Here is a 57,671-nt window from a genome sequence, read left to right on the forward strand (position 1 = left end):
CAGGTGTGCACGTACAGTAATGTACTGAGCTAACTGATACTAATTGCCCGTAAGGCTTGATCCTATAACAGGTGTGTGTCGGCAGCCGTTAGCGCTTTAGCGCTTATGGATGCCCCACCCTGCGCGGTGCGCAGGGTCTTATGCAGACCACACAGGTTTGAGATCGGTGTTGTGCCTAACTGAACAACACAACCCCCCCAAACACACGAATCCTTTACGCTTCTTCCAGATTGGCTGTGGCGCTCACAATAGCGACGCAGCAACCCGTCATGCCTGATGACCATAGCGAGTCGGTCCCACCCCTTCCCATCCCGAACAGGACCGTGAAACGACTCTACGCCGATGATAGTGCGGATTGCCCGTGTGAAAGTAGGTAATCGTCAGGCTTCTTATGCTGTATGTCCAGAACCCCGGTGTCTCCGAATGAGCGCCGGGGTTCTGGCGTTTACGCGGCCGTTATTTACGCGCCTGTTATCGACGCAACGCGTGCCGAAACGTACGGTGAGGCGTGCTTTAGCGCCGTCGTGTGACGTTCTCGTGACAATCCGCTCGCCTCGATCCGACGACACAACGTCGTCAAGCTCCAGCGTTAACCTCCTTTCTACTGGCCACGCTATGCTCCGATATTCCTCTCGGAACGCCGGCGTCGAGTGACCTATGAGATCTGATCTGCTGTTGCAAACCTATGGCGCGGACTCGACCGGCATGGTCTGCGGTTTCCGCTTTTCGCCGACCGAGGCCGGGCGGCCGATCGACGCCGGCGAGGTCGTCGAATGGTTTCGCGAGCGCGACGAGCATGCGGGCACTGCCGTCAAAGAAGCCGACGAATTTCTGTGGCTGCATTTCAATCTCGCGCACAGCGCGAGCGAACGCTGGATGCGCTCGCAACTCGATCTGCCGGAAACCTTCTTCGACGCGCTGCAGGAAGGCTCCCATTCGACGCGGATCGAACACGCGGACGGCGCGCTACGCGCGGTCGTCAACGACGTGATGTTCAACCTCGAATTCATCCCGTCCGAAATTGCGACGCTGTGGATCTACGCGCACAAACGCCTGATCATCACCGCGCGCCTGAAGCCGCTGCGCTCGGTGGATCGTCTGCGCGCGTCGGTGCGCGATGGCGAAATCTTTAGGTCACCGGTCGAATTGCTGGTCCATCTGATGCGCGACCAGGCCGATCTGCTCGTGCAGATCGTGCGTCGCACGAGTGCCGACGTCGACCGGATCGAGGACCGTTTCCTGTCACAACGTCCGACCCAGAACCGGCTCGATCTCGGCGCGATGCGCCGTACGCTGACGCGCTTGCAGCGGATGCTCGCACCCGAGCCCGGCGCAATTTTCCGCCTGCTCGCAAGGCCGCCGCGCTGGCTGCATCCGGAGGACGTACAGGATCTGCGCGAATCGACGGAAGAGTTCTCGGTGGTGCTATCGGATGTGGCCGGCCTGATCGAACGGGTCAGGCTGCTGCAGGAAGAAATCACCGCGCGGCTCGAAGAACAGAACAACCGCACGCTGTTCACGCTGACGCTCGTCACGGTGCTGGCGATGCCGATCAATATCATCGCGGGCTTCTTCGGGATGAACGTCGGCGGCATTCCGCTCGCCGAGAACAGGCACGGTTTCTGGGTGCTGGTGGTGCTGGTCGCCGGCTTTACCGGGCTGACTGGATGGTGGGCGTTTCGCCGTAGAAGGGAGCGCTAGGCGCGATGCCGGGTGCGAATTCACACCCGGCATTCACGCGTGCCCACGATCTCAACGCGGGCGGATACTCAGTACCTCGAACGTCTTATTCGAGCGCCGCGGCCGGCCCGAAGAACTCGTAACGGCTCTGCGATTCCGGCACGCCGAGCGCCTTCAGACCTTTCTTGATCGCCTTCATGAACGCGACTGGTCCAAGGAAATACACGTCGACGTCGCGCGTTTCCGGCAGATACTTCTTCAGACTCGCTTCGTTCAGATAGCCGATTTCATGCGCGTCGGCATCGCCCGCACGGCGTTCCTCGTAGCAATAGAAGCGCTTCAGTTGCGGATGACGCGCGGCCAATGCATCGATCGCGCCGCGGAACGCATGCACGCCGCCATGACGGGCCGCATGAATGAAGTGCACCGGCCGATTGGTTTTCAGCGCGGCCTGCAACATCGCCATCGTCGGCGTGATACCGACGCCGCCGCTGATCAGCACCAGCGGCTTGTCGCCGGGCTGCAGTGTGAATTCGCCGGCCGGCGGGAACAGTTCGACCGTATCGTTTTCGTTGACGCGCTCATGCAGGTACTTCGACACGGTGCCGTTCGCTTCGCGCTTCACGCTGATCCGGTATTCGCGGCCATCGCCCATTGCCGACAGCGAATAGTTGCGACGCACTTCCTCGCCGTCGATCACCAGACGCACGCCAATGTACTGCCCCGGCTGAAACGCGAGCAGTTCGCCGCCGTCGTCCGGACGCAGATAGAACGACGTGATCTCGTCGCTTTCACGCTCCTTGCGCGCGACGCGGAACACTCGCGTGCCGCGCCAGCCGCCCGGCGCGGTTTCGTGATCGGCGTAAATCTTCTCTTCGAGGCCGATCAGCAGATCGGCGAGTTGCTGATACGCGGCGGCCCATGCTTCGATCACCGCATCGGTCGCGACTTCCGTGCCCAGTACTTCGCGAATTGCGCGCAGCAGGCACTTGCCGACGATCGGGTAGTGCTCGGGCTGAACATTGAGCGACACGTGCTTGTTGATGATCTGCGCGACGAGCCCACCCAGTTGCTCGAGCTGATCGATATGACGCGCGTACATCAGCACGCCGTTGGCCAGCGCACGCGGCTGCGCGCCGCTCGCCTGATTGGCCTGATTGAACATCGGGCGCACTTCCGGATGCTCGCTGAGCATCAGGTTGTAGAAGTGCGTGGTGAGCGCCTCGCCGCCGCTCTCCAGCAGCGGCACGGTTGCTTTGATAATGGCGCGGTGTTCGGCGGATAGCATAATGATTTGATCCTGATGAGAGTCCGTAAAAGTCTGTCTATCAGCGAGTATCACAGCCGGTTTCGGCAGACGGTCTTTACTATCCACGATTCGTGCCAGGTATAAAATGACGTGAAATCAACGATCTGGTGTTCTAAATGGTTAATTCGACACTGGTCGAAAAGACTCAACCCCTAGTCGGATTGACTACCCAGGCGGTGCTCGACGTGTTGACGCCGCTCATTCTGGATCTGTCGCGCGAGCTGTCCGAGCGCGAGCGTTATCGACGCCTGCTCAGCGCGCTGCGCGATATGTTTCCGGGCGACGCCGCCGCGCTGCTGCGCCTCGAGGGCGACACGCTGGTGCCGCTCGCAATCGATGGTCTGAGCAGCGATACGCTCGGGCGGCGCTTCCGCGTCGCCGAACATCCGCGCTTCCAGCAGATCCTCGCGCAACCGGGCCCGACGCGTTTCGCCGCCGACTCCGAGCTGCCCGATCCGTACGACGGCCTCGTGCAAGACGTGGCCGGCCATCTCGAAGTGCATGACTGTCTCGGCTGCCCGCTATTCATTCGCGGCGAGCCGTGGGGGCTGCTGACGCTCGACGCGTTGGACCCGGCGCGCTTCGACTCGATCGACTTTTCTTCGCTGCAGGCGTTTCTCGGTCTGGCGGCCGCGACCGTGAGCGTGGTCGAACGTATCGATGCGTTGGCGCGCAACGGCGAGGAGGCGCAGCGCCGCGCCGAAGCGTATCGCCAGGCGAGCAGCGAGAGCCGTCGCGAGATGATCGGCAGCAGCGACGCGCATCGTCGCCTGATGAAGGAAATCGAGGTGGTCGCCGCCAGCGATCTGACCGTGCTGGTGACCGGCGAGACCGGCGTCGGCAAGGAACTGGTCGCGAACGCGATTCACGCGTTGTCGCCGCGCTCGAACAAGCCGCTCGTCAGCCTGAACTGCGCGGCCTTGCCCGACACGCTGGTCGAGAGCGAACTGTTCGGTCACGTGCGCGGCGCGTTTTCGGGCGCGTCGGCGGACCGGCGCGGCAAGTTCGAACTCGCGGACGGCGGCACGATTTTCCTCGACGAGGTCGGCGAATTGCCGCTCGCCGTGCAGGCCAAGTTGTTGCGGGTGCTGCAGAACGGCCAGTTGCAGCGCATTGGTTCGGACCACGAACATCGCGTGGATGTGCGGATGATCGCCGCGACCAATCGCGATCTGGAAGAGGAAGTACGCGCGGGGCGTTTTCGCGCCGACCTGTATCACCGTCTCAGCGTCTATCCGCTGCGCGTGCCGCCGTTGCGCGAGCGTGGCCGCGACGTGTTGCTGCTCGCGGGCTTCTTTCTCGAAGACAACCGCTCGCGGCTCGGCCTATTGAGTCTGCGTCTGGCGGCCGATGCGCAGGCCGCGTTGCTGCGTTACTCGTGGCCCGGCAACGTGCGCGAACTCGAGCATCTGATCGGCCGCAGCGCGCTGAAGGCGTTGGCCGCCAATCGCGAGCGCCGGCGCATTCTCACGTTGACCGCCGCCGACTTTGCGTTATCCGATGTACAGGAGCACGAAGCAACGGCGCAGGCCGAAGCGGAGCCGTTGGGCGGCGAGGCGAAGGATTTTCGCACGGCGGTCACCGAGTTCGAACGCAACCTGGTGCTCGATGCGCTGGAGCGTAACAAGCAGAACTGGACCGCTGTGGCGCGCGAACTCGGGCTCGATCGTGCCAATCTGAATCGGCTGGCTAAACGGCTCGGCCTGAAGTAATCGGGCAAGTTCGCGGGACCGGTCAGGCCCGCGAGCCCGCTTTCAACGGCACCAATCTCAATCAGTCGAGTAAGCGGCTCGACTTCACTCGGCGCTTGAACCTACGGGAAATCGGTGCATCCGCACGCGGTCCCGCCCCAGCGAATCCAGATCGGCAAATCAACCGCCGAGCCTCAACCCTCCCCAAAAAAACCCCGAAAAACCCGGGACTACCCCTCGGTAAAACTACCAGGTTAAGCCACGCCGAATCCCCACTTCGCTGAAAACAAATTGTTGGCGCCGCGCGGCTCGAACACACTGGCAGCCAGTCAGCGATGCATCGACGCATCGCGCAGCACAGGGGAAACGGACCATGACATTGGCTGTACCGGAGCCGCACAAGATTAGCGACATTCCGCGTTACTGGGCCGCCAGCGCGCCCGCCGCAATCGCGATCCGCGAGGACGGCGCGCAATTGAGCTTTGGACAGCTGTGGCAGAACATCGAAGCCGCGATGCAGTTTCTGCGCGAGCAGGAGGTCGGCTGTGGCGATCGCGTGATGATCGTCGCCGAGAATTGCACCGCGGTGATCACGCTGCTGTTCGCACTGTCGGAACTCGGCGCGTGGCCCGCGATCGTCAATGCACGGTTGTCCGAGCGCGAGATCGAGGCGATCCGCGCGCATTGCCAGCCGCGTCTGATGCTGTTCACGCAAGCGGCCTCGCCCGACGCGGTGCGCCACGGCGTGCGCTATCGCGCGCGCGAAATCGCGCCGGCCGGCCTCGGTCCGCTGATGCTCGGCGCGCACGATTCGAATTCGCCGCGCGAGCCCGAAGCTCTGGCGCGCGAAGTCGCGGTGCTGATCTATACGTCGGGCACGACCGGCAAACCCAAAGGCGTGATGGCCACGCATCGCGGCTTGCTGCATTTCGCACGCGTGTCGGCAACCTCGCGCAACATGACGCCCGCCGATTGCGCGTACGCGGTGATGCCGGTGTCGCACATTTTCGGTCTCGCGACGCTGCTGCTCGCGACCTTCCAGGCCGGCGCAAGCCTGCTGCTCGCCGCGCGCTTTAGCGCGGAGGAAGTTCTCGGTGCGCTCGCCGCCGACGAAATCTCGATCCTGCAAGGCGTGCCGACGATGTTCACGCGCATCGTCGCGCAGGTGCGCGAGCAGGGCGGCCTGCACTTCACGTCGAAACTGCGCTACCTGTACACCGGCGGCGGTCCGCTCGATCCGACGCTGAAGAAGGACGTCGAGGCGCTGTTCGGCCAGCCGCTGCATCACGGCTACGGAATGACCGAATACGCGGGTTCGTTGTTTATTACGCGGATGGAACGCCCGCGCAGCGATTGCGCGTCGGGCGAGATCGTCGAGGGTGCGGAGCTGCGCATCGTCGATGCGAATGGCGACGATGTCGCCCGCGGCGCGCCGGGCGAGCTGTGGGTGCGCGGCCCCGGCGTAATGCGCGGCTACTACCGCGCGCCCGAACAAACCGCCGAGGCGCTGCGCCCGGGCGGCTGGCTCAATACCGGCGATATCGGCCGGCTCGGCGACGACGGCGCGCTGTTTATCGTTGGGCGTACGAAGGATCTGATCATCCGCTCGGGCTTCAACGTCTATCCGATCGAAGTCGAATCGGTGATCAATACATACGAACCGGTCAAGCAATCGGCGGTGGTCGGCCGCACGACCGCCGACGGCAACGAGGAAGTGATCGCATATGTCGAAGTAAAGGAAGACGCCGACTTCGACGCGGAAGAACTGCGCGACTATCTGGCCGACCGGCTCTCCGCGTACAAGCGCCCCACGCAGATCGTGCGTATCGACGCGATTCCGACTACTGCGAGCGGCAAGCTGCTGAAGCAGAAACTGCGCGAGCTTGCCGCCGAGTCGCAGACTCACGAATAACGCAGCAAATAAAGCAACGAATAAAGCAACGAACAACGCATCAAGCAGCGGCACTAAAAAAATGAACCAGCAGCACTTCAAGTAGCACCGGCGCGAGCCCATCGGCAGCCGCCGGCCTCACCTCGAAAACAGGCCGCTCAAGGCCACGGAGGAGACATGAAGCAATTCGCGTTGCGTGGCCGGCTGGCCGCGAGCATGGTCGCCGCTGCACTATCGTTCGCGGCCGCATCGAACGCCGCAAATGCCACCGAATGGCGAGTCGGCGTCGAGCTGCCGCTGACCGGTTCGCTTGCGCAGGCCGGCACCGAAATGTATCGCGGCATTCAGGTCGCCGCCGACGTCTATAACCGCCGCAATCCGCAGAACAGGATCACGCTGGTCGCGATCGACGACGAATCGAATCCCGCCAAAGCCGTCGCCGCGGTCGAGAAGCTCGCGTCGCAGAACGTCGTCGCGATTGCCGGCGCGGCTAATTCCAATTGCGCGGGCCCGGCGTCGGAGGCGGCCAGCAAGGCCGGCATCGTCTACATGACCTCGGGCGGCACCAGCGACGACATGGTGCGCCGCGGCCTGAAGAACTTCTTTCGCGTCAGCAATACGCCGGGTTATACGAAGGGGATGACCGGTCTGTTCGAGCAGCTCGGCGTGAAGTCGGTGTCGATCGTCTATTCGACCAAGGACGCGACCAGCGATCTCGCGCAGCAACTCGACACCGCACTGAAAGCGAAAGGCGTCACCACTACGCTGCACGCATTCGATCCGTCGATGACCGACTTCAAACCGATCGTCAACAAGGTCAAGCTGCAGGACAAGTCGGAAGCGATGGCGATGATCGGCTACGAAAACGACTACGTCGGCATTCTGCGCGCGGCCAAAGTACTGAAGCCGAACCTGAAGGCGATCGCCGCGCCGTGGGCATTCGCGAGCCCGAAAATGGCCGCGTCGTTCCCCGACCTCGTGCCGAACGTGTACGGCGCGACGGTACTGGCATCGCCGGCCGACTACCGCTCGGCCGATCAGCGCGAGTTCTCCGACACGTATAAACGCCTCTTCAAGACCGACTCGAATTACCAGTCGCAGACTTCGTTCGCGTACGCGCAATTGCTGTTCGACGCGATTGCCCGCGCGCAGAAAAGCGGCGCGCTCGAAAAGGGCGGCCTAGCCGACACGCTGCGCCAGAGCGCCGGCGACGGCACTTTCCTCGGCAAGGTCAGTTTCGACCCGCGCGGCGATAACCCCGGTTACGTCGCGCATATGGGCCAGTTCACGCCCGGCGGCAAGCTCGCGGTGGTCTGGCCCGCCGACTACGCGACCGCCAAACCGGTCTATCCCGGCGTGCCGTGGTGAGCACGCGCACCATTCATATCTTCATCACGAAAGAGGTCAAGCAACGATGATCCGCGATCAGGAAACCATGAACGTTCTGCTCGACAACGTCGCGCGCTTCGTGCGCGAACGTCTGGTGCCGAACGAAGAACGCGTCGCCGAAACGGACGAGATTCCCGCCGATATCGTCGACGACATGAAGGCGCTCGGTCTGTTCGGGCTGACGATTCCCGAGCAGTACGGCGGCCTCGACCTGACGATGGAAGAGGAAGTCCTGGTGATGTTCGAAATGGGCAAGACGTCGCCGGCATTCCGTTCGATTTTCGGCACCACGGTCGGCATCGGCTCGCAAGGCATCGTGATCGACGGCACTGAAGAGCAGAAAGCGAAATGGCTGCCGAAGCTCGCCAGCGGCGAGACGCTCGCGAGTTTCGCATTGACCGAACCCGAATGCGGTTCGGATGCGGCGGCGGTCAAAACCCGCGCGGTGCGCGACGGCGATCATTACGTGGTGAACGGCACCAAGCGCTTCATCACCAACGCGCCGCAAGCGGGCATTTTCACGCTGATGGCGCGCACCAATCCGGACGAGCCGCGCGCGGCCGGGATCAGCGCGTTCATCGTCGAGGCGAATACGCCGGGCATCAGCTTCGGCAAACGCGATCGCAAGATGGGCCAGAAAGGCGCGCATACCTGCGACGTGATTTTCGAAAACTGCCGCGTGCCGGCGGAGAACGTGATTGGCGGCAAGGAAGGTGTCGGCTTCAAGACCGCGATGAAGGTGCTCGACAAAGGCCGCATTCATATCGCCGCGATCTGCGTGGGCGTCGCGCAACGAATGCTCGACGATGCGCTGCGCTACGCGATGGAGCGCAAGCAGTTCGGCCAGCCGATCGGCGAATTCCAGCTGATCCAGGCGATGCTCGCCGACAGCCAGACCGAACTGTACGCGGCGCGCTGCATGGTGCTCGACGCGGCGCGCAAACGCGACAACGGCGAGAACGTCAGCACCGAGGCATCGTGCGCGAAGCTGTTCGCGTCGGAAATGTGCGGACGGGTCGCCGATCGCGCGGTGCAGATTCATGGCGGCGCCGGTTATATGTCCGAGTACGGAATCGAGCGCTTCTATCGCGACGTGCGGATTTTCCGCATTTACGAAGGCACCAGCCAGATCCAGCAGATCCTGATTGCCCGCAACATGATGCGCGCCGCGGCGCGCTAATGAAACGCAACGGGCCCGACGGAAGCAAACCAACAATCGCCATTCCTCACGTCGGGCCCGTCCAATCAAAAAGCAGGAGACACCTATGACCCGCCTCTCTCGCGCGCCGCTCGCCGCGTCGCTGAAACTTCTCGCTGCCGTGTCGGCGTTCGCGTTCGGCGCCTATGCGCAGGCCGCCGATCTGCCGGTCGGCGTCGAATTGCCGTTGACCGGCGGCATGGCGCGAGCCGGCACCGCGCAGCTCGAAGGCATCCGGATCGCCGCCGACATGTTCAATCAGCGCGATCCGAAGCACACGGTCAAGCTCACCGTGATCGACGACGAAGCGCAGCCGGCGAAGGCCGTGTCGGCGGTGGAAAAACTCGCGTCACAAGGAGTACTTGCGATCACCGGCGGCTACGGCTCGAACTCGGTGAGCCCGGCTTCGGAAGCCGCCGATAAAGCCGGCCTCGTGTACATCACGTCCGGCGCGGTGGATAGCGGAATGACTTCGCGCGGTCTGAAGAACTTCTTTCGCGTCGGGCCGTCGTCCGGTTACGCGAAAACGATGATCGGCGTGCTGACCGACATGAACGTGAAGTCGGTGTCGATCGTGTCGTCGACCAAGCAGGCGCCGACCGATCTGTCGAAAGACGTCAGTTCCGCGCTGACCGCGAAAGGCGTGAAGGTCACCGTGCACGAATTCGATCCGTCGATGACCGACTTCAAGCCGATCGTCAACAAGATCAAGCTGCAGGACAAGCCCGACGTGATGGTGATGATGGGCTACGAGAACGACTACATCGGCATTCTGCGCGCGGCCAAGGTGCTCAAGCCGCCGGTGAAGGCGGTGATCGGCAGCTGGGCGCTCGTCACGCCGAAGATGGCGGCCGAGTTTCCCGAGCTCGTGAACAACGTGGTCGGCAACGCGATGCTGCCGCATCCGGTGCAGTTCGCGTCGCCGGAAGGCAAGGCTTTCGTCGCCGCGTATCAGAAGGCCTATAACAAGGACCCGGATTATCTGGCCGAGTTTTCGTACGTGCAGTCGATGGTACTGTTCGACGCGCTCGCGAAAGCGTCGGATAAAGGCACGCTGAAGAGCGGCGGCGTGGCCAGCGAGTTGCGCGCGCGGCCGTTCGACACGCTGATCGGCACCGTGCATTTCGACAATCGCGGCGAAAACCCGGCCTTCCTGAACAGCATGGCGCAGATCCAGGACGGCAAGGTCGTCGTGATCTGGCCGAAAGAGAAGGCCACCGGCAAGCTCAACTATCCGGCGCAGCCGTGGTGATGCGGACCCTGCCGCTCACGCCGCGCGCACTCGCGCGCGAGCGTGACGGCCTGTCCATCGAGGAGTCGTCATGACCGATCTGATCCTGCAGTCGCTTTATTCCGGCGTGCTGGTCGGCGGCGCTTACGCGCTTGTCGCCCTGGGGCTCGCGCTGGTGTTCGGCTCGATGCGCATCATCAATCTCGCGCACGGCGAACTGGTGTTGCTCGCCGCGTATATCGCCTATTCGTTCGAAACGCGGCTCGGCCTCAATCCGGTGTTCGCGATTCCGGCCGCGATGCCGGTGGTCTGCGTGGCCGCTGCCGCCGCGTGGTATCTGGTCAGCCGGATCGCGCGCGACCGCGAACTGAACTCGCTGATCCTCACCTACGGTCTCGGCATCATCCTCACCAACGGCGTGCTGCTGATCTGGGGCGCCGACGTGCGCTCGACCAATTCCGCGTGGCTGCAGGACAGCGTGATGCTCGGCAACGTGCTGAGCATGCGTAGCGAACTGCTGTCGTTCGGCATCAGCGTCGTGCTGATGGGCGCGTTGTGGTGGTGGCTGTCGCGCTCGTGGTACGGCCGCGCGGTGCGGGCGATTTCGAGCAATCGCGACGCCGCGCGACTGATGGGCATCAATCCGAGCCGGACCGAACTGGTGTCGTTCGTCGTCGCCGGTGTGCTGGCGTCGTGCGCGGGTGTCGCGATGTATGCGAGCAGCGCGATCCAGCCGTCGATCGGCGAAGCGATGACGGTGAAGGCTTTCATCATCACGGTGCTGGCGGGCGTCGGCTCGATTCCGGGCGTGCTGCTCGGCGCGATGCTGCTCGGCATCGCCGAGGCGCTGACCGTCACGCTGTATAGCTCCGCGTTGCAGGAACTGGCCGGCATGCTGCTGTTTCTGCTGGTGTTGTACGTATTGCCGAACGGCCTGTTCGGCGTGGCGAGGAGAAGAGGATGACGATCACGCGCAAACTGCTGCTGGCGGTGCTGGTGCTCGCGCTGTATCTCGGCGTGCCGCTCGCGCTCGGCCATGACCTGTACCTGATGAGTCTCGCGGTCGCATCGCTGACGATCGCCGGCATCGCGCTCGCGTGGGCGTTGCTCGGCAATCTCGGCGGGATGGTGAGCTTCGGCCACGCCGCGTTCTTCGGCGTGGGTTCCTATATCTCCGCGCTGCTGACATTGAAGGCCGGCTGGCCGGTGTTTCCGGCGATGCTCGCGGGCGGGGTCGGCGCGGTGGTCGCGTCGCTCGCGATGCTGCCGGCGCTGCGTTTGAAGGGGCCGTATTTCGCGCTGGCGATTCTCGCGTATGCGCAGATCTTCCGCATTCTCGCGACCCAGTTCGCCGGTCTCACCGGCGGCTCCGGCGGGCTGTCGAGCATTCCCGGTTTGCCGACCGTGGCCGGCTTCGAGTTCGGTTCGAAGACCGGCAACTACCTGGTGATCCTGACGATGGTGCTGCTGTTCGCGCTGGTCTATCACTTCCTGCGCCGCAGCTACATCGGCCTCGCGTTGCGCGCGATGCACGAATCCGAGGACGCGACCCGCGTGGTGGGCGTGAACAGCGTGATGCTGAAACTGTCGATGCTGATGCTGTCCGCGCTGATGACCGGGCTCGTCGGCGCGTTCAACGCGCACTACATCAACTTTCTCGAACCCGACTACGCGTTCAATTCGTCGTGGGCGGTGGTGCCGATCATCGCGGCGATCTTCGGCGGTTACCGGACCATCGGCGGCCCGCTGGCCGGCGCGGTGGTCGTGTATCTGATCGATCAGCTGTTCCTGAAGAACGTGTTGCCGACCGGCCATCAGATCGTGCTCGGCATCCTGCTGGTCGCGATGATCATCGTCAGTCCGTCCGGACTCACGGCGATCGCATGGCGCAAAAACAAGCGAGGCGCGTATGCCGCAAGCTGACCTGCAACTGCGCAACGTGACGATCCGCTTCGGCGGGATCACCGCGGTCAATAACGTGTCGATGGAAGTCGGCACGAACGATCTGGTCGGACTCGTCGGCCCGAACGGCGCGGGCAAGACCACGCTGTTCAACGCGATCTCCGGTCTCGTGCGGCCGACGCAAGGCTCGATCAGCTTCGACGGTCAGGACATGCTGAAGACCTCGCTGCACCGGCGCGCGCGGCTCGGCATCGGCCGCACGTTCCAGGTGCCGCAACCGATGCACGAGCTGACCGTGCGCGAGAACCTGCTGGTCGCGCAGCGCTTCGGCGCGGGCCAGGTCGATCACGCGCGCATCGATGAGATCCTCGAGTTTCTCGATCTGAGCGGCAAGGCCGCACGCAATGCCGCGACCGAACTCGCGCTGACCGAACTGAAAGCGCTCGAAGTCGCGAAGGCGCTCGCGACCGCGCCGAAACTGCTGCTGCTCGACGAAGTGCTCGGCGGTCTCGAAACCGCCAGCAAGCGCCGCTTCATGAAGACCTTGCTGGAGGTGCACGAGCGCTATCAGGTCGGCATCCTGATCATCGAGCACGACATCGAGACCGTGATGAATCTGTGCCGCCGCGTCTGCGTGCTGAACTTCGGCGAGTTGATCGCCGATGGTCCCCCGGCCGAAGTGTTCCGCGATCCGGCCGTCGTGAAGAGCTATACCGGAGAGGTGATCGATGCTTGAGATGAACGCGGTGCGAGCCGGCTATGGCGCGATCAACGTGCTGTGGGATGTGTCGTTGAACGTCGCGCGCGGCGAGGTGACGACGATCGTCGGGCCAAACGGCGCCGGCAAGACCACGTTGCTGCGCGCGATCATGGGGCTGCTGCCGTTGCAGCGCGGCCAGATCGTGTACGACGGCGCATCGCTCGCCGGCGTGCCGACGTGGGACCTGCCGGAGCGCGGCATCGCGATGGTGCCGGAAGGGCGGATGATTTTCCGCGACATGTCGATCGAGGAGAACCTGATGCTCGGCGCGTTTCCGAAGGCGCGCCGCGGCGCCGCGAAAACGCAGCTCGAAGAAGTCTTTACGCTATTTCCGCTGCTGAAGGAGCGGCGCGCGTTGCCGGCCGGCACGTTGTCGGGCGGTCAGGCGCAGATGCTCGCGTTGGGCCGTGGGCTGATGTCGTCGCCGCAATTGCTGTTGATCGACGAGCCGTCGCTTGGGCTCGCGCCGGTGATCGTGCAGGAAGTGTTCGAGATTCTCGCGCGGTTGAAGGCCGAGGGACGCACTATCGTGCTGGTCGAGCAGAACACCAATATGGCGTTGCGGCTGGCCGATCAGGTGTATCTGATGCAGGGCGGCAAGGTCACGTTGTCGGCGCGCGCGGCCGAGGTGAATGTGGATACGTTGCACGATATGTATTTCGCGCGCTGACGCGGGATGCAGGCGCCGATGCACGCGTTAATGCAAGCGTTAATGCAAGCGCGAAGCTATTCGACCCGTCCCACTCCATCGGCCACCAGCAGATCGACCAGCTTGCGCGCGAACAACGGTAATGCCTGCCGGTTCGCGACGCAGATCTGCAGCTTGCGCACCGCCCATTCGTCGGTGAGCGGAATGATACGGAGTGCCATCGTTTGCGCATGACGGCGCGCGGTGCCTTCGGGCAGCACGCCGATGCCGATGTTCGCCTCGATCATCCGGCATGCGGCTTCGAAGTTGCTGACCTGAATGCGCCAGCGCATCGTGCGCTGCAATTCGGCCGACGCGCGCTTCAGAAAGCCGTAAATCGCGCTCGCTTCAGGCGGGCCGATGAAGTCGTAGTCGAGCGTCGACGCGAATTCGATCTTCTTGTGCTGCGTGAGCGGATGGCTCAATGCGGTCGCGAGCACCAGACGGTCGCGCCGGTACGGCATCACTTCGAGCCCGTCGGTGCGCACATTGCCCGCGACGATGCCGATATCGACCGTGCCTTCCTGCACCGCCTTCACGATGTCCGGGCTCAGACGCTCGTGCATATCGACATTCACGTCGGGATGATTGATCAGATAGGTGCGTAGCACCGCGGGCAGAAACTCGCTCATCGCGGTGGTGTTCGCAAACACGCGCACGTGCCCCTTCACGCCGTTCGCATATTCCTGCAGATCGCCGGTCAGCTGTTCGAGTTGCTGAAAGACCCGGCGTGCATGCAGCAACAACGTTTCGCCCGGCGCGGTGAGCGTCACACCTTGACTCGTGCGGCTCAGCAGCTTTACGCCGACCTGCTCTTCGAGATTCTTGATTCGCGTGCTCGCGGCCGGCAACGACAGATGCGCCCGCTCGGCGCCGCGCGTCAGGCTGCTTGCTTCAGCGATGTGAATGAAGAGCTTGAGATCGACAAGATCGAAATGCATGAACCGGGTCCGTTGAGGGGCAGGGTCATTATTGCGCCGCTGCACGCTTTGCGACATTAGGCGTATTACGGGTTAATGCTAGCCGAAATGGGGTTTCGGCATATCCAAATTGTCGCGTGCTGGCCGATGCGTCAAGCTGCGTCGGAAGCGGATCGCGCTTGACGTAGCCCATGCAACCGCAGCCGCCGCTGTGCTCTCCGCAGTCGCGGCAGCCGCGGCACAACACCAGACAGACACGAGATAGTGAGGAGCGACACGTATGACGACGCAACGCATGATGGATGGCAAGGTGGTGATCGTAACCGGCGCGGGCGGCGGGATTGGCCGCGATATCGCGCTGCTGATGGCGCGTCAGGGCGCGCACGTGGTGGTCAACGATATCGGCGCGTCGCTCGGCGGCGAGGGGCATAGCGCGGGTCCCGCGCAAAGCGTGGTCGATGAAATTCTCGCGTTCGACGGCCGCGCGACCGCGAATACCGACAGCGTCGCCGATGCGCAAGGCGGCGAACGGATCGTGCAGAACGCACTGGACGTATTCGGCCGCGTCGATTGCGTGGTGAACAACGCGGGCATTTTGCGCGACCGTTTTTTCCACAAGATGAGCAACGACGATTGGGACGCGGTGCTCAAGGTGCATCTGTACGGCAGCTATCACGTCTCGCGCGCGGTCGCCGCGCATTTCAAGGAACAGGGCAGCGGCGCGTTCGTGCATATGACGTCGACCTCGGGGCTGATCGGCAATCTCGCGCAGGCCAATTACAGCGCCGCGAAACTCGGCATTGCGGGGTTGTCGAAATCGATCGCGCTCGATCTGCAGAAGTTCGGCGTGCGTTCGAACTGCATCGCGCCGTTCGCGTGGAGCCGCATGATCAATTCGATCAAGATCGATACCCCGGAGCAGGAAGCACGGGTCGCGAAGATTCGCCAGATGACGCCGGCGAAGATCGCGCCGCTCGCGGTCTATCTCGCGAGCGATGCCGCGCGCGACGTGACCGGCCAGATCTTCGCGGTACGCAACAACGAGATCTTCGTGATGAGCCAGCCGCGCCCGGTGCGCTCGGTGCATCGCGGCGAGGGTTGGACGCCGGAGAGCATCGCCGAGCACGCAATGCCGGCGCTGCGCTCGGGCTTCCATTCGCTCGACGTCTCCGCCGACGTGTTCAGCTGGGACCCGGTGTGACGGGAGCCACGAACATGCTCGATCGATTGAACGCGCAACTGGCGCGTTTGCACACTCATCCGTTCTACGAAGGACGTCTGCCGTCGCGGGTGGACAGCGCCGAGGAGTTCGCCGAGCGCGTGCCGCTGATGTCGCGCGCGGACCTGGTCGCGCAAATGACGCGCCCCGGTTACGGCGCGTTTGCGCCGCAGGTGCCGCCGGTGCGTATCCATTTGACGCCGATGGGCGCGTCGCTGGTGCCGATCCTGCACAGCGCCGCCGATCTGCGCGCGATCGAGGCCGCGTGCGGTCAGCATCTCGACGCGTGCGGAATCGGCCCCGGCGACGTCTGCATGGTCACGTTCGGCTATCACCTGTTCGTCGCCGGACTGTTCTACCAGAGCCAGATGGAGGCGCGCGGCGTCGCGTGCATTCCGCACGGCCCCGGCGAAACCGAGCGCGCGGCCGAGATCGCGCGACGCTGCGGCGTCACGGTGCTGGCCGGCAACCCGTCGCATGCGCTGAAGCTGATCGAAGCCGGCTGCCCGGTGCCGCGCGTGTTCTTCGCGGGCGGCGAAGCATTCACCGGCAACGAAGCGCTGTATCAGCGCGTGCGCGATGCGATGCCCGGCACTTTGCTGATCGACAGCTTTTCGTTATCCGAATGTTTGCCGGTCGCGCGCACGTTTCCAGGCGGCACCGGCGTGCACGTGTTCGACGAGCTTCTATATGCGGAAGTCGTCGATCCGGATAGCGGCCGGCCGGTCGCGCCGGGCGAGCGCGGCGAACTGGTGCTCACGCATTTGCAGAAAGAGTTGCAGCCGCTGGTCCGTTATCGCACCGGCGATCTCACAGTACTGCGCCACACCGAGCCGCTGTTCGGCCGCACCGTGTCGCTGCCGCGCGTGGTGTTCGGGCGCGCCGATTCGATGGTGAAGATCAAGGGCGTGAAGGTCTATCCGTCGGAGTTGCGCACGGTGCTGCTCGGCGTCGACGGATTGAGCGGCGCGTACCGGCTGGTGGTGTCGCGCAGCCTGAGCGGCAGCGATCATCTGCGCCTGCAGATCGAAGGCGCGGCGGCGCCGGCCGCGATCGATGCGCTCGCCGCGCGCTTCAAACGCCAGACCCTGATTAATGCCGATGTCATCGAAGCGGTCGCGAAGCTCGAAGGCAGCGAACTGGTTATCGATCAAAGGAGCACAGCATGAGCAGTGGCATCAGCAATGACGCAAACCGCGCGCCGTGGCGTTTTATCGTCGGTCATCACAGCTATGCGGACTTTTCGATTTCGATTTCGCCGGCCGTCGAGCGCGCGGTTGCCGAGGGTAGCGCACCGCCGACGGTCTATCTGAACATCTTCAACGACGACAGCGTGACGATCGGCGTCAACGAGGACCCGCAGCAGGTGCTCGATCTCGCGTTCTGCCGTGAGAACGGCGTGCTCGCGCGGCGTCGCGTGAACGGCGGCGGGGCGATCTACGCGGGTAAGGGCTCGGCGTTTCTCGCGATGTATCTGCCGGTCAGTCTCGCCGGCGTGCCGACCAGCGCGGCGGTCGCGTTTCCGACGATCCTCGGCCATGTCGCCGACAGCCTGCGCGATGTCTTCGGTCTTCAGGCTTCCTATCGACCGCTGAACGACGTCGAGATCGACGGACGCAAGCTGGTCGCGACATCGCTGAAGATCGAAGAAGAAGTACTGACGTTCCGTATTCTGCTGAACGTGAAGGCGATCAACACCGACATCGCCGCGCGCGCAATGCCGTTGGCGCCGGAGAAAACCCGCGACAAGAAACACAAGGATCTCGGCTCGCGCTACACGTTCCTCGAAAAAGAACTCGGCCGGCCGGTCACGCACGACGAACTGCGGACCTGGGTCGACGCATGCATGCGTCGCACGTTCGGCGACGCGACGTTGCAGGAAGGCGCGCTGGTGCCGCGCGAACAGGCGCTTGCGCAGCAGTTCACCGGCGAACTCGCCAGCGATACCTGGTTCCACGAAAAGAGCGAAGCGGTGCGTTATGAACCGTTGATGCGCGCGGGCGACCGCATCGGCCGTGGCCGTGAAAAAGCGCCGGCCGGTCTGATCTGGCTGAGCGTGCTGGTGCGCGACGGCGTCGTGCTGCGCGCGATCGTCAACGGCGACTGGCATCCGCGGCCGCTGCGTTCGGTCGACTGGTTGGAAGAAGGCTTCGCGGGTCTCGCCGCGACGCGTGAAGCATGCGAGCCGCACATTCACGCGTTTCTCGCGCGCACCGATGTCGAATTCGCCGGCGTCGAAGCCGCGCATCTGCTGAAGGCGCTCGACTTCGCGCTCGCCGATCTCGATCGCGCGGAGGTCGCCGCATGAGCGACGACGCGTTGCTGTACGACTTCGATGCCGACACCGGCATCGCGACGCTGACGCTGAATCGGCCGCGCCAGAAGAACGCGCTCGATATGTCGATGCGGGTCGGCTTGCGCGAAGCGCTCTATGCGATTCGCCAGGACCGCTCGGTGCGCGCGCTGGCGTTGTGCGGCGCGGGCGAGGATTTCTGCGCGGGCGGCGACCTGCGCGGAATGAATGTCGCCAGTGCCGAGGACGGCCGCAATCGTCTCGACGATCTGCACGGCTGGGTCGGCATGCTGCTCGATCTGGACCGGCCGGTGATCGCGGCGGTCGACGGCGTTGCGTACGGCGCGGGCTTCAGTCTCGCGCTGACCGCCGATTTCGTGCTGGCCACGCCGCGCGCGCGGTTCTGCATGCCGTTCATGAAAGTCGGGCTGGTGCCCGATTGCGGCGCGTTCTATACGTTGCCGCGCGTGGTCGGGATGGCGCGCGCGAAAGACCTCGTGTTCACCGCGCGTGAAGTCGGCGCGCAAGAAGCGCAACAGATCGGCGCGGTATTCGAAATCGTCGAGCCGGACGCGTTGCGTGCGCGAGCGCAGCGGATCGCCGCGAGTCTCGCGAGCGCGTCGCCGGTCGCATTCGGGCTCGCTAAGCGGGCGCTGAATCAGTCGCTCGGCGCGGACCTGCGCGGGATGCTCGAACTCGAATCGGCCGCGCAGGGCATTGCGTTTTCGACCACGTTCCATAAAGAAGCGGTGCAGCGCTTCAAGGACAAAACGACGCCGCTGTTCCAGTGGCCTTCCGCGTGAGTGCGCCATGACCATCGACTATCACACGCTGCGCAACTGGCCGTTCAACGAAATAGAACAGACGTATACGCAGCGCGACGCGATTCTTTATAGCCTCGGTCTCGGCTATGGCAACGATCCGCTCGATCCCGACGATCTGCCGTTCGTCTACGAGAAAGCGCTGCGCGTGCCGCCGACGTTCGCGGCCGTACTCGGTTATCCGGGCTTCTGGGCCAAGCATCCCGGTACCGGGATCGACTGGGTGAAGCTGTTGCATGGCGAGCAGCGGCTGCGAATTCATCGCCCGCTGCCGGTCGCGGCAACCGTGGTCGGACGCTCGCGCGTGACGCGCGTCGTCGACAAGGGGGCGGGCAAGGGCGCGCTGGTGCTGATCGAGCGCACGGTCACCGATAAAGCGAACGGCGAACTGCTGGCGACGATCGAACAACTGAACTTCTGCCGCGGCGACGGCGGTTTCAGCGCGAACGGCCAACCGTCCGACGCGGCGCCAGAAGCACCGCCGCCGCTGCCGGAACGCGCGCCCGACGCGATCTGCGATCTGCCGACGCGCCCCGAAACCGCGCTGATCTACCGCCTGTCCGGCGACGACAACCCGCTGCACGCGGACCCCGCGGTCGCGCGCGCGGCGGGTTTCGAGCGGCCGATCCTGCATGGTCTCGCGACCTGGGGCGTAGCCGGTCACGCGGTGCTGAAGACCGCTTGCGCGGGCCGGCCCGAGAAGCTCGCGTCGCTGTATGCACGCTTCAGCGCGCCGGTCTATCCGGGCGAGACGATCCGCACCGAACTCTGGCACGACGACGGCGCGGTGCAGTTCCGCGCGCGGGTGCTGGAGCGGGATGTGGTCGTGCTGAACAACGGCCGCGCGGAATTGCAGTGAGTATCGGCACGAAGTATCGGCGGAACAGAAAGCGCTTATACCCGACGCAGTGCTAACGATTAAACCCCTCAGAGGAATCACCATCATGTCCAGAACACCCAAGCCGCTGGTCCATTCGAACATCGCTTACAGCACGCCGGACCGGATCGTCGTGCGCGGCAAGGATCTGCCGAACGAGATCCTCGGCCATATGAATCTCGGCGACTTCGCGTTCTTTCAACTGACCGGCCGCGAAGCGACCCGCGAGCAATCGGCGATGTTCAACGCGATCCTGATCACGCTGGTCGAGCATGGCGTGACGCCGAGCGCGCTGGCCGCGCGGATGACCTATGCCGGTGCGCCCGAGTCGTTGCAGGCCGCGGTCGCCGCGGGGCTGTGCGGGCTCGGCTCGGTGTTCGTCGGCAGCATGGAGACCGCGTGCAAGATGCTGTCGGAGGCGCTGCCGTACACGGCGGCCGACGTCAGCGACGCCGAACTCGAACGGATCGCGCGCGACACCGTCGCTGCCTACCGCGAGCGCCGCGCGATCGTGCCGGGTCTCGGCCATCCGCTGCACAAGCCGATCGATCCGCGCACGCCGCGTCTCTTTCAACTGGCTAACGACAACGGCATGGCCGGCCGCTACGTGAAGCTGATGAAACTGATCGGCGCGGAAGCCGAACGCGCATCGGGCAAGACGCTGCCGATCAACGCGACCGGCGCGATCGGCGCGATCTGCTGCGAGTTCGGTTTCCCGTGGCGCATCGTGCGCGGCTTCGGCGTGATGGCGCGGGCGATCGGCCTCGTCGGTCATATCATGGAAGAAGGCGAACAGCCGATGGCGATCGAAATCTGGCAACGGATCGAAGACGAGGCGTCCGCGCATCTGCGCGGCTAGGGGCGAGCCGAACGCGTCGAGCGCATCAGGTGCATAGCAACGCGCACCGCCTTAAGCAAAACCAAATGCCCGCTTCGGAAATCGAAACTTCGCCAGCCACCTTGCGTCGTTCATAGTAAGGCCCAGCAGAATCAACATCCGTTCCTGGAGACATTGCCATGTCAGCATCCTCAGAAAAACTCGACGACTGGCTCGACAAGCAGGCGGTGGCCGAAGACGACATCACCGCGTTTCCGCTGGAGGCGCTGGCCGCCACGCTCGACCGCGAGGAAAGCGGCGATACGGTGCCGCCGTTGTGGCACTGGCTGTATTTCCTGCCGGTCGCTCCGCTTGCCGAAGTGGGCCCCGACGGTCATCCGAAGCGCGGCGGTTTCCTGCCGCCGGTGCCGCTGCCGCGTCGTATGTGGGCCGGCGGCCGGCTCACGTTTCACGCGCCGCTGAAAGTCGGCGAGCAGGCCAAACGCACGTCGACGATCGCCAGTATCGAAGACAAAACCGGCCGCTCGGGCCGCCTCGTGTTCGTCACCGTGCAGCACAGCTATGAAGCGAACGGCGAACTGAAGCTCGAGGAAGAACACGACATCGTCTATCGCGATGCGCCGCAGGAAGGCGCGCGGCCGCAGCAGCCGGCGCCCGCGCCCGAAGGCGAAACCTGGAGCCGCACGATTCACGCCGACGAAGTGATGCTGTTCCGCTACTCGGCGCTGACCTTCAACGGCCACCGCATCCATTACGACCACCCGTACGTCACGCAGGTGGAAGGCTATCCGGGCCTCGTCGTGCACGGTCCGCTGATCGCGACGCTGCTCGTCGATCTGCTGCGCCGCGAACTGCCGCAAGCCACGCTGCAAAGCTTCGCGTTCCGCGCGCTGCGCCCGACCTTCGCGAACCAGCCGTTCAAGGTGTGCGGCAAGCCCTCCGCCGACGGCAAAACCATCGACCTGTGGGCCAAAGACCACGAAGGTTATCTGACCATGCGCGCGACCGCCGCGCTTGCCTGAATTCCACGAGACCCGACTATGCAAACCACGCAAAACGATTCGTTCCAGGACATTCGCGAGGCCGTGCGCGATCTGTGCCTCCAGTTTTCCGGCGAGTACTTTCGCAAGATCGATGAAGAACGCGGCTATCCGGAAGCGTTCGTCGACGCGCTGACCAAGGCCGGCTGGCTCGCCGCGCTGATTCCGCAGGAGTTCGGCGGCTCGGGGCTGGGCCTGACCGAAGCGTCGGTGATCATGGAAGAGATCAATCGCGCCGGCGGCAATTCGGGTGCGTGCCACGGGCAGATGTACAACATGGGCACGCTGCTGCGGCACGGCTCGGAAGAACAGAAACGCAAGTACCTGCCGAAGATCGCCTGCGGCGACCTGCGTCTGCAATCGATGGGCGTGACCGAGCCGACCACCGGCACCGACACGACCAAGATCAAGACCACCGCCGAGCGCCGTGGCGACCGTTACGTGATCAATGGCCAGAAGGTGTGGATCTCGCGCGTCCAGCATTCGGATCTGATGATTCTGCTCGCGCGCACCACGCCGCTCTCGGACGTGAAGAAGAAGTCGGAAGGGATGTCGATATTTATCGTCGATCTGCGCGAAGCGATCGGTCATGGGCTGACCGTGCAGCCGATTCTGAACATGGTCAATCACGAGACCAACGAACTGTTCTTCGATAACCTCGAAATTCCCGCGGAGAATCTGATCGGCGAAGAAGGCCAGGGCTTCAAATACATTCTCGACGGGCTGAACGCGGAGCGCACGCTGATCGCGGCCGAGTGTATCGGCGACGGCTACTGGTTCGTCGATAAGGTCACTGAGTACGCGAAGGAACGCGTCGTGTTCGGCCGGCCGATCGGTCAGAACCAGGGCGTGCAGTTTCCGATCGCGCGCTCGTTCATCAACGTCGAGGCGGCGAGCCTGATGCGTTTCGAAGCCGCGCGTCGTTTCGATGCGCATCAGCCGTGCGGCGCGCAGGCGAATATGGCAAAGCTGCTGGCGGCGGATGCGTCGTGGGAAGCGGCCAATGCATGCCTGCAATTTCACGGCGGCTTCGGCTTCGCGTGCGAATACGACGTCGAGCGCAAATTCCGCGAAACGCGCCTGTATCAGGTCGCGCCGATTTCGACCAACCTGATTCTCTCGTACGTGGCCGAGCATATCCTCGGGCTGCCGCGTTCGTTCTAACCTGGCGCACATCATGAGACCACTCGAAGGCATCAAGGTCGTCACGCTCGAACACGCGATCGCCGCGCCATTCTGCACGCGGCAACTCGCCGATCTCGGCGCGCGCGTGATCAAGATCGAACGGCCGGGCGTCGGCGATTTCGCGCGCGGCTATGACGAACGCGTGCATGGACTGTCGTCGCATTTCGTCTGGACCAATCGCTCGAAAGAGAGCTTGTCACTCGATCTGAAGCAGCCGGCGGCGGCGGAGATTCTCGATGCGCTGGTCGCCGACGCGGACGTGCTCGTGCAGAACCTCGCACCGGGCGCGGCCGAACGGCTCGGCCTCGGCTATGACGCGCTGAGCGAGAAGTATCCGAAGCTGATCGTCTGCGATATTTCCGGCTATGGCGCGGATGGCCCGTACCGCGACAAGAAAGCGTACGACCTGCTGATCCAGAGCGAATCCGGTTTTCTGTCGATCACCGGTTCGCCGGGCGCGCCCGCGAAGGCCGGCTGCTCGATCGCCGATATCGCGGCCGGCATGTACGCGTATTCGAACATTCTGAGCGCGCTGTTGCAGCGCGGCCGCACCGGGCGCGGTTGCCGGATCGATGTATCGATGCTCGAAAGCATGGTCGAGTGGATGGGCTATCCGCTTTACTACGCGATCGACGGCCAGTCGCCGCCCGCGCTCGCGGGCGCCGCGCACGCGACGATCTATCCGTACGGCCCGTTCCCGGCCGGCGACGGCAAGGTCGTGATGCTCGGTCTGCAAAACGAGCGTGAATGGAAGCTCTTTTGCGATCGCGTGCTCGAACAGCCTGACCTCGCGACCGACGAGCGCTTCGCGTCGAATTCGAAGCGCACCGCCGCGCGCGACGCGTTGCGCGAAGTGATCGTCGCCGCGTTCGCGAAGTTCACTGCCGCGCAGGTGATCGCGCGGCTCGACGAGGCGGGAATCGCCAATGCACAGATGAATACGCTCGCCGACGTGTGGGCGCATCCGCAACTGAAGGCGCGCGAGCGCTGGCAGGAAGTCGCCACGGCGGCGGGTACGGTGCCCGCGTTGCTGCCGCCCGGTATGCCCGCCGAGTTCGAGCCGCGAATGGACCCGGTGCCCGCGCTCGGTCAGCATACCGAAGCGATTCTGCGCGAACTCGGATATGACGGTGCGCGGATCGACACGTTGCGCGCGGCCGGCACGATTTAAAAAAGCCGCCGGCCTGGTCGCTGTTTCTGTTTCCGCTTCTGCTGTTTCTGTTTCTGTTTCTGTTTCTGTTTCGCGCCGGCGTAGCGAGGTGATGCGCACTGACGGTGTCCACCCGTTGCGCCGGCACTCCGAACCCATCCTGATGCCATCCGGCGCGACCGCGCGCACGACACTCATGAACGACCATCCCAGTCTCACGCTTGCCACTTTCGCCGCGCAACTCGACTTCGACAGCATTCCGCGCGAGGTCGTCGAGCGCACCGTCAACCTGTACGTCGACTGGCTCGGCTCGGCGCTGGCCGGCAAGGGCGCGCGGCCGGTCGAGACGATCGCGCGCTTTGCGCGGCTGGCCGGCGCAGCAAACGGCAACGGCCCGAGCGAAGTCCTGATCGACCGTACGCGCACCACCCCGTATTTCGCCGCGATGATCAACGGCGCGGCATCGCACTTCGCCGAGCAGGACGACGTGCATAACGGCTCGGTGTTCCATCCGGCCACCGTGGTGTTTCCGGTCGCGCTCGCGCTCGCGCAGGCGCGCCGCGCGTCGGGGCGCGAGTTCATCGCGGCGGCGGTGGCCGGCTACGAAGTCGGCATCCGCATCGGCGAATTTCTCGGCCGTTCGCACTACAAAGTCTTTCACACCACCGGCACGGTCGGCACCGTCGCGGCCGCGGCGACCGCCGGCCGCCTGCTCGGGTTGTCGCCGGCGCAGATGCTCGACGCGTTCGGCTCGGCCGGTACCCAGGCGAGCGGGCTGTGGGAATTCCTGCGCGACGCCGCCGACTCGAAGCAACTGCATACCGCGATGGCCGCCGCGAACGGCCTGATGGCCGCGCAGCTCGCCGCCGACGGCTTCAAGGGCGCGACGCATATTCTCGAAGGCGCGCAGGGGATGGCCGCGGGCATGTCGAGCGACGCCGATCCGGCGCGTCTGACCGACCGGCTCGGCAGCCGCTGGGCGACCGCGGAGACTTCGTTCAAATATCACGCCGCGTGCCGCCACACCCATCCGGCCGCCGATGCATTGCTGTCGGTCGTGCAGACGCATCGCCTCGCGCCGCGCGAGATCGCGAAGGTCGTCGCGCACGTGCATCAAGGCGCGATCGACGTGCTCGGCTCGGTCGTCACGCCGCGCACCGTGCATCAGGCGAAGTTCAACATGGGCACGGTGCTCGGCCTCGTCGCGCATCACGGTTATGCGGGCGTGACCGAATTCGAGCAGGGTTTCGACGCGAGCGAGATCGCGGCCTTCCGCGACAAGGTCACGATGGCGCTCGACGCCGAAGTCGACACCGCGTATCCGGCGCGCTGGATCGGCAAGGTCACGGTGACGACCAACGATGGCCGCGTATTCGCCGGCCGCGTCGACGAACCTAAGGGCGATCCGGGCAATACGCTGTCGCGCGACGAGATCGCGACGAAGCTGCATCGGCTGGCCGCGTTCTCCGGCGCGGCGAGCGAAGCCGAGGCGGCGCAATTGCTCGGGATTGCCTGGCAAATCGCCGGTCAGCCGCAGCTCGGCTCCGTGTTCGGGGCGAGCGCGAAAGCGGCGGTGGCGGCATGAGCGGCGCGCTGCCTCGCTCGTATCTGTTCGTGCCGGGCAACCGGCCCGAGCGCTTCGACAAGGCGTTCGCGGCCGGCGCGGACGCGGTGATCCTCGACCTCGAAGATGCGGTGCAGCCGGATCAGAAGCTGGCGGCGCGCGCGGCGATACTGAGCGACGTGGTCGTCAATGCGGGGCGCGCCGCGTGGGTGCGGATCAATGGTTCGGATACCGGATGGTTTCGCGACGACGTCGCCACGCTGGCCGGTCAGCCTGGTGTGGCCGGGATCGTGCTGCCGAAAGCCGAGTCGCGCGAGCAGATCGATGCGCTGCTCGCGAACGCGCATCCGGCGTTGAGCGTGCTGCCGATCGTCGAGACCGCGCGCGGCATCGCCAATCTCGCCGAGCTATGCGCGGCGCCGCGGGTCCAGCGGATCGTGTTCGGCACGCTCGATTTCCAGGTCGATCTCGGCATCGACGGCGACGGCGAAGAGCTGCATTTCTTCCGCTCGCAGATCGTGCTGGCGTCGCGGCTGGCCGGGATCGGCGCGCCGGTGGATGGCGTATCGACCACGATTACCGATACCGGCGCGGTCGAAGCCGATGCGCGACGCGGCCGGCGCTTCGGCTTCGGCGGCAAGCTGTGCATCCATCCGCAGCAGATCGACGCGGTGCATCGCGCGTATGCGTGGAGCGACGCGGAGATCGAGTGGGCGCAGCGGGTGCTCGCCGCGGTCGAAGCGAGCCACGGCGCCGCGGTGGCGGTGGACGGGAAGATGGTCGATATGCCGGTGATCCTGAAGGCGCGGAGGATCGTCGAGGGGCGATAGGGCAGTCGATGTCGCGATAGCGACCGGCGCGGCGAATTAAAAGTTTTTTACGCGAATTTTAGATTATTAAATAAAATCTGTTTGTTTTTAACAAAGTACTTTTATTAAAGGCGCCTGAATTAACTGGGCGCCTTTTTGTTTTTTACGGAATTTTTATATGGTCATGTAAAAATTTTTACGCGATTTTTATATCGTCACGGATTTCACAAGCTCTTCGATGTGCGGATGCCTTGTAAATAAAGGGTTTCAGGGCGATTCGCCGTGTATTGGCTGACGCGGCAAAAAAGGTGCTGCACCGTTATCTTCAGATATAAAATAATATTCGCATTGCATTTTAGTACGGGTACGATTGGGAAAAGTCCTATGCGACTAGATAATCCCATTCCTAAGTTCTGGCCCAAATCCCAGTTCTTGTTTTAAATCCCACGCCTGTAGTGAGTCAGCGTCGCGATTACCGGAGCCCGGTTTTCGCCGCTCGGGTTCGTCCTCGAACATCCCCACTCGACGTATTTTTCTACTTTGAGCCAGCACCGTCCGGCTCATGCTTCTGTCCATAAGGTATCAAATGAGGATCGCTAAATTTCTCGCTGTGGCTGCCGCCGCCAGTTTCGTGGCAATGCCGTTCGGTGCTGCGCATGCCGCCATCACCGGTCAGATCCAGGTGCAACTGAACGTGTCGAGCGGCTGCCAGGTCAGCAGCGGGTCGAGCGTGCAAAGCGGAGCGAACATCAACGACTTCGGTACGCTCGACTTCGGCTCGACCAGCCCGACGTGGACCAACGCGCTGAGCGCGGAAGTCACCGGTTCGAGCTCGCCGGCCGGCGCGCTGCAGGTGACCTGCGATCCGGGCGTGAGCCAGTTCACCGTCGCGATCGACGGCGGTCTGCGCAACACCCGCACGATGCAGCTCGACGCGGGCACCGACACGGTCGACTACAGCGTGTACCAGGACGTCGCGCGCACGACCGAATACCCGGTCAACACGCCGGTCACCTATCAGGTGCCGAGCGAAGGCACCGCGGTCACGGTGCCGATCTACGGCGCGATCGCGCCGAACGCGACGGCCAAGACGGCGGGTGCGTATAACGACACCCTCACCGTGACGCTGGACTTCTAAGGAGTCCGTGCAAGGCGAAGCGCGTCGTTGCCGTACAGGCAATGACGCGTTTGCCGGCGGCGTGGCGATGAAAACATCCCGGCTTCTTTCTTTCGCGGCGGTGGCGGCGCTACTGGCGGCGACTGTTCAGCACGCACAGGCGGCATCGGTGGCGGGGCAGATCAACGCCACCATCACGCTGGTCGCGAGCTGCCAGATCGATAACGCAAGCAGCACGAGCGGCGGCGACGTCGAGTTCGGCACGCTCGACTTCGGTGATCAGTCAGCGGTGTTTACGAGCGCAAGCGCGCAGGTGATGGGCAACGCGTCGAGCGGTATCGGCGTGCGCTGTTCGCCGGGCGCGAACGCGACGTTGAGCATCCTGAGCGGCGCCCACGACGCGCAGGCCGGCGTCGGCACTCACGCGATGGCCAACGGCACGCACTACATCCCGTACAGCATCTACACCGATGCGGGTCACGCGAACGTGCTCGCGAATGGGGCCGCTGTAGCGATCACCGCGGACGGCACCACGCAAAACGTGGCGCTGTATGGCCTCGCATTCGGCGCGTCGGGCATCGTCGCCGGTCTTTATACGGACACGCTCAGACTCGAGCTGTCGTTCTAAACGTTTCTCGATCGATATGAAGCTGAAGGGTTTCGCGCGCTATTTCGTTGCGGCGCTCGCGCTGCCAGCGGCGGGGTGGAGCGCATCGCTACAGGCCGCCACCACCACGACGTTCCAGGTGAGCGCGCAGATCACCGCCGGCTGCCAGGTGAACAACGGCGCGATCAGCAACCCTTCGTTCGGCACGCTCGATTTCGGTTCGCATCCGGCGACGGAAACCGGCACCGCCGACGCGAGCCTGAGCGCCACGTCCGGCATCACGATTTCGTGCACGCCGGGCGTCAACATGAGCATGACAGTAGGCAGCGGGCAGAACTACGGCACCGCCCGCAACATGGCCTACGGTTCCAACCTGATTCCGTACCGGATTTATCGCGATGCAGGGTTCGCCAGCGAGTATGCGCCCGCAAGCAGTTACGCGATCAGCTATACGGACCCGGACAACATTGTCCTGCCGATCTTCGCTGTCGCAACGCTATCCGGCAGCAACCCGCCCGGTGTCTATCAGGACACGGTGACGGTCACCCTCTCTTGGTAGATAAGTAATCCGATATGTTTTCGATTTTCAAAAATAGCCGTGCGCGTTCTTTCGTGAAGCGCACTTTTGCCACCGCGGTACTCGCCGCAGCGGTTTCGCACGCGCACGCCGCGAGTTCCGTCCTGATCTCGCCGATCGACCCGGTGCTGGAAGCCGATCAGCGCGCCACCGCGCTGTGGCTCGAAAACCGCGGCGCCGAGCCGGTGCGTCTGCAGTTGCGCATTTTCGCGTGGAGCCAGGAGGGCAAAGAGGATCAGTACGCGCAGCAGCAGGAGATCGTCGGCAGTCCGCCGATGATCCTGATCGAGCCGGGCAAGAAGCAACTGGTTCGCGTGACGCGCCTCGTGGCCGCGCCCGACGCGACCGAGCGCGCGTACCGGGTCGTCATCGACGAGATTCCGGCCGGCAACGACGCGGCGTCCGGCGCGGCTTCCGGCGCAAGCAGTGCCGATGCGCCGTCCTCACAGCCGAACGGCCAGAGCACCGGCATCAAGTTCCAGATGCGCTATGCGGTGCCGCTGTTCAGCTACGGCAAGAACCTGTGGGCCAAGGAAGATCCGCAGAAGAAGCGCGATCCGGCGAGCGCGGGCAAGCCCGACCTGAGCTGGCGCCAGGTGGCGGAGGGCGGCAGGCAATACCTCGAAATCGCCAACCAGGGGCCGGTGCATGCGCGCCTGACGCACGTGTCGATCGAGCAGAACGGCAAGCAGGTGGAGATCGCCGGCGGCCTGTTCGGCTATGTGCTCGCGCACAGCACGATGCGTTGGCCGATGCCGGCGCAGGTGTCCGCCGCGGGCGGCGCGTTGAGCGCCGACGTCAACGGCCTGAACCGCCAACAAACCATTCCGCACGCCCGCTGAATCCCGCCGCGCGCCGAGCGGTCATCGAACTTCCGAAGGTATCTCCATGCAGTCTCGTCCTGCCGTGCAGAGGCGGCGGGCTTCGCGCGCCCATACGCGGGTGCCGACGCTTATCGCGGTGGCGGTTGCCGCCGCCGTGGCCAGCCCGGCGGGTTGGGCCGCGCTGATTCCTCCACTCGCGCCGGAGACGGCGCAAGCGCAAAACGCCACGCTGTTTCTCGAACTCGTCGTCAATCAGCGGCCGAGCGGGAAAGTCGTGCCGGTGGAAAATCGCGCGGGCCATTACTACGTGATGCCCGACGATCTGCGCGCCGCGGGCGTGCCGGTCGACGATGCGCAGCGCGCACAGATCGCGGTCGACACGATGGCCCAGGTCCACGTCGATTACGACGCCAATGCGCAGCGCCTGCTGCTCGCGGTGCCGCCCGAATGGCTGCCGGGTCAGGATATCGGCCGCGCGCAGGGGTTCGAGCGCGTGAAGGCGCAAAGCAGTTTCGGCGGCGTGCTGAATTACGACGCGTATACCAGCTATCCGCAACAAGGCAGCGCGTACACGTCCGTGTGGAACGAGGCGCGTCTGTTCGGGAACTTCGGCGTGTTCACGACGAACGGCGTTTATCAGTACAACTATGGGGGCGGCCCGTCGCAGCGCAGCGGCTACACCCGCTACGACACGAGCTGGCGCTATACCGACGACGAACGGATGATCACCTATGAAGCAGGTGACTTCATCGACCGTTCGCTGAGCTGGAGTTCGCCGGTGCGTATCGGCGGCGTGCAGGTGTCGCGCGACTTTTCCGTGCGGCCCGACGTCGTCACCTATCCGTTGCCGCAATACGCGGGGCAGGCCGCGGTGCCGACCACGGTCGATCTGTTCGTCAACGGCTTCAAGGCCAGCAGCTCGCAGGTGAACCCGGGTCCGTTCACGCTGACCAACGTGCCGTTCGTCAACGGCGCGGGCCAGGCGACCGTGGTGACGACCGACGCGCTCGGCCGCCAGGTGTCGACCACCGTGCCGTTTTACGTGACCAGCAGTCTGCTGAAGCCGGGGCTCTCCGACTACGCGTTCGCCGCCGGTGCGTTGCGCCGCAATTATGGGCTGGACAGTTTCGACTACGGCAAACCGGCCGGGAGCGCGTCGTATCGCTACGGTGTCAGCAATTTCCTGACGCTGGAAGGTCATGCGGAAGGCGCGCCGGGGCTCGCGGTGGGCGGTGTCGGCGGCGTGGTGAAGCTGGCCGAGTTAGGCGTGCTCAACGTTTCGTATAGCCGCAGCGAGGCTGACGGCAAAAGCGGCAGTCAGGCGAGTGTCGGCTATCAGTACAACAGCCGCAACTTCGGTTTCGGCGCGCAGCGGATTGAACGCAGCGCCGGCTACAACGATCTGTCCGGCTACGATCAGGCCGGCTTCCAGTTGAGCCGTAGCAGCACGCAGGCGTACGGCAGCGTATCGCTCGCGCGCGCCGGTAGTGTCGGCGCGGGTTACTTCGACGTCGAAGCCGCCGACGGCAGCCGCACGCGCATTCTGAATCTCTCGTATACGAAGGCGCTTTGGCACAACAGCACGCTTAGCGTGTCCGCGAATCGCGCGATCGGCGCGGGCGCCGGCTGGTCCGGCGCGGTGCAGCTGTCGATGCCGTTCGGCGGCCGCGATCTCGTGTCGACCAGTCTCGAACACAGTTCGGGCAGCGCCAACACGGCGCGCGTCGACTACTCGCGCTCGACGCCGACCGAAGGCGGTTTCGGCTGGAACCTCGGCTATTCCGGCACGAATGCGGGCAGCAACCGCAACTACGAGCAGGGCAGCCTGACGTGGCGCGGCAACAAGCTGATGGCCCAGGCTGGCGCATACGGCAGTCCCGGCGCGTACACCGGCTGGGCGGATCTGAGCGGCTCGCTGGTGATGATGGACCGCGCGGTATTCGCGGCCAACAAGATCAACGACGCGTTCGTGGTGGTCAGCACCGACGGGCAGCCGGACATCCCGGTTCGTTACGAGAATCAGCTGGTCGGCTCGACCGATAGCCGCGGCCATTTGCTGGTGCCGTGGAGTACCTCGTATTACGGCGGCAAGTACGAGATCGATCCGCTCGGTCTCGGCGTCGATATGGAAGCGCCGGAGGTCGAGAAGCGCATCGCGGTCAAGTCGCGCGCGGGCTATCTCGCGCGTTTTCCGGTGCAGCGGGTGCTGGCGGCGAGCGTCGTGTTGCAGGATGCCGCCGGCAAGAATCTGCCGGTCGGTGCGAGCGTCGAAACCGGCGATGGCCAGACCGCTTATGTCGGCTGGGACGGTCTCGTTTATCTCGAGCATCTGCAGCCGCATAACGTTCTGACGATCGAACTGCCGGACGGCGGCCATTGCGCGACGAGCTTCGATCTGAGCAGCAAGCCCGGCGACGTGCCGCGCATTGGGCCGCTGGTGTGTCGCTAATGGCGTGGTCGAATTCTTTATCGCCCGAACGGGCGGGGGAGTGGGTTGTGAAGTACTGGTTGTTTCGTTGTTTGATCGCGTCGTTGGCGCTGTTCGTGGGCGCGCCCGCGTGGGCCGGTTCGCAATGCGGCGCGCGGCCCGCCAGCACCAGTTTCGGCACCGTCAGTTCGCTGGTGGTCGGTTCGACCGCGCAGCAGGTGGAGACGGCAGGGGGTATCGGTTGCGACACCGGTAGTGGCTTTACGCTGGTCGGCAGCAACTGGATTCAGGTCAAAGTAAATAGCACATCGAACAATGTGCTGACCAATAGCGCGACCGGCGAGAAGATTCCGTTCGTGATCTATTCGGATCCCAACCATTCGCAGACGCTAGTGACCGGCACGACCTACAGTTACTCCGGATTCACGTTCATTGGCGGAAGCCCGAACATTACGACGTTTCCGCTCTACGTCGCGACGGTTCCGGGTGCGAATGTGTCCGCCGGCACGTATACGGCGACCATTTCGCTGCAATGGTATTGGCTGGTATGTCCGAATAGTCAGGTGGTCGCGGTTTGCTATGGCGCTGGTTGGGACAAGTCCACGGGCGTGACGGACCTGTGCGTAGGGCAAAGTTGTATGAGCGGTCCGACCAATTGGGGGTCGGGCCAAACCGGCACGATTACGTTGACATTGGTGGTCAGCAACGACTGCACGATGTCCGCGACCAATGTGAATTTCGGCTCGCAGCCGCTGGCGAGCAGTTTCAGCCGGCAGCAAGGCACCGTGCTGGTCAGTTGTACCAAAGGCTCTGCGTATAGCGTCGGAATGAGCGACGGCAATAATTCGGACGGCACGTACCGGCGGATGAAGAGTTCGGCGGGCAACTACCTCAATTATCAGTTGTATCAATCGGTGGCGGGAAGCGACGTGTGGGGATCGTCGGGCAGCGCGCGGCGCGCGAGTAGTTCCGCCGACACGAACGCCGGAGTGTATGACGGCGTGACATCGCAGGTTTATTACTTCGGTGCGGAAGTGCTGAAGACGCAGGCGACGCCTCCGGCCGGTACCTATACCGACAACGTGGTGGTCGACGTGCAGTTTTAGCGGGCCGCGGAGAATGTATTCGCAACACTTGGCGAGCCGACATGCGTTCGCGCGATAAATAGAATCGAGGGGAAATAGCGGCATTTGCGATACCCGCGCCATTTCCCCTATGGCAGAATTTGCGCGCGAATTCGCGTTATAGCTGCACTCGCCGCATGCCGCGAATCAATGGAGACGGAGGCTCGCCGGCGCAATCAGCGCCGACACACTTCGCTTACGAGGTGTCTCCTCGCATATATAAAAACACGCACGCCGACAACGTGCTTTCGGGCTCCGCTCTCATGCGCGTGCTCGTAATCAGAGACAAAAAATACGGTGAGGCAATTTCATGGCAGCCTATCAAGAGACCGCACGCATTGCTGTCGTTCCTCCACAGTCACCGTCACAGCCGCCGTTACAACAACCGTCTCCTTCTCTTCCGTTTAAGTGGACCTTGCGTCGCTGGAATCTGCGCGTGCAGTGGGCAATTGCCGTGCTCAGTGCGCTGGTCGCGATTGCCGCCGCGCGCTGGGGCGGCAACTATGGCGCCGCGTTCGGCGTCGCGCAGTTTCTGGTGATTTTCGGTGTAATCGGAGATGGACTGATCGATGCGCTCGCGACCTTGCGCACGCAGTTGCAGGCACTCTGCGACGGCGATCTGGTGCGGGACGTGCCGCTCGCGGGACGCGACGAACTGGCGGCGCTCGGTGCGCAGGGCGGCCAGCTTGCTGAGCAGTTATCGCAGATGGTTGCGCGAATTCGCAGCGAAGCCGAGTTGATCGCGATGGGCGGCGCGCAGGCGACCCGGCATGCGACTTCGCTGTCGCAACGCACCGAATCGCAGGCAGCCAGTCTGGAGCAGACCCGTGCGTCGCTGCAGGCGCTGCTCGAAGCGGTTCGCTACAACACCGATCAGACCCACCAAGCCGATGAACGATCGACGCGCGCGCATGCCGATGCGGTGGCCGGACAGGCGGCGGTGTGGGCATCGGTGGAAAGCATCGAGCGCATCGAGCAGCGTTCGCGCGAGATGGGCGAGATTCTCGCGGTGATCGACGGCATCGCTTTTCAGACCAATATTCTCGCGCTCAACGCGGCGGTCGAGGCCGCGCGGGCCGGCGAATACGGTCGCGGCTTCGCGGTGGTCGCCGCCGAAGTGCGGGCCCTCGCGCAGCGCAGCGCGCAAGCGGCCGGCGAAGTGAAGAAGCTGATCCAGCATTCGCGCGATGAGGTGAGCGACGGCGTGCGGGCGATCGAAGGCAGCAGGAATCTGCTCGCGCGCGCGGTCGATGCGGTCAGCGACGTGGCCACCTTGCTGCGCGACGTCGCGCGCTCGAGCAACGAGCAGACGGCCGGGTTGCAGGAGATCGCTCAGGCCGTCGAAGTACTCGACGAGATCACCCAGCGCAATGGCGAAATGGTTGGCGGCTCGGTGGAAACCGCGAGCTTGATGCAGTCTCGCGCGGATCGACTCAGCGAGGGCGTCAGGTACATCCGGTTGCGTCAGGGCTGCGCCGAAGAGGCGCGCGCGATGGCCGAGCGCGCGGCACGCCTCGTCGATACGGAAGGCCCCGACGCGGCGGTGCGCCGCTTTCACGATCCGCAGGGCGGCTTTCGCGATCGCGATCTCTACATCGTGGTTGCGGACCGCGACGACTATTTTCGTGCGTTCGGTTCGGATCCGGGCAAGGCGGGAAAACTGCGCAAAGACGCGCTACCGGGCGACGATCAATCCGCGATTCGCGAAGCCAGCTGGCGCGCGGTCGAACAGGGCGGCGGCTGGATCGAATTCAACGGACGGCATCCGGTGACGAAGCAGCCGGTGGAGAAGATCGGTTATATCGCGCCCGCGCTCGGCGGCCGCTGGGCGGTACAGTGCAGCGTCAATCGCGGCGATGGTTTGATGGCTTCGCGGCGGGTTTGAGTTGAATGCTGGCGTTGTGTCAGTCGGTCGAATTACCGGACGGCAAATCCGGGTTGCTGTCGAGGTGCGTCGATAACTGGCGCTCGATGGCGGCCTTGTCGATGATCGACCAGACTCGCTGGATCCTGTCGCCGTCGAATTCATAGAACACGTTCTCGGAGAACACGACGCGCTTGCCGTGCACCGGAAGTCCAAGAAATAAACCGGCCGGGGTGCAGTCGAAATGCAGGCGGCTCGCGATATGAGGCGGCTCGCAAACGAGTAGCCGGATTTCGAAGCGCAGATCCGGGATGGCGCGGAAATCCCGTTCGAGCATCTCGCGATAGCCGGACACACCGATCCGCTCGCCGTTGTATTCGACGTCGTCGCCGACGAATTCGCCGAGCCTCGCCCAATCCTGCTGGTTCAGGCAGTCGATGTAGTTGCGGTAGAAATTAGCAAGATGCGTATCGTTCATCGCAAGCGCCTTTTTGCTCCGATGGGTAAGTTAATTGTGAACGAGCTGGCGCGAACGCCAACACGATCAGGATCGTTAGCGGCAGGCCGATCGTCAACGCAAAAGAGAGTGGATTGCGTCGACGTTTCGCATCAATCGTTCCTGGAGGAAGTGCATGGGCGCCTCGTGGTCCCTCATCAAGTCACTATTCCCAAAGCCTGGGAGCGCGGTGGTGCGATAAAGACAGGCGAACGTTATTCGATGTGCTGAAAAAATTACTGCTCGCTCGGTAATTTTTATCTTTTTCTATTGCGCGTGATAAATAGCACGCCGAGTGTGCGCCAACCCCCTGAAGCGCTAATAGTGCCCGGATATTTTGTCGAAGCCAAAACCGATGCGGCTTGTCCGCATCTCTTTGAAACGCTTTCCGCGAGCCGACAGAATGAAAACGAACTTCTTACTTGGCGGATTATTCTATTCTTCGGGAAAAAAGATAAGGGCAACATCGATCAGGACCACTTCGCAATTTGAGGTGATCACCGAATCGGAGAACTTTCTGTCGCTCGAGCAGGACTGGGAAACCCTCTGGAATGCCGCCGACGCCACGCCGTTTTTGCAGTTCCGTTACTGTCTTCATGCGCTGCGCGAGGTCGCCATTCCAGCGGGTGGGACCTTGCATTGCATTGTCGGCAGGAAAGAGGGCCGCCTGATCTTCGTGTGGCCGTTGGTTCGATACCGCGAATATTTATGGACCTCGTTACGGCCGCTCGCACCGGATCCCTCGGAGCAAGCTGATTTACTGGTAGCGGATGGAGAGGATCCGGACGCGACGATTTCCGCGGCCTGGCGCGTGTTGCTTGCTTCATGCGGCAGCGATCTCATCAGCTTGCCGATGGTGCGGACGGATTCCATCCTGTACCGGCTCGGTTCGAGAGAGAAATGCGTATCGCATGGGGAGCGACGCATGATCAGAGTGGCTCCGTTATCGCGCCACGAATCGTGGAAGGAATATCGCGGCGGATTGGCGCCGGCGTTTCGCAAGGAGCAGGATTATCATCAGCGCCGCCTGTCGAGAGCAGGAAAGGCTGAAATCGCCATCGCAAAGTTGGCCGATGATGATAGCGCCACTCACGTTCGGACAATGTTCGAATGGAAAAGTCAGTGGGCGGACCGCATGGGAGTAGAAGGGGATTTCTTCAAGGAGCCCTATCAGAATTTCGTTCGAAAGATATCGGCGGATCGCGCGCTTGAGTCGGTACTCAAACTATTTGTTCTGTCCTTGGATGGAAAAGCAATCGCGATGAATCTCGTGGCGATTTCCGCGCGGATGGTGATCGGCATGCAGGCTGCATTCGATCCAGCCCATGCGAAGCTCTCGCCGGGGTCGTTGCTCATTGAACACGTGATGAAATGGGCATTCGAGAATGGGTGGGATGTCGACCTCGGGCCGGGTGAGGGCAAATACAAATCTGTCTGGTCGGGCGATTCCGGCTATTCCTGTGTGGATTTGCGGATCGCGGTCAGCGTTTGGGGGCGGGCAATTCTTCGTGCGCGTGCGTTTCAAGGACAGTGGGAACGGATGCGTGTTCGTATGGGCGCGGCGCAAAGTTGTGTGGCGGAACGGTGACTGGGTCTTGTGCGGTGGTGCCTACACCTGCGCTGAAGTGGTTCAGGCTTACTGGAAAAACGTTCCTGATCCTCTTGTGCGCAATCCCGCGACATGCACAACCCAGTATGCCAACGCTCTCAAAGCAGTCGGAGCAGGGATCTGACATGCGCAAAACAGCTACTGAAGAACAGCGATCGATGGCGCTAAGTATGTTGAAAACGGCAATGGCGATCTCGCGGGACGATCAACTGTTCGATCCTGCATGGACGTTATTCGGTCGCAACTTGCAGCAACTGCCCGAGGCTCAGGCGTGACGAAGTACTCTTTCGAGAATCCGCTTTTGCCTCAAACGCACATCGATCTATTTGCAAAGGCCGAGCCGGCCGACGACCCGGCGGAGCTCACCGAGGCAACGCTGGTTCCGATCACTTTCAAAGTCTGGTGCATGGCTATCGTTATCGTGCCTCGGATCTTCCAACGAGCCGGTTTTCTGTGGATGTCGACGTGGCTTTCGGCGACCCTGACCCAGCAGCTATCGGGAAAGGCGAACGGAAAACTCCCGTCCTGGTTCGCGTTTTCATGACCCGTGTGTACCCGAAAACAACACAGAAAGGCCTTTAGCAAAGCCCTTGTTCAGCAATTGGTCTCCAAGTGAAAAGTACAAGGGTGTGGACTCGAAGCTATCGAGCACGAGGCAAGTACTCCCGAAACCAAAAAGAATGGCTGGGTTTGAAACTGGTCACTGCGATTAACTCCAGGAAGAAGATGCCAACGCTTGCTAGGCCTCTTCGCGTCGTTGACGCCTCAGCACAACATGCGTCGCCTTCCCCGACGCAACAGATTCAACGCATTCGTATCCGAGAGCCCGCAAATCAACCCCTTCCCATAGCGATTCTCCCCGGCCAAGCAGGACCGGCGATATGGCAATGTGCAGTTCATCGATGAGGCCTTCGCGAAGATACTGCCGGATGGTGTCCGGCCCGCCGCCGATCCGCACGTCCTTTCCGCCAGCGGCCTCGCGCGCACGGTCTAGCGCCTCGCGAATCCCTCCCGTTACGAAATGGAACGTCGTGCCGCCCTCCATTTCGATGTCAGCGCGAGCATGATGGGTCAAGACGAAGACCGGAACGTGATACGGTGGATTGTCTCCCCACCAGCCTTTCCATTCGGTGTCCGCCCAGTCGCCACGAATGGGGCCAAACATGTTTCGCCCAAGGATCCAGGCGCCGACATTCTGAAAGCCACGGGCGGCGAAATCATCGTCGACTCCGGTCGTCCCGCCGTCGTTGCCGAACAAGGCTCGCTGGAACGTACGTGTCGGGACTAGCCACTGGTGCAGTTCGGTCCCGCCAACGCCGAGCGGATTGTCGATGTCCTGATTCGGACCTGCTCCGTATCCGTCGAGCGAGATAGTGAAGCCATTAACGCGAACTCGTGTCATCGTTTGCCTCCGGTTAGACGCTTGGCTGCCAGCTATCAATGAGCGCCAGCGTCCGGATTTTTCATTAGTAGGGACAGATTTTTTCGCGCGGAAGCTATTGTTTTCGCGGCGGTGCTTTCCGAGCTGTGTCGCGATAGTGCGGCTAATGTACCGAACACCAATAAGGACAGTAAACCGACATCGATGCTCGCTTGGAGGACAGGCCGGAGACAATGCTAAACGTCCAATCGTGCCCGATTGTGCGCGTTCGTCTCCGGTACCGTAAGTGCCACCCGAAGAGATCCACCGCTGCCCAGCGGCAGATTTATGGCGCGATAACTCAGCGTGAGTGATTAGCTAACAACTTCCTTTCGCGTATGCCTGCGGGCGGACTTTTTGGGGGCGTTCCGCGCAAAACTGCCCAGACACCTCCGTTTGCGTGAGCCTGGGCTCTCCGATTACCTGCCGCAGGCGTACGATAAACAGCATCGTTCCGTTGCGGGACGGCTTGATGGATGGAGGACGAGATGAGACGTCTTTATTTCCTCGTACCTGAGACGACGACCGCGAAGGCGATCGTGGACGACTTGCTCCGCGCTCGGGTCACATGGCGACATATTCATGTTCTTGCGAATCACAGCGTCGCACTTGAACAGTTACCTGAGGCATCTTTGCTGCAAAGCAGCGACGTCGTGCACTCGCTCGAACGCGGCGTGGCGCTCGGCGGTGCGACCGGAGCGCTTGTCGGCTTGGTGGCGCTGGTCTTTCCTCCCGCGCAGCTCGCTATTGCGGGCGGAGCCGTCGTCGCGTTGACGGTGGCGGGTGCGGGCTTCGGGGCCTGGACGGCCGCGATGATCGGTGTCGATGAACCGAATGCACGGCTTGAGCGCTTTCGTGAAGCGATTCGGGAAGGGCAGATCCTGATCATGGCCGACGTTCCCGGATCGCGAGAACAGGAGATCGAGGAGATGGTCGCGCTGCATTTCCCGAGGGCCGGTGTCGAAGGGGCGGAGGCTACTACGCCGATTTTTCCTTGAGGGCATTGCCGGTAAATAAAGGCGAGTGCGGCGATCTCTGAAGACGGAGATCGCGCAAATCCTGGCAGTCGCCACGACACCCAACCCGGTCATCGGTACGGTCGATCTGCGTCGAAGCTGGGCCGGCTGCGAGTGCAGCGATTCGGCCATGGCGACGTTGGTATGTCGACGCTGGCGTGCCGGCTTATGACTCGTCAGCGATAGTTTGCCGAGGAGCAACGGCGAGCGACCGTTACCGAGTTCCGCGAATGCGATCGGTTTTTTACGCGTCTTTCAGCCAAGGCATTTCCACGGGCGACACCACCAGATGTCGAAACTCGCGTTTCAGTTCGAAAATGAATCCGACCAGAATCATGGAGTCAGCATAGGGGATCGGGAATACGTAAGGATTCTCCGCTCCGCGGAGCGGGCGCGTGGGCGTGTCCGCCGTCGTCGCGGCGTTCTCGCGGACGCTTTCCAACTCGTCAGCCATTGCCTGCCCGCTGACTTTCAGGACGCGGCTACGAAGGTCACTGAAGGGTTCGATGCGCGCACCGTCTTCGTTGTATTCAGGTACTTCATAGATAAACCAGGACATTTTCCGCTCCCAGAAAAAGTTCGCGATTCTAACAGGGGCGTAACCGATCAACTCCGGACGCCCACCTTACTCCCTCCATTCATTCACCGTCCAGCGAGGTCCGCGCCAGCGGCCGACGCAGGGACGCAGGTGCCGTTCTGCCGTGTTTCGGATGAAGCCGTAGCTGGAAGCGTTCTGGTTCGAGGGCGGCAGCTAGAGGATCGTGGGGATGATTTGGGCAGTGTCCGCATGCGGGTCCAGACGATGTCGGTGCCGGCCGCGCCATTGCCGCCGCACAGGCCGTTAGCGATCGAATGGCGCAGAATAAGATCACGAGCCTGGTAAAGTGCGTGAGAGAAAGTGCCGCCTGATTTCGGTCGTGAGGGCGCAAGCACTAGCGACAACCCTACTGTAGAGAGACAAAATGAAAAAAGGAAAGACGAAACTGACCCGGCATGATGCTGAGCGCCTTTTCGAGGGGTTGCCCCAAGGGAAGGCGAGAGTATCGAGTCGGCCCGAGAACCCGTTTGAGCCAGGGGCGTTCGACGTGGTTGAGCGCGTCGACGACGAAACCAAACTCTGGAAAGACAACCTCATTGCGCTTCCGATGGCTATCGAGTTGCCTGCTTGCTACGAGTCGGTGTCTCGAATGCGCGAGTCGATGGTGCGGGCATGGCGCGTGAAGTGGATGAGGGAAGACAAAAACGAGGTCATCACCGAGTTCCCTGAAGGGTGGACGGCCATACGCCCAGCAAGTGGACCCACAGAGCTGCGAGATCCCTCCGGAGTGGTTCGCGCTGTATTCGGATGGGCCGACGATGCCGAACTAAGGGTTCTGCCAAGGTATCTGGTCGAGTCACAGGCGAACAGTTTAAGCGGACTAGGCAGTTTGCTGGTCCGTGATCGCGGGAACGGCCAAATTCTTGAAAGGTCGGCGATCTGGTCTGCTAAAACGGGTACCAACCATCCAGATTGGGCCAGGCTGTCAGAGTGGCTCAAGTCGCGCTATCCACAACATCTCGACCCGCTTCGGTACTGGGACGATTGCGAGGAAAACATAAAGAATTGAGCGACTTTGGGCGGCGCTGTTTTCGCGTCTGCTTAACCGGGCTTGGAGAAAGTGAAAGCCGGGGTACTGTCTGAGTGGTTTTTTCGCGTTCGGTCACGAGCCGCGGGTCACTTTCGCCCTCGGTCGGACGTTCAGGCGTCGGCCTATTACGTAACCGGCCATCCGATCGCGCGGCGGCTTTTGCTGACTTCGCATCCCGCGCCTGACGAATGTCAGTTTCACTCAAGCGTAGCCGGTGGCGCGGACGCCGAAGAGAGCGCATTCGATAGCCGGACGACCGCAGCGAATGTTCTTGGGCGATCGCGAAAACGGCTATGCATTGCTTTGCAATGATTGCAGGACTCCGAGCGGATTAGGATTCGCTTTTCACTGAATCTTGAGTGTACTGGAGATGGCGTCGAAGGAACCCTTGAGTCTATGCACACTTTGTCGCCTCTGAAAAACTACCGGAGCCACCATGAGTGCATCGAGCACTGAAGAGCAGAAAATGAAGGAGCTGCGAGAACTGCTATCCCGAATCGCGGATAGCGTCAATGCGGCTCGTGCCCACTATCAGATATGGTTCATGCTTAGAGGCGAAGGAAAAGCTCTGCCTGAGTACTATCAAGACATGAACGACCATCGGTATGTAGATTTTTTTCATGCTAGCAACGCGGGTCACTATAAATTGATGTTTATCGAATTAGGTTGCCTATTCGACCCTGACTTAAGAGCGGCAAGCATGCGGAATTTAAAAATCGCCTTGGCATTAGCGGGGCGTAAGGATATAGTCCGTACGATTGATGCCTCGTTAGCTGAATACAAAGACCTTGTATCCGGAATTCTGACCATCCGATCAAAATTAATAGCACATAAAGACATTGGAGCAAAATCGAAGGATGTTCACGCGCAGAGCAAAATTGTACCGAACGAGGTAGAAAAGCTGATCAACGTGTGCTCCGAGTTGATAGGCAGAATCAGCGCAGAGATCTTTGGAGTGGGGAATACACTCGCAGCGGTCACTGACAGATTTGAGCGAGCCACGCTCGAACTGCTGAACGTGCTGAGGAAAGGGCGTACCTGCGCGCGTTCGGAATAAACGCCATCAGGGCGCTGTGTCATAGGGCTCTCAGAGATGGATGCTTCAAGGCATGACCGCGGCTTCGCCTAACCAGACTGTTCCTCGGACGTTGCTACAGCGCGCGAGTCGTCAACCCTTGTGCGAAGCGTGTTCGATTTCAAGTAACGTCACTGAACTCAAAGGTCCTTCTAGTATTTTCGTCTACGTCTCGAAAACCAATAGGCCAGCAGCCTTTGGACGTGTAGGGATGAGCGCCCTCAAGGCCCACGATAGATGTATGGATTGATGTAGTGGCCACTTACGCGGGATTTGCCGAAATCATGGCGGAATGATCGACTATCAGGTTCCTGTGCGTGATCAACACTAATACCGAGGAGTCGCTGACCATCATCAACTCGCCAGCCATGACCAACTTATTGTGCACAACACTGTCGGCAGGATTGGCAATGATTTGGTAATTGTCTACATAAATAAAAACATGCCTATTTAGGACAGTTGTCGAAGACTTTTCTCGACTCTGTACATAAATTGATAGGCTTGAGACGCATTAGTCTGGCGTTGTTTTTTCTCCGAAGTCGCTGCCAAAAATGTAAACCCAAGCGATTTCATTAAATCCCCATAAAACTTTGGCGTCCACGGCGCGGCGTCGATCTGCAGAATCTTTGATGCAGGGTCGATTACCTTTCCCCAGAAACCAGATTTCTCGGCTCGGATTTGCCTGACATATTCCCGATAATCAGGGATCAATTTTGTCTCGATTACTGATTGCGCGAAAGACCGAATTTCGTCAAAATCCTCACCTCCTTTCAATTTCGACTCTATCCCTTCGCTTAACTTTTGGAGATGCATACTAAAACCTTCGCGCGTATTCCTGACTTTTCGGCGAACTTCGAGAATTTGATCTGGCTCAGCTAACGCTATACGCGGCAAGAGATATCGGAAAACGCTCTCGGCCTCGCAGGCCTTAAGAACCTCTCGGACTGGCCTCGCAGATTTAGACACAAAAATCTGAGGTTGCACTATGTCAGTGCGAAGGAGGTGCGAGATAACGTCTTTCTGAAAAAAGAAAACGTCGTCATCGCCGTGGAATAAACTGAGATAGCCATAGACGCTCGGTGTATTTTTTATAAGCCTTGTTGGCTTTCGTATAAGATTCGCGAGCGTAGGCGTCAGAGTCATTCCATCTTCTTTTTTCCAATCGATCTCCTCGCCAGCTGGCAGCCTTGATAGAACTCCCTCTTGAAACAGGGATTTATTTCTCTTCTCCCAGTCAATTAGTTGTTCTCCAAGTACGCTATCGGCATGTAGATGAACTGCACCATGGATAAAACGATCTGCCGAAGGTTCTAGTACGCTAAGTAGCGTGGGCGCCGCATTGGAACCGCTGGAACGGGTGAACTCTAGGACGTTTCCAATAGTTGCCTCCGTTGTATGAGGCAACAAAACTTTATCGTAGAAAATGCAGTATGTTGCCAAGTCGGCATTGTCGTTCAGGACGACATCCGAGTTATACACGATGTCGTAGCTCATAGCCCCTCCGGCGACGTCTCCAAAGCTACTATTCGTCGTACGTAGCCCGTCAACAAATCGAGCACGAAACACGACGGGCGTTTCTAGCCTAACCTACACTAAGATTCCTTTTTTGGCATCCACAACAATGCGTCATTCTGCATTGGTAGCGGGTCGCAACGACTCGACAACGACAGAAAATGCGGAGAAAGGTGTAACGACGACGGTTTCCGCGGGAACTGCGGCTATGTGGCGGGTAGCGGACCGTGCGCCTGACGCCTGTGACCGTCGCGGGGGGTGATCCGACAGCGTACAGCACGCATTCGATACGCCGCACAAAGGCAACGCTGATTTACAAACGCCCCAACAATCTCAGAACGGTCCAACTGCTGCTCGGCCATCGCAAGATTGAGAGCACAATCAGGTACCAGGGCATCGAAGTCGACGACCCGCTTGAGATCTCGGAGCAGACCGAAATCCCGTATCCAGATACGACCGGCGCAGCCCGCGATAATCAAAACGGGCTCGAGCGATGTCGGTCATTGTCTATATCCCCGCGAGGCGTCTCGCGGGCTCCTGTTTGTCCAACCTGATCAGGCCCGTGCCGGCGAGCCTTGCTTGCTCCGGTTACCGGTTCGCCATGGTTTGCATGCCTGACATGGAAAAGGCAGGTCTGGCACCAGGAAAGGCCCTGAAGGACGTCATTTCAGACGACGAAAAAATATTGAGCAAGCGCGGGTCGCGTCGCGATTGCTGGTCGGCCCTTCCGATCACGGACGCCGGATGATTTTGGCGTGTCACTGGGTTGGATGGAATGCGTGCATACCTGCTTGGATGCGTCAGTTCCGCACCAGCTCCACCGCGGCCGAACGCAAATCTTCGAGCGCGAATAGCCGGGCCGCAGTACAGCCGGTGATACCCGCACCGGCAATCACAACATCGAAACTGGTGCCAGTACATTCGCGGCACCGGATTGTCTGTCTCGTACAAGGGTATGGAGTTGTTCATCCATTCCTCCCGTTGAAGCTCCTATGAGCACAGTTGTACCAATACGCAAAGTGTAAATATGGATTTGCTACTTCAGGCAGTCCATGAATGACAATATGGGACGTAGTTTCGCCACGCGTTGATGGCCGCGTTGAATTCGGGCCGACATCGACTAATGTGGTATGCGGGCAGCCACCTTCAAGATGACGGGGTAAATCTAACGGTATTCCGAGATTGCCTTAGCGGAAAGCGATGAAGAGAGGAGCCTGAAACGCTACCCGCTGCCTGATGAAAGTGTTTCTCCCCGTCGATTGCGCACTACTCGCTAATATTCCGGTGCTACAGAACGGCAACGCTTAGCTAGCGGGTAATGTCCACCTTGGCGCTTGACCGCAAGCCTCGGGCGTCGAGGCGTCCATCTCGCGAGAGCGTTGGGACCCGGCGAACATCTGGTACCGAGTCGGTGCATGCCTCGTCTCGTCTGTTGACACGACAGCGCGCCCTGATACTTGCTATTGGGTTGCCGTGTCGATGGGGCGACTCGCTGCGTACGGCAATCGCACGATGCGGAGTATGAATGCGTTGTTGATCAATCGCCGTGCAGCGGCAACTAATGATCAACGACTCAGGCCCATGCGCATCTGGTTGTACGTCATTCACGTTACTGACTAGCCGGTCTCGTGATGGTTGGACGTAAAGGAGCCGGAAATGAACGTCGAAATCCAGTTAAAGCGGCACGACTCGACAGACCTGGTTCTCGTCGCCCGTACAGATGAGCTTTCGGACAATGCCATCAAAGCGGTGCAGATCGAGGGAGTCGAACTGATCATTATCCGGCACGCAGACGACATTTCGATTTTTCACGGCCGTTGTCCGCATCAAGGCACATTGTTATCTGAGGGAACGATACAAGACGGCATTTTGACTTGCCGTGGGCACGGCTGGCAATTCGCTTGCCCGTCCGGCTGCAAGATCGGCGAAAGCGCTTTGCAACTGAAGCGATTCGACGTAATCGTCGATGACCGCGAAGTGAAAGTCGACCGGAGCGAGGTTTTCGCATGGAAAGCGCAACGGCAGCTTGAACCTTACGAGATCACATCACAACCGCCCGCAATCTCCGTCCGGTCGCTCGCACAGCTTCCCGGTCCGAAGGGCATTCCGGTTTTGGGAAACATCCTCCAGATGGCACCCGAAAAACTTCATCTCGTTCTGGAACAGTGGTGCCGCAAGTTCGGTCCTGTGTACACATACAATCTGATGGGGCGCCCCTTCGTCGGGATTGCCGATCCGGTTCTCATCGGTCGGATTTTGCGCGAGCGGCCAGGGACCTACCGCCGCTGGGATGTGATCGAGACAGTTGCGCAGGAGTTGGGCATCAACGGTGTGTTTTCCACCGAAGGCGAGACCTGGCGAAGACAGCGTCAGCTTGTCGCCAAAGCACTGGACCCTGAGCATCTGCGCGCATTCTTCCCCACGCTATGTACGATGACCCGGCGATTGATGCAACGTTGGGAGAAGGCGGCTCGCGAGCACGAGTCCGTCGATATTCAAAAGGACCTGATGCGCTATACCGTGGACGTGACGACGAACCTTGCGTTCGGATACGACATGGATACTTTGGAGAGCGAAGGAGAAGTGATCCAGCGCCATCTTGAAGTCGTTTTTCCGATGATCAACCGGCGCATCAATGCACCTTTTCCTTACTGGCATTACTTCAAACTACCGGCCGATAGAGAACTCAATCGTGCCTTGACTGTGGTTCAACAGCTGACGAGGGATCTCATCACCGCTAACCGGGCACGTCTCGCACGACGGTCAGAATTCGACTCGCGTCCCGCAAATCTTCTGGAGGCGCTCCTAACGGCTCAACACGAAGGACAGAGGCCGCTAACGGACGACGAAGTCCTCGCCAATGTCTTTACGATTCTGCTGGCCGGCGAGGACACGACGGCAAACGCCATCGCGTGGGTTGCGTATTTCATGTCCTGTCGCCCTGAGATACAACGCAAGATGCAGGACGAAGTCGATTCCATCATCGGAACGCGGTCGATGCTCGAAGACATGGAGGAGGGCAACGCACTTGTGTATCTGGACGCGGTGACCCACGAAGCCATGCGACTCAAATCTGTCGCTCCGGTTATTGGAGTCGAGCCGATCCACGACGTCGAGGTGGGCGGCATTGCTATTCCCAAGGGCACGGTGCTGGCGTTGTTAACTCGACAGGCAGGATTGCAGCAACGCGGCGGTTCGGCGGTCCAGGAATTCGATCCAGACCGTTGGCTTTCCCGCGCCAGCGCTGCCAGTCATCATCAGGCCGGATTCATGCCGTTTGGGTCTGGGCCTCGGCTTTGCCCGGGACGGAGTCTGGCTTTGATGGAGGTCCGATCGGCGGTCGCGATGTTGTGCCGCAACTTCAATATTTCGCTTGCCACTGATCCATCCGAGGTCGAAGAACGGTTCGCGTTTTCAATGATGCCGCGAAATTTGCGTGTCATTTTTAATCGACGCATCTGATGTTCGCAAATCAGAGTGTGAAGATCGTTGGTAGATAGCTAGCAAGTCGTTGGCTCACCGCAATGTTACCGGTGGCTCAGGATCGCGTACTGTCCTCGCGCAGCGAAAGCTGTGATTCGAAGTGACGGGCGGTACATCAACGGCTGCAGAGCAACCCACAGGGGGCTTTGGCCGGCGATCGGCCCAATGACCGCAATGGCCGGCAAACGGTATTTCCCCGTAAGCAAATAGCCGCTTATTAGTTACAGCCAGCCGCTGATCTATTGGCGATGGTGCAGGCACATGACGCTTCGTGAAACCGTCAACACGCTCCTGTTTCCGACCCGACGCGGACGTTTGATGTCGGGCGTTGTTGGCAAAACCTCCCACTAATGAGAGAACGTTTGGTTTGTGGCATTAAACAAAGAAGCAATAGCGGCATTTCCAATCACACCACCGCTTCTCCGATATGCTTCTCGCATTGAGTCGATCGCCCCTCATTAACCAAACCAAAACCCCCACTTCCAAAAAACCCAATTCCCACCTGGGGCCAGGTGTCGCACTCTAATCGCCAGCCGAGCGGGACGAGGGAAAGAGGGGGAGAGGGGCGCGGCAAACGGAAGTGAAGAGGGAAAAGCGAAAGCGAGACAGTCGCACCGCGACGAACCCAACCCCGCCCCAATCCAAACCCTTCGCCCCGCAAAGAGTTGCCACCCAAAGACACTAGGCCAACCAAAAAAGGCAGCCAGCACGAAGCGCCGCAAGAGCGCCAGACCCAAGCCGCGCGCAAGGCAGTCAAGCGGCCAGGCAGCAAAGCCGCAAAGCATGAAGAACAGACAGTAAAGAAAGAACAGGAGACAACCGTGTCAACAGCAACAGTGTCAACAGCACAAGCACAACCACCAGCAAAACCAAAAACAGTCAACTCCGGCGCCCGCCTGGACCGCCTCCCCATCACCCGCTTCCACTGGAACATCCTCGGCCTGATCGGCGCCGGCGCCTTCCTCGACGCCTTCGACATCTATTTGGCCAACGGCGTCCTCGCCTCGATGGTCAAAACCGGCTTCACCGACCTGCGCTTCGGCTCGTTCTTCATCTCCGCGACCTTCATGGGCATGATGATCGGCGCGGGCCTCTCCGGTTATCTCGGCGACCGCTTCGGCCGCCGCTATTCGTATCAGGCCAATCTCGCGATCTTCGGTATCGCGTCGCTCGTTGCGAGCTTCGCGCCGAACATCTACTGGCTGATCCTGCTGCGCTTCATCATGGGTGTCGGCCTCGGCGCCGAACTCGTCGTCGCCGCCGGCACGCTGTGCGAATTCGTGCCGCCCGCGACGCGCGGCCGCTGGACCGCACTGCTCGCGCTGATCATCAACTCCGGTCTGCTCGGTGCAACCGCGATCGGCTACTGGGTGATCCCGCATCTCGGCTGGCGCTATATGTTCGCGATCGCCGGCGTCGGCGCGCTCGTCGTGTGGTTTCTGCGTCATCGGATGCCGGAATCGCCGCGCTGGCTCGAAACCGTCGGCCGGCTCGAAGAGGCCGAAGCGACTGTCTCCGCGATCGAACGACAAGTCGAAGCGCGCGTCGGCAAGCTGCCGCCGGTCGCTCGCGTGGTCAGCCACGAAGTGCCGGCCGCGCCGTTCTCCGCGCTGTTCGCGCGCGGGATGATCGGCCGCACGCTGGTCGCCGCGCTGACCTGCATGGCGATCAACATGTCGCTGTATGGCTTCGTCGCGTGGTTGCCGACCTTCTTCGTCAAGGAAGGGCTGACGATCGTGCAGTCGCTCGGCTTCGTGCTGCTGATGTCGTTCGGCGCGCCGGCCGGCGCGGTGGTCGGCTATCTGATCACGGACCGCATCGGTCGACGCAACGGCATCGTGCTGTTCTCGCTCGCCACCATCGTGCTCGGCTTCATCTACGTGCAGATGCGCGATCCCGTATCGATCGCAGCGGTGGGTTTCGCGCTCGTCACGGCCATCTACACGGTTTGCACGCTCGGCCTGTTCGGCTATATCCCCGAGCTGTTCCCGACCGCGCATCGCTTGCGCGGCACCGGCGTGGCCGGCACCTGCGGGCGCGCGGCATCGATGTCGACGCCGTACGTCGCGTTGCTGCTCTACACGCAGTTCGGCGTGACGGGCGTGCTGACGATGGTCGGCGGCGTGCTGCTGTTGCTGAGCATCGCGATCCTCGCGCTGCGGATCGAAACCAGTCAGCAGACGCTGGAGGAAATTTCGCCCGACACCGATTTGCTGCCGCAAGCGGAACTGGTCCAGAAGTCGGCCTGATTCGCCCGATCCACTCAGGGCGGTTAAGATGAAAGTTTGTTCCGCACACGCTTCGCGAACAGCTTTCATCATGCACTTCGATTTCGTCGATCTTCGTCTGCTCCTCAATATCGCCGACACCAGCAATCTCGCGCGTGCGGCGGAGCGTTCGCATCTGTCCGCGCCCGCCGCCAGCAATCGCGTGAAAAACCTCGAGGAGCAGCTCGGCTTCAAGCTGCTCTACCGCAACAGCCAGGGCGTGACGCTGACGCCCGCCGGCGAGGCGTTCGTGCACCACTCGCGGCTCGTGCTCGAACGCGTCGAGCATCTGGCCGGCGACATGCAGGAGTACGGCGAGGGCATCAAGGGCCACGTGCGCATCTGGGCCAACACCACCGCGATCAGCGAGTTCATGCCGGCGGTGCTGAGCCGTTTTCTGCGCGATCACCCGGACGTCAACATCGATCTGCGCGAGGTGCTGAGCGGCGAGATCGTCAAGGGCGTCGCCGACAGCGCGACCGATATCGGCATCGTCGCGGGCAACGTGCATGCGGAGCATCTGGAAATGCTGCCGTATCGCGACGACCGGCTGGTGCTCGTCACATCGTTCGATCATCCGTTCGCGAAGCTCGCATCGGTCGATTTCTCGCAACTGCTCGACGCGAACTTCGTCAGTCTGCCGACTTCGAGCGCGATCCACGCGTTCATCACCAGCGCCGCCGATGGCCTCGGCGCGCGTCTCAAACTGCGCATCCAGGTCGGCAACTTCGAGGCCGCGTGCCGGATGATCGAAGCGGGCGTCGGGATCGGCATCGTGCCGGAATCGGTTGCGCTGCGGCATCGGCGTACGATGCAGATCGCGCTCGTCGGTCTGAACGATCCGTGGGCCGAACGCAAGCTGAAGATCTGCGTGCGCAGTCTGAAGGATTTGCCGCCGTTCGCGCGGGTGCTGGTCGACCGGCTGATGACGGCGGCGGATGGGGACGGGATGGCGCAGGCGTGAAGCGATGCCAGCGGCCTACAGATACGGATAACTAGCGCGGGCCGTAAAGGTCAGTTGTAGCGAACGCGGTGGAAGAGCCGTTTGCGCTCGCCTAAACTCAAGGCTTCACGTTCACGTTCTTCAGCGCTGCGGGCGGCCGGTCGGCGGAGCAGGTTCCGCGCCTGGCAGCCGGCGCGCTGCGACCATCATGAAGCCTTCCAGACAGTGGTTCCTCGTGGCGGCATTGTGCGGCTTCGCCGCCGCGCAGCCGGTGCTGGCCGCAGCCGATGCATCGCCTGAAACAGCCGGTTCGGCACCGTCCACGCTATCGGCGCAATGCGACTCCGTCAGCTTCGCGACGGGCACGCGTCAAAACCGCGCCGCATGCCGGCGAATTTTCGCGCGACAGATACGTCCGACCGTGCAGACCTCGCCGCAAACGGCAGCGGACTTCGGCTCATAACATTCGGCTCGAATCACCGAAGTTTCACTTCACGGCATCCGAACGAACCCGGCAACCCCGGGCGAGCGCGGGGTTTTCGCCGTGAAGCCGCGAAGCCGCGACCTCACACCTCGCTCGCCTCGACCGCCCGCGACGTCAGGCTGCTCTGCCTGACCACCAGCTGAAACCCGACGTCGACCACCTGCGGCTCCAGCTCGCGGTCGGCACCGCCTGAAACATCCGCATCGCCCTGCGTTTCCAGCCGCCGCAACAACTCCTGCGCGATCCGCAAGCCGATCGTCGCCGCGTGCGGCTGGATCGTCGTCAGCGGCGGCACGCAGACCTCGCTGAACGGCAGGTCGCCGAAGCCGGTCACCGCCAGTTGCTCGGGCACGCGGATGCCGCGCCGCTGCGCTTCGAACAGCACGCCCAGCGCCATCACATCGTTCGAGCAGGCAATCGCCTGCAAGTCGGGCATTGCGTCGAGCGCGGCGCCGAGCACGTCGCTGCCGCTGGTCGGCGACGCACTGCTGGGCAACTCGATCACGAACACGTCGACGCCTTTCTTCGCGAGCCAGTCGCGCAGGCCGTCGCAGCGTTGCCGCGCGCGCAAGTCGCTCGTCATCCGTGCGCCGGCGAACGCGATCCGCCGTGCGCCCAGTTCATATAAATGCTCGGCCAGCGCCTCGCCGACCGCGCGATGCGAAAAGCCCACCTGCAGATCGAACGGTTCGCCGCCGAGCTCCCACATCTCGGCGACCGGCGCGCGCGCCTGGCGCAGCAGCGTGCGGGTCGCGTCGTCGTGGCGGCAGCCGGTCACGACCAGCGCGGTCGGCGACCACGACAGGAACGTGCGTACGAGGCTGGTTTCGCGTTCGGCGTCGTAATCGCTCGCGCCGAGCAGTAACTGGTAGCCGTGGCGGTCGAATTCCTTCTGCATCGCCGCGACGGTCGCCGCAAAGAACGCGTTGCTCAGCGACGGCACGACCACGCCGATCGCGCGGGTGCGCGCCGCGGCGAGGCTGCCGGCGAGCAGGTTCGGCACGTAGCCGAGCACTTCGATCGCCTGTTTGATGCGCGGCGCGATGCGCGGCGAGACCGCGTCGGGATTGCGCAGGAACAGCGACACGGAGCTGGCGGACACGCGCGCGCGGGCGGCGACGTCGTCCATCGTCACGCGGTTGGTGCCGCGGCGGATGCGGGTGGGAGCTTTGCTGGTCTGGGACATTCGGCCACATTTCGAAAGAGCCGCCAGTGCCGCGCGGCGCGATTTGTCATTCTAAACCTGCAGCGCAACGAATTATCCGATCGGGGATAACCCTGGTGGCCCTGTCCAGAATCGTAGCGCTATTATTTCGCAGCGCTGCGATTTTTGCCAGAAGACAAAAAATCGCAGCAGTCGCCGCCGTTTTCTCGCCTGTTCGCGAGACCTTTTTGTCCCGCCCGATCCGATCATGACCGCTGAATCCCAGTCCACCGAGTTTCACTGCGTGCTGGACGCCCGCGCCCAACTGGGCGAATGTCCGCGCTGGGATGAGCGCGAGCGCGTGCTGTACTGGGTCGATATTCTCGAACCGGCGCTGCATCGTTTCGATCCGGCGAGCGGCGCGACGACGACATTCGCGTTGCCCGAACATATCGGCTGCTTTTCGCTGCGCGAGGGTGAGGGCGGCGGTTTTATCGCCGGTCTGCGCTCGGGCGTCTGGACGCTCGACAGCGAAGCGAGGCCGCTGACGATGCTCGCGGCCAACCCCGAAAACCCGCAAACCAGCCGCTTCAACGACGGCCGTTGCGACGCGGCCGGCCGTTTCTTCGCGGGCACGATCGACGAACCGAAAGCGGGCGGCCACGCGCATCTGTATCGCCTGAACACGAACGTCGCCACACAAGCGACCGAGACGAACTCAGCAAGCGCCACGCTCACCCCCCTGAGCGCCGGCCTGATGACCTCGAACGGCCTCGCCTTCAGCCCCGACAGCCGCTGGCTCTACCACTCGGACACCCCGCGCTTCACCGTCTACCGCTCGGCCTACGACGCCGCGACCGGCGCATGCGGCGAGCGCGAAACCTGGATCACCGTCGAGCCGACGCCGCAGGATCGCGGCCGCCCGGACGGCGCCGCGGTCGACGCCGACGGCTACTACTGGAGCGCGTTCTACGAAGGCGGCCGGGTGGTGCGCTTCACGCCGGACGGCGCGATCGACGCGGTCTACCCGCTGCCGGTCACCTGCCCGACGATGTGCGCGTTCGGCGGCCCCGACCTGCGCACGCTGTATGTGACGAGCGCCCGCGCGGGCCGTCCCGCCGACGAACTCGCACGCGAGCCGCTGGCCGGCGGTCTCTTTGCGCTGCGAACCGCGGTGCCGGGCCGTGTCGAGCCGCGCTGGCGCGGCTGATCGACCGAATTCCATTGAAGTCCACCGAAGTTTTTTGCAGCAAGCAGTCGAATTTTTTTGCCTGAAAATCGTAGCGCTGCGAAAATGACGCCCGGCCGCGACCGTGCCGACCGGAGCGCGCCTGCCTTAACCTCAGAACAGCATCGAGGAGACGATCATTTTTACGATACTGAGTTTTGCCTTCTTCACCGCGCTGGTCGGCTTTGTGTCCTATCTGTTCACGCGCCGCGCGAAAGACGTCGGCGCGCGCGGCTACTTCATGGCGAGCGGCGGGCTGACCGGCTGGTTCATCGCCGGCTCGATGATGCTGACCAATCTGTCGGTCGAGCAGATGGTCGGCCTGAACGGTGACGCGTACGCGCACAACCTGTCGGCGATGGCGTGGGAGTGCACGGCCGCGGTCGCGACCGTCGCGCTCGCGATGTTCTTCCTGCCGCGCTACCTGCGCGGCGGCTTCTCGACGTTGCCGCAATTTCTCGAAGAGCGTTTCGACGCGACCACGCGGCGCGTGGTCAGCGCGTTCTTCGTGATCGGCTACATGCTGGTTGTCAATCCGTCGGGTCTGTATCTCGGCGCGATCACCTTCAACCAGGTGTTCGGCGTGCAGGCGCTCCTCGGCACGTCGTACCCGGTGACGATCACGCTGCTGGTGTGGTTCTCCGGCGCGATCGGCGCGGCCTACGCGGTGTTCGGCGGGCTGCGCGCGGTCGCGGTGTCGGACACGATCAACGGCGTCGGTCTGCTGATCGCCGGTCTGATGGTGCCGGTGCTCGGCTTCTACGCGCTCGGTCACGGCGACTTCCTCAGCGGCTTTCATCTGGTCGCAACGCAGGCGCCGGAGAAGCTGTCGGCAATCGGCGGTCCGAAGGATTCGGTGCCGTTCGGCACGCTGTTTACCGGGATGATCTTCGCGAACCTGTTCTACTGGTGTACCAACCAGGCGATCGTGCAGCGCACGTTCGCGGCGAAAAATCTCGCCGAAGGCCAGAAGGGCGTGCTGCTGTCGGGTCTGCTCAAGCTGCTGGTGCCGGTCGTGATGATGCTGCCCGGCGTGATCGCGTTTCATCTGTACAAGAGCAATCCGCTCGCGCGGCCCGACCTCGCGTATCCGCAACTGGTCGCCGATCTGCTGCCGTGGTGGGCGAAGGGCTTCTTCGTCGCGGTGCTGTTCGGCACGGTGATGAGCCACTTCAACGCGGTGATCAACAGTACCGCGACGCTGGTCGCATTCGACTTCTACAAGGTGTGGAAACCGCAGGCCTCCGACGAAAAACTGATCCGCGTCGGCAAGAGCGCGAGCGTGGCGATCGCGGTGGTGTCGCTGCTGATCGCGCCGCTGCTGATGTACGCGCCGGACGGCATCTACACGGTGATGCGCCGCTTCACCGGCTTCTTCAACATTCCGATCATCGCCGTGGTGCTGGTGGGCTTCTTCAACAGCAAGATCGCCGCGCTGCCGGCCAAGATCGTGCTGCTGCTGCACGTGATCGTCTACACGCTGCTGATCTTCGTGTTCAAGGTCGACAAGGTGTACGGGATCAACTTCATCCACATCATGGGGATCCTGTTCGTCTGCGAAGTCGCGCTGATGCTGGTGCTCGGCCAGCGCTATCCGCGCGCGGTCCCGTATAAGCCGCAGTTCCGCCAGCACGGCGACCTGACCCCGTGGCGCTTCGCCAGCACGATGAGCGTGCTGCTGATCGCGATGCTGGTGAGCCTGTATCTGACGTTCTCGCCGCTCGGCATCGCCCGCCACGGCGGCGTGACCACCGACTACATCGTATGGATGGCGATCACCTGGGGCGTCGCCGCAATGCTGATCGCGATGTTTCGCCGCCGCGCGGCGACGGTCGCGCAACGCGGTGTCGAATGGCACGCGAGCCCGTCGGAACAGCGGCACTGATTAATCTGGAAGACGAAGCAAGGACGAATGTGATGGATTGGCAGACAGAGTCGAGCGGTCAGGCAAACGGCAGCGTGGTGTTGCGGGTCGCGAATCGCACGTTGTTCGAGCACACGCCGCAGGCGCCGGCGGTGTTCGTCGGGCACGGCACGCCGACGGTCGAGATGTATCGCGGCAATTTCGACATCAGCGATTACGTCGACGAACGCGTCGCGCTGCGCGACGCGCGTCTGACGCACGAAGCCGACGGCAGCGTGCGGATCGAACTGGCCCGTCAAGCGGGCGCGCCGGCCGAGCTGACCATCGTCGCGCGGCGCAGCGCGAACGGCGCGACGCTGGAGCTGGCCGGCGACGCGTCGCTGAACCGCGTCTGGTGGCGCGTGCCCGCCGAGGCCGACGAACACGTGTGGGGCTGCGGCGAGCAGATGTCGTATTTCGATCTGCGCGGCCGGCACTTTCCGCTGTGGACCTCGGAGCCGGGCGTCGGTCGCGACAAGAGCACGCATCTGACGTGGCAGGCCGACGTGACCGCGAAAGCGGGCGGCGACTACTACCACACCAACTATCCGCAGCCGACCTTCGTGTCGTCGCGCAAATACTGTCTGCATGCCGAAACGACCGCGTATGCGGATTTCGATTTCCGTCATGACGATTGGCACGAACTGCAATTCTGGGCCGTGCCCGAGCGGCTCGAATTTATCGTCGCCGACGATTTCGTCTCGCTGGTCGAGCGCATTTCGCTGCGCTTCGGCCGTCAGCCGGCGCTGCCGGGCTGGGCGCTGGACGGCGCGATCCTCGGCCTGAAAAACGGCCGCGAGCACGCGCAGCAGATTTTCGAAGCGAGCCGCGCGGCCGGCGTCGCCGTCAGCGGCTTGTGGTGCGAGGACTGGGCCGGCATCCGCCAGACCTCGTTCGGCAAGCGGCTGTTCTGGAACTGGCGCTGGAACGACGAGCGCTATCCGGATCACCAGGCATGGGTCGCGCAACTGAAACAGGACGGCGTGCGTTTTCTCGGCTACGTGAACCCGTATCTGTGCAACGACGGTTCGCTGTACGAAGAAGCGCGCGCGGCCGGCTATCTGGCAACCGCCATTGATGGCGGCGACTACCTGGTCGACTTCGGCGAATTCGATTGCGGCGTGGTCGACTTCACGAACCCGGCGGCGGCGCGCTGGTTCGAAGAGCGCGTGATTCGCGGCGAGATGCTCGAACGCGGAATCGACGGCTGGATGGCCGACTTCGGCGAATATCTGCCGACCGATCTGGCGCTCGCCAACGGCGTCGACGCGATGCTGATGCACAACGCGTGGCCGACGCTGTGGGCCGAAGTCAACGCGCGCGCGATCGCCGGCGCGGGCCGCACCGGCGACGCGCTGTTCTTCATGCGCGCGGGCTACACCGGCGTGCAGGCGCATTGCCCGCTGCTGTGGGCCGGCGACCAGTCGGTCGACTTCACCCGTCACGACGGTTTGCAGACGGTGATCTGCGGCGCACTGTCGTCGGGCTTGCTCGGCAATGCGTATCACCACAGCGATATCGGCGGCTATACGAGCCTGTTCGGCAACGTTCGCACGCCGGAGCTGTTCCAGCGCTGGGCCGAAATGGCCGCGTTCACGCCGGTGATGCGCACGCACGAAGGCAATCGGCCGGCCGAGAACTTCCAGTTCTGGCAGGACGCCGGCGTGCTCGCGCACTTCGCGCGGATGACCCGTCTGTTCGTCGCGCTGAAGCCGTACGTGCAGGGTCTCGTCGATGAAGCGGCGGCGCGCGGTCTGCCGTTGCAGCGGCCGCTGTTCCTGCACTACGAGCACGACGCCGCGACCTACGCGATTCAGGACCAGTATCTGTACGGCCGCGATCTGCTGGTCGCGCCGGTGCATGCGGCGGACGCGAGCGAATGGAGCGCGTACCTGCCGGCCGGCGATCAATGGACGCATCTGTGGAGCGGCGTCGACTACGACGGCGGTCAGCGCGTGACGGTTGCCGCGCCGCTCGGCGAGCCGCCGGTGTTCGTGCGCCGCGGCGCCGCGCGCGCTGCGCAATGGCTCGCGCTCGCGAAGGATCTGTGATGAGCGGCGCAGCGTTGTTCCATCACCTGACGTTCGCGCTGTGCGTCGCGCTCGCGACGTTCACGCAGAGCCTGACCGGCTTCGCGTTCGGCCTCGTGCTGCTCGGGCTCGTCGCGGTGTTTCATCTGGCGCCGCTGCCGGTCGCCGCGAACGTCGTCACGGTGATGGTGCTCGCGAACGCCGCGCTGCTGGTGCGGCGGATGCCGCCGCTGCCGCGCAAAATTATTGCGCCGACGTTCGGCAGCAGCCTCGTCGGCGTCGCGCTCGGCGCGTTCCTGCTTGCATGGCTGTCCGATAACGCAATCGGCGTGCTGCGCTTCGTGCTCGGCATCGCGATTCTCGCGTGCAGCGTGCTGCTGGTCGTGCAGACCAAACCGCGCGCGCAGATGTCCGGCGCGGGCTCGTTCACGTTCTAT

Annotated in this window: 48 protein-coding genes, 1 rRNA gene and 1 pseudogene (1 of these 50 running past the window's edge); 43 read left to right on the top strand and 7 right to left on the bottom strand. The window is 62.4% G+C overall.

The features are described from left to right. The first annotated feature begins 272 nt into the window (after window positions 1-272). Both rrf and BTH42_RS05395 read left to right on the top strand, forming a co-directional pair. Window positions 273-386 (top strand): 5S ribosomal RNA (gene rrf, locus BTH42_RS05390). Window positions 387-657: 271 nt separating this feature from the next. Continuing rightward, window positions 658-1,701, top strand: coding sequence for a transporter (locus tag BTH42_RS05395; protein ID WP_075296573.1), 1,044 nt, complete (start codon window positions 658-660; stop codon window positions 1,699-1,701). 85 nt (window positions 1,702-1,786) lie between these two features. Here BTH42_RS05395 and hmpA read toward each other — a convergent pair whose 3' ends face one another. Next, window positions 1,787-2,968, bottom strand: coding sequence for an NO-inducible flavohemoprotein (gene hmpA / locus BTH42_RS05400; protein WP_075296575.1), 1,182 nt, complete (start codon window positions 2,966-2,968; stop codon window positions 1,787-1,789). A gap of 137 nt (window positions 2,969-3,105) precedes the next feature. Here hmpA and norR point away from each other — a divergent pair, with 137 nt between their 5' ends. The 9 genes from norR to BTH42_RS05445 all read left to right on the top strand — a co-directional run bounded on the left by norR (window position 3,106) and on the right by BTH42_RS05445 (window position 13,721). Beyond that, window positions 3,106-4,701 carry a nitric oxide reductase transcriptional regulator NorR gene (gene norR, locus BTH42_RS05405; protein ID WP_075296577.1) on the top strand — a complete coding sequence of 532 codons (1,596 nt, stop codon included), beginning with the start codon at window positions 3,106-3,108 and terminating at the stop codon, window positions 4,699-4,701. Window positions 4,702-5,053: 352 nt separating this feature from the next. After that, on the top strand, window positions 5,054-6,592 hold the full coding sequence (locus tag BTH42_RS05410; RefSeq protein WP_075296579.1) for a class I adenylate-forming enzyme family protein: 1,539 nt from the start codon (window positions 5,054-5,056) through the stop codon (window positions 6,590-6,592). A gap of 156 nt (window positions 6,593-6,748) precedes the next feature. Then, entirely contained in the window at window positions 6,749-7,939 is a 1,191-nt protein-coding gene (locus tag BTH42_RS05415; RefSeq protein ID WP_075296581.1) for an ABC transporter substrate-binding protein, read from the top strand. Between the two features lie 46 nt (window positions 7,940-7,985). Next, window positions 7,986-9,140 carry an acyl-CoA dehydrogenase family protein gene (locus BTH42_RS05420; protein ID WP_075296583.1) on the top strand — a complete coding sequence of 385 codons (1,155 nt, stop codon included), beginning with the start codon at window positions 7,986-7,988 and terminating at the stop codon, window positions 9,138-9,140. A gap of 85 nt (window positions 9,141-9,225) precedes the next feature. Beyond that, entirely contained in the window at window positions 9,226-10,410 is a 1,185-nt protein-coding gene (locus tag BTH42_RS05425; protein ID WP_075296585.1) for an ABC transporter substrate-binding protein, read from the top strand. 70 nt (window positions 10,411-10,480) lie between these two features. Further along, window positions 10,481-11,353, top strand: coding sequence for a branched-chain amino acid ABC transporter permease (locus tag BTH42_RS05430; protein WP_075296587.1), 873 nt, complete (start codon window positions 10,481-10,483; stop codon window positions 11,351-11,353). Continuing rightward, entirely contained in the window at window positions 11,350-12,312 is a 963-nt protein-coding gene (locus tag BTH42_RS05435) for a branched-chain amino acid ABC transporter permease (RefSeq protein ID WP_075296589.1), read from the top strand. The genes BTH42_RS05430 and BTH42_RS05435 overlap by 4 nt, the downstream gene beginning before the upstream one ends. Next, window positions 12,299-13,027: an ABC transporter ATP-binding protein gene (locus BTH42_RS05440; RefSeq protein ID WP_075296591.1), complete on the top strand. Its 729-nt coding sequence runs from the start codon at window positions 12,299-12,301 to the stop codon at window positions 13,025-13,027. Before BTH42_RS05435 ends, BTH42_RS05440 begins: the two co-directional genes overlap by 14 nt. Beyond that, window positions 13,020-13,721 carry an ABC transporter ATP-binding protein gene (locus BTH42_RS05445; protein ID WP_075296593.1) on the top strand — a complete coding sequence of 234 codons (702 nt, stop codon included), beginning with the start codon at window positions 13,020-13,022 and terminating at the stop codon, window positions 13,719-13,721. The genes BTH42_RS05440 and BTH42_RS05445 overlap by 8 nt, the downstream gene beginning before the upstream one ends. A gap of 56 nt (window positions 13,722-13,777) precedes the next feature. Here BTH42_RS05445 and BTH42_RS05450 read toward each other — a convergent pair whose 3' ends face one another. Beyond that, complete coding sequence (locus BTH42_RS05450) at window positions 13,778-14,680, bottom strand: LysR substrate-binding domain-containing protein (RefSeq protein WP_075296595.1); 903 nt, start codon at window positions 14,678-14,680, stop codon at window positions 13,778-13,780. A 274-nt stretch (window positions 14,681-14,954) separates the two neighbouring features. On the opposite strand from BTH42_RS05450, the gene BTH42_RS05455 reads away from it, so the two are divergent. The 18 genes from BTH42_RS05455 (at window position 14,955) to BTH42_RS05540 (ending at window position 35,017) form a co-directional block, all read left to right on the top strand. Beyond that, complete coding sequence (locus BTH42_RS05455) at window positions 14,955-15,860, top strand: SDR family NAD(P)-dependent oxidoreductase (RefSeq protein ID WP_075296667.1); 906 nt, start codon at window positions 14,955-14,957, stop codon at window positions 15,858-15,860. A gap of 14 nt (window positions 15,861-15,874) precedes the next feature. Next, window positions 15,875-17,047: a phenylacetate--CoA ligase family protein gene (locus tag BTH42_RS05460; protein ID WP_075296597.1), complete on the top strand. Its 1,173-nt coding sequence runs from the start codon at window positions 15,875-15,877 to the stop codon at window positions 17,045-17,047. Then, on the top strand, window positions 17,044-18,186 hold the full coding sequence (locus BTH42_RS05465) for a hypothetical protein (RefSeq protein WP_075296599.1): 1,143 nt from the start codon (window positions 17,044-17,046) through the stop codon (window positions 18,184-18,186). Before BTH42_RS05460 ends, BTH42_RS05465 begins: the two co-directional genes overlap by 4 nt. Continuing rightward, window positions 18,183-18,974: an enoyl-CoA hydratase/isomerase family protein gene (locus BTH42_RS05470; RefSeq protein WP_075296601.1), complete on the top strand. Its 792-nt coding sequence runs from the start codon at window positions 18,183-18,185 to the stop codon at window positions 18,972-18,974. Before BTH42_RS05465 ends, BTH42_RS05470 begins: the two co-directional genes overlap by 4 nt. Window positions 18,975-18,981: 7 nt before the next feature. Beyond that, the gene (locus tag BTH42_RS05475; protein WP_075296603.1) at window positions 18,982-19,851 is read left to right on the top strand and encodes a MaoC/PaaZ C-terminal domain-containing protein; all 870 of its coding nucleotides are present in this window, start codon (window positions 18,982-18,984) and stop codon (window positions 19,849-19,851) included. 85 nt (window positions 19,852-19,936) lie between these two features. Continuing rightward, on the top strand, window positions 19,937-20,728 hold the full coding sequence (locus tag BTH42_RS05480) for a citryl-CoA lyase (RefSeq protein ID WP_075296605.1): 792 nt from the start codon (window positions 19,937-19,939) through the stop codon (window positions 20,726-20,728). 158 nt (window positions 20,729-20,886) lie between these two features. Beyond that, the gene (locus tag BTH42_RS05485) at window positions 20,887-21,729 is read left to right on the top strand and encodes a MaoC family dehydratase N-terminal domain-containing protein (RefSeq protein ID WP_075296607.1); all 843 of its coding nucleotides are present in this window, start codon (window positions 20,887-20,889) and stop codon (window positions 21,727-21,729) included. Between the two features lie 18 nt (window positions 21,730-21,747). Then, the gene (locus tag BTH42_RS05490) at window positions 21,748-22,911 is read left to right on the top strand and encodes an acyl-CoA dehydrogenase family protein (RefSeq protein WP_075296609.1); all 1,164 of its coding nucleotides are present in this window, start codon (window positions 21,748-21,750) and stop codon (window positions 22,909-22,911) included. 13 nt (window positions 22,912-22,924) lie between these two features. Beyond that, window positions 22,925-24,103, top strand: a complete 1,179-nt coding sequence (locus BTH42_RS05495; protein WP_075296611.1) for a CaiB/BaiF CoA-transferase family protein — start codon at window positions 22,925-22,927, stop codon at window positions 24,101-24,103. Between the two features lie 175 nt (window positions 24,104-24,278). Next, window positions 24,279-25,667, top strand: coding sequence for an MmgE/PrpD family protein (locus BTH42_RS05500; RefSeq protein ID WP_075296669.1), 1,389 nt, complete (start codon window positions 24,279-24,281; stop codon window positions 25,665-25,667). After that, window positions 25,664-26,476 (top strand): CoA ester lyase, encoded by an 813-nt coding sequence (locus BTH42_RS05505; RefSeq protein WP_075296613.1) that lies wholly within the window; start codon window positions 25,664-25,666, stop codon window positions 26,474-26,476. The genes BTH42_RS05500 and BTH42_RS05505 overlap by 4 nt, the downstream gene beginning before the upstream one ends. 565 nt (window positions 26,477-27,041) lie before the next feature. Next, entirely contained in the window at window positions 27,042-27,593 is a 552-nt protein-coding gene (locus BTH42_RS05510; RefSeq protein WP_075296615.1) for a spore coat U domain-containing protein, read from the top strand. A gap of 67 nt (window positions 27,594-27,660) precedes the next feature. Beyond that, window positions 27,661-28,200 (top strand): spore coat U domain-containing protein, encoded by a 540-nt coding sequence (locus tag BTH42_RS05515; protein WP_075296671.1) that lies wholly within the window; start codon window positions 27,661-27,663, stop codon window positions 28,198-28,200. Window positions 28,201-28,216: 16 nt separating this feature from the next. After that, window positions 28,217-28,738, top strand: coding sequence for a spore coat U domain-containing protein (locus BTH42_RS05520; protein WP_083654663.1), 522 nt, complete (start codon window positions 28,217-28,219; stop codon window positions 28,736-28,738). A gap of 53 nt (window positions 28,739-28,791) precedes the next feature. Continuing rightward, on the top strand, window positions 28,792-29,598 hold the full coding sequence (locus BTH42_RS05525) for a molecular chaperone (RefSeq protein ID WP_218641990.1): 807 nt from the start codon (window positions 28,792-28,794) through the stop codon (window positions 29,596-29,598). A gap of 46 nt (window positions 29,599-29,644) precedes the next feature. Continuing rightward, window positions 29,645-32,029 (top strand): fimbria/pilus outer membrane usher protein, encoded by a 2,385-nt coding sequence (locus BTH42_RS05530; RefSeq protein ID WP_075296619.1) that lies wholly within the window; start codon window positions 29,645-29,647, stop codon window positions 32,027-32,029. Between the two features lie 47 nt (window positions 32,030-32,076). Next, entirely contained in the window at window positions 32,077-33,114 is a 1,038-nt protein-coding gene (locus BTH42_RS05535) for a spore coat U domain-containing protein (RefSeq protein WP_075296621.1), read from the top strand. A gap of 454 nt (window positions 33,115-33,568) precedes the next feature. Continuing rightward, entirely contained in the window at window positions 33,569-35,017 is a 1,449-nt protein-coding gene (locus BTH42_RS05540) for a methyl-accepting chemotaxis protein (RefSeq protein ID WP_075296623.1), read from the top strand. A gap of 19 nt (window positions 35,018-35,036) precedes the next feature. Here the strand turns inward: BTH42_RS05540 and BTH42_RS05545 are convergent, their stop codons facing one another. Continuing rightward, window positions 35,037-35,474 (bottom strand): ester cyclase, encoded by a 438-nt coding sequence (locus BTH42_RS05545; protein ID WP_075296625.1) that lies wholly within the window; start codon window positions 35,472-35,474, stop codon window positions 35,037-35,039. Between the two features lie 421 nt (window positions 35,475-35,895). On the opposite strand from BTH42_RS05545, the gene BTH42_RS05550 reads away from it, so the two are divergent. The 3 genes from BTH42_RS05550 (at window position 35,896) to BTH42_RS35900 (ending at window position 37,645) form a co-directional block, all read left to right on the top strand. After that, entirely contained in the window at window positions 35,896-37,080 is a 1,185-nt protein-coding gene (locus BTH42_RS05550; protein ID WP_178392123.1) for a GNAT family N-acetyltransferase, read from the top strand. Between the two features lie 146 nt (window positions 37,081-37,226). Continuing rightward, a complete protein-coding gene (locus BTH42_RS35895; RefSeq protein ID WP_256701811.1) occupies window positions 37,227-37,376 on the top strand; it encodes a hypothetical protein in 150 nt (49 codons plus the stop codon). Continuing rightward, window positions 37,373-37,645, top strand: coding sequence for a hypothetical protein (locus BTH42_RS35900; RefSeq protein ID WP_256701812.1), 273 nt, complete (start codon window positions 37,373-37,375; stop codon window positions 37,643-37,645). The genes BTH42_RS35895 and BTH42_RS35900 overlap by 4 nt, the downstream gene beginning before the upstream one ends. A gap of 195 nt (window positions 37,646-37,840) precedes the next feature. Here the strand turns inward: BTH42_RS35900 and BTH42_RS05560 are convergent, their stop codons facing one another. Continuing rightward, window positions 37,841-38,503, bottom strand: a complete 663-nt coding sequence (locus tag BTH42_RS05560; RefSeq protein WP_075296629.1) for a dihydrofolate reductase family protein — start codon at window positions 38,501-38,503, stop codon at window positions 37,841-37,843. A gap of 506 nt (window positions 38,504-39,009) precedes the next feature. Here BTH42_RS05560 and BTH42_RS05565 point away from each other — a divergent pair. After that, window positions 39,010-39,519: a DUF1269 domain-containing protein gene (locus tag BTH42_RS05565; RefSeq protein WP_075296675.1), complete on the top strand. Its 510-nt coding sequence runs from the start codon at window positions 39,010-39,012 to the stop codon at window positions 39,517-39,519. Window positions 39,520-39,781: 262 nt separating this feature from the next. Here BTH42_RS05565 and BTH42_RS05570 read toward each other — a convergent pair whose 3' ends face one another. Continuing rightward, the gene (locus BTH42_RS05570) at window positions 39,782-40,096 is read right to left on the bottom strand and encodes a helicase (protein WP_075296677.1); all 315 of its coding nucleotides are present in this window, start codon (window positions 40,094-40,096) and stop codon (window positions 39,782-39,784) included. A gap of 403 nt (window positions 40,097-40,499) precedes the next feature. Between BTH42_RS05570 and BTH42_RS05575 the strand changes: the two genes are divergently transcribed. Next, a complete protein-coding gene (locus BTH42_RS05575) occupies window positions 40,500-41,144 on the top strand; it encodes a hypothetical protein (protein WP_075296631.1) in 645 nt (214 codons plus the stop codon). 457 nt (window positions 41,145-41,601) lie between these two features. Next, window positions 41,602-42,222, top strand: coding sequence for a hypothetical protein (locus BTH42_RS05580; protein WP_075296633.1), 621 nt, complete (start codon window positions 41,602-41,604; stop codon window positions 42,220-42,222). Between the two features lie 468 nt (window positions 42,223-42,690). Here the strand turns inward: BTH42_RS05580 and BTH42_RS05585 are convergent, their stop codons facing one another. Continuing rightward, entirely contained in the window at window positions 42,691-43,734 is a 1,044-nt protein-coding gene (locus tag BTH42_RS05585) for a hypothetical protein (RefSeq protein ID WP_075296635.1), read from the bottom strand. A 272-nt stretch (window positions 43,735-44,006) separates the two neighbouring features. On the opposite strand from BTH42_RS05585, the pseudogene BTH42_RS35905 reads away from it, so the two are divergent. The 4 genes and pseudogenes from BTH42_RS35905 to BTH42_RS05605 form a co-directional block, all read left to right on the top strand. After that, window positions 44,007-44,192: pseudogene (locus tag BTH42_RS35905) on the top strand (tyrosine-type recombinase/integrase); the annotation flags it as partial. A 1,216-nt stretch (window positions 44,193-45,408) separates the two neighbouring features. Continuing rightward, window positions 45,409-47,214: a cytochrome P450 gene (locus tag BTH42_RS05595; RefSeq protein WP_075296637.1), complete on the top strand. Its 1,806-nt coding sequence runs from the start codon at window positions 45,409-45,411 to the stop codon at window positions 47,212-47,214. Between the two features lie 857 nt (window positions 47,215-48,071). Continuing rightward, entirely contained in the window at window positions 48,072-49,484 is a 1,413-nt protein-coding gene (locus BTH42_RS05600) for an MFS transporter (RefSeq protein ID WP_075296639.1), read from the top strand. Between the two features lie 70 nt (window positions 49,485-49,554). Next, entirely contained in the window at window positions 49,555-50,466 is a 912-nt protein-coding gene (locus BTH42_RS05605; RefSeq protein ID WP_075296641.1) for a LysR substrate-binding domain-containing protein, read from the top strand. Window positions 50,467-51,011: 545 nt separating this feature from the next. Here the strand turns inward: BTH42_RS05605 and BTH42_RS05615 are convergent. Beyond that, complete coding sequence (locus BTH42_RS05615) at window positions 51,012-52,115, bottom strand: LacI family DNA-binding transcriptional regulator (protein WP_075296645.1); 1,104 nt, start codon at window positions 52,113-52,115, stop codon at window positions 51,012-51,014. Between the two features lie 226 nt (window positions 52,116-52,341). On the opposite strand from BTH42_RS05615, the gene BTH42_RS05620 reads away from it, so the two are divergent. From BTH42_RS05620 to BTH42_RS05635, 4 genes are all read left to right on the top strand, one after another. Beyond that, complete coding sequence (locus BTH42_RS05620) at window positions 52,342-53,283, top strand: SMP-30/gluconolactonase/LRE family protein (RefSeq protein WP_075296647.1); 942 nt, start codon at window positions 52,342-52,344, stop codon at window positions 53,281-53,283. A 169-nt stretch (window positions 53,284-53,452) separates the two neighbouring features. Beyond that, window positions 53,453-55,186 (top strand): solute:sodium symporter family transporter, encoded by a 1,734-nt coding sequence (locus tag BTH42_RS05625; protein WP_256701814.1) that lies wholly within the window; start codon window positions 53,453-53,455, stop codon window positions 55,184-55,186. Between the two features lie 32 nt (window positions 55,187-55,218). Then, on the top strand, window positions 55,219-57,255 hold the full coding sequence (locus tag BTH42_RS05630) for an alpha-glucosidase (protein ID WP_075296679.1): 2,037 nt from the start codon (window positions 55,219-55,221) through the stop codon (window positions 57,253-57,255). Continuing rightward, on the top strand, window positions 57,255-57,671 hold the 5' portion of the coding sequence (locus BTH42_RS05635) for a sulfite exporter TauE/SafE family protein (protein WP_075296651.1). It continues 381 nt past the right edge of the window; 417 of the gene's 798 nt are visible here — the first part of the coding sequence; the start codon lies at window positions 57,255-57,257; the stop codon falls past the right edge of the window. The genes BTH42_RS05630 and BTH42_RS05635 overlap by 1 nt, the downstream gene beginning before the upstream one ends.

It is taken from the genome of Burkholderia sp. SRS-W-2-2016 (genome assembly GCF_001931485.1).
Classification (GTDB): domain Bacteria; phylum Pseudomonadota; class Gammaproteobacteria; order Burkholderiales; family Burkholderiaceae; genus Paraburkholderia.

What these genes read in the sequence shown, in the direction of transcription:
- BTH42_RS05480 (WP_075296605.1), top strand. Translation starts at nt 19,937, where the DNA reads ATGTCCAGAACACCCAAGCCGCTGGTCCATTCGAACATCGCTTACAGC.
- BTH42_RS05495 (WP_075296611.1), top strand. Translation starts at nt 22,925, where the DNA reads ATGAGACCACTCGAAGGCATCAAGGTCGTCACGCTCGAACACGCGATC.
- BTH42_RS05445 (WP_075296593.1), top strand. Translation starts at nt 13,020, where the DNA reads ATGCTTGAGATGAACGCGGTGCGAGCCGGCTATGGCGCGATCAACGTG.
- BTH42_RS05510 (WP_075296615.1), top strand. Translation starts at nt 27,042, where the DNA reads ATGAGGATCGCTAAATTTCTCGCTGTGGCTGCCGCCGCCAGTTTCGTG.
- BTH42_RS05450 (WP_075296595.1), bottom strand. Translation starts at nt 14,680, where the DNA reads ATGCATTTCGATCTTGTCGATCTCAAGCTCTTCATTCACATCGCTGAA.
- BTH42_RS05545 (WP_075296625.1), bottom strand. Translation starts at nt 35,474, where the DNA reads ATGAACGATACGCATCTTGCTAATTTCTACCGCAACTACATCGACTGC.
- BTH42_RS05560 (WP_075296629.1), bottom strand. Translation starts at nt 38,503, where the DNA reads ATGACACGAGTTCGCGTTAATGGCTTCACTATCTCGCTCGACGGATAC.
- BTH42_RS05485 (WP_075296607.1), top strand. Translation starts at nt 20,887, where the DNA reads ATGTCAGCATCCTCAGAAAAACTCGACGACTGGCTCGACAAGCAGGCG.
- BTH42_RS05430 (WP_075296587.1), top strand. Translation starts at nt 10,481, where the DNA reads ATGACCGATCTGATCCTGCAGTCGCTTTATTCCGGCGTGCTGGTCGGC.
- BTH42_RS05550 (WP_178392123.1), top strand. Translation starts at nt 35,896, where the DNA reads ATGAAAACGAACTTCTTACTTGGCGGATTATTCTATTCTTCGGGAAAA.
- BTH42_RS05460 (WP_075296597.1), top strand. Translation starts at nt 15,875, where the DNA reads ATGCTCGATCGATTGAACGCGCAACTGGCGCGTTTGCACACTCATCCG.
- BTH42_RS05580 (WP_075296633.1), top strand. Translation starts at nt 41,602, where the DNA reads ATGAGTGCATCGAGCACTGAAGAGCAGAAAATGAAGGAGCTGCGAGAA.
- BTH42_RS05595 (WP_075296637.1), top strand. Translation starts at nt 45,409, where the DNA reads ATGAACGTCGAAATCCAGTTAAAGCGGCACGACTCGACAGACCTGGTT.
- BTH42_RS05435 (WP_075296589.1), top strand. Translation starts at nt 11,350, where the DNA reads ATGACGATCACGCGCAAACTGCTGCTGGCGGTGCTGGTGCTCGCGCTG.
- BTH42_RS05565 (WP_075296675.1), top strand. Translation starts at nt 39,010, where the DNA reads ATGAGACGTCTTTATTTCCTCGTACCTGAGACGACGACCGCGAAGGCG.
- BTH42_RS05630 (WP_075296679.1), top strand. Translation starts at nt 55,219, where the DNA reads ATGGATTGGCAGACAGAGTCGAGCGGTCAGGCAAACGGCAGCGTGGTG.
- BTH42_RS05505 (WP_075296613.1), top strand. Translation starts at nt 25,664, where the DNA reads ATGAGCGGCGCGCTGCCTCGCTCGTATCTGTTCGTGCCGGGCAACCGG.
- BTH42_RS05470 (WP_075296601.1), top strand. Translation starts at nt 18,183, where the DNA reads ATGAGCGACGACGCGTTGCTGTACGACTTCGATGCCGACACCGGCATC.
- BTH42_RS35895 (WP_256701811.1), top strand. Translation starts at nt 37,227, where the DNA reads ATGCGCAAAACAGCTACTGAAGAACAGCGATCGATGGCGCTAAGTATG.
- BTH42_RS05585 (WP_075296635.1), bottom strand. Translation starts at nt 43,734, where the DNA reads ATGAGCTACGACATCGTGTATAACTCGGATGTCGTCCTGAACGACAAT.
- BTH42_RS05575 (WP_075296631.1), top strand. Translation starts at nt 40,500, where the DNA reads ATGAAAAAAGGAAAGACGAAACTGACCCGGCATGATGCTGAGCGCCTT.
- BTH42_RS05410 (WP_075296579.1), top strand. Translation starts at nt 5,054, where the DNA reads ATGACATTGGCTGTACCGGAGCCGCACAAGATTAGCGACATTCCGCGT.
- hmpA (WP_075296575.1), bottom strand. Translation starts at nt 2,968, where the DNA reads ATGCTATCCGCCGAACACCGCGCCATTATCAAAGCAACCGTGCCGCTG.
- BTH42_RS05425 (WP_075296585.1), top strand. Translation starts at nt 9,226, where the DNA reads ATGACCCGCCTCTCTCGCGCGCCGCTCGCCGCGTCGCTGAAACTTCTC.
- BTH42_RS05530 (WP_075296619.1), top strand. Translation starts at nt 29,645, where the DNA reads ATGCAGTCTCGTCCTGCCGTGCAGAGGCGGCGGGCTTCGCGCGCCCAT.
- BTH42_RS05605 (WP_075296641.1), top strand. Translation starts at nt 49,555, where the DNA reads ATGCACTTCGATTTCGTCGATCTTCGTCTGCTCCTCAATATCGCCGAC.
- BTH42_RS05415 (WP_075296581.1), top strand. Translation starts at nt 6,749, where the DNA reads ATGAAGCAATTCGCGTTGCGTGGCCGGCTGGCCGCGAGCATGGTCGCC.
- BTH42_RS05615 (WP_075296645.1), bottom strand. Translation starts at nt 52,115, where the DNA reads ATGTCCCAGACCAGCAAAGCTCCCACCCGCATCCGCCGCGGCACCAAC.
- BTH42_RS05455 (WP_075296667.1), top strand. Translation starts at nt 14,955, where the DNA reads ATGATGGATGGCAAGGTGGTGATCGTAACCGGCGCGGGCGGCGGGATT.
- BTH42_RS05620 (WP_075296647.1), top strand. Translation starts at nt 52,342, where the DNA reads ATGACCGCTGAATCCCAGTCCACCGAGTTTCACTGCGTGCTGGACGCC.
- norR (WP_075296577.1), top strand. Translation starts at nt 3,106, where the DNA reads ATGGTTAATTCGACACTGGTCGAAAAGACTCAACCCCTAGTCGGATTG.
- BTH42_RS05500 (WP_075296669.1), top strand. Translation starts at nt 24,279, where the DNA reads ATGAACGACCATCCCAGTCTCACGCTTGCCACTTTCGCCGCGCAACTC.
- BTH42_RS05490 (WP_075296609.1), top strand. Translation starts at nt 21,748, where the DNA reads ATGCAAACCACGCAAAACGATTCGTTCCAGGACATTCGCGAGGCCGTG.
- BTH42_RS05570 (WP_075296677.1), bottom strand. Translation starts at nt 40,096, where the DNA reads ATGTCCTGGTTTATCTATGAAGTACCTGAATACAACGAAGACGGTGCG.
- BTH42_RS05475 (WP_075296603.1), top strand. Translation starts at nt 18,982, where the DNA reads ATGACCATCGACTATCACACGCTGCGCAACTGGCCGTTCAACGAAATA.
- BTH42_RS05515 (WP_075296671.1), top strand. Translation starts at nt 27,661, where the DNA reads ATGAAAACATCCCGGCTTCTTTCTTTCGCGGCGGTGGCGGCGCTACTG.
- BTH42_RS05440 (WP_075296591.1), top strand. Translation starts at nt 12,299, where the DNA reads ATGCCGCAAGCTGACCTGCAACTGCGCAACGTGACGATCCGCTTCGGC.
- BTH42_RS05520 (WP_083654663.1), top strand. Translation starts at nt 28,217, where the DNA reads ATGAAGCTGAAGGGTTTCGCGCGCTATTTCGTTGCGGCGCTCGCGCTG.
- BTH42_RS05465 (WP_075296599.1), top strand. Translation starts at nt 17,044, where the DNA reads ATGAGCAGTGGCATCAGCAATGACGCAAACCGCGCGCCGTGGCGTTTT.
- BTH42_RS05395 (WP_075296573.1), top strand. Translation starts at nt 658, where the DNA reads ATGAGATCTGATCTGCTGTTGCAAACCTATGGCGCGGACTCGACCGGC.
- BTH42_RS05420 (WP_075296583.1), top strand. Translation starts at nt 7,986, where the DNA reads ATGATCCGCGATCAGGAAACCATGAACGTTCTGCTCGACAACGTCGCG.